At 57.7% G+C, this 57671-nt stretch carries 47 protein-coding genes and 7 pseudogenes (2 of these 54 cut by a window edge); 30 read left to right on the top strand and 24 right to left on the bottom strand.

The window, feature by feature from the left end:
- A protein-coding gene (locus I6F17_RS10280) for a hypothetical protein (RefSeq protein ID WP_225124600.1) crosses the window boundary here: on the bottom strand, window positions 1-129 show its 5' end (the start). The gene continues 1242 nt to the left of window position 1, outside the view; only the first 129 of its 1371 coding nucleotides appear in the window; it begins with the start codon at window positions 127-129; the stop codon falls past the left edge of the window.
- 812 nt (window positions 130-941) lie between these two features.
- Here I6F17_RS10280 and I6F17_RS10275 point away from each other — a divergent pair.
- The 5 genes from I6F17_RS10275 (at window position 942) to I6F17_RS10255 (ending at window position 8300) form a co-directional block, all read left to right on the top strand.
- On the top strand, window positions 942-1172 hold the full coding sequence (locus I6F17_RS10275; protein ID WP_225124599.1) for a hypothetical protein: 231 nt from the start codon (window positions 942-944) through the stop codon (window positions 1170-1172).
- 421 nt (window positions 1173-1593) lie between these two features.
- On the top strand, window positions 1594-2217 hold the full coding sequence (locus I6F17_RS10270; protein ID WP_225124598.1) for a DnaJ domain-containing protein: 624 nt from the start codon (window positions 1594-1596) through the stop codon (window positions 2215-2217).
- Window positions 2218-3362: 1145 nt separating this feature from the next.
- Window positions 3363-4148 (top strand): LuxR family transcriptional regulator, encoded by a 786-nt coding sequence (locus tag I6F17_RS10265; protein ID WP_338107460.1) that lies wholly within the window; start codon window positions 3363-3365, stop codon window positions 4146-4148.
- 2026 nt (window positions 4149-6174) lie between these two features.
- Window positions 6175-7680, top strand: coding sequence for an RNA polymerase factor sigma-54 (gene rpoN / locus I6F17_RS10260; RefSeq protein ID WP_225190421.1), 1506 nt, complete (start codon window positions 6175-6177; stop codon window positions 7678-7680).
- 245 nt (window positions 7681-7925) lie between these two features.
- The gene (locus I6F17_RS10255) at window positions 7926-8300 is read left to right on the top strand and encodes a hypothetical protein (RefSeq protein ID WP_225125724.1); all 375 of its coding nucleotides are present in this window, start codon (window positions 7926-7928) and stop codon (window positions 8298-8300) included.
- 543 nt (window positions 8301-8843) lie between these two features.
- Here the strand turns inward: I6F17_RS10255 and I6F17_RS10250 are convergent.
- Together I6F17_RS10250 and I6F17_RS10245 are read right to left on the bottom strand one after the other, a co-directional pair.
- The gene (locus tag I6F17_RS10250) at window positions 8844-9293 is read right to left on the bottom strand and encodes a hypothetical protein (RefSeq protein WP_225125726.1); all 450 of its coding nucleotides are present in this window, start codon (window positions 9291-9293) and stop codon (window positions 8844-8846) included.
- 157 nt (window positions 9294-9450) lie between these two features.
- The gene (locus I6F17_RS10245) at window positions 9451-10440 is read right to left on the bottom strand and encodes a hypothetical protein (protein ID WP_346657016.1); all 990 of its coding nucleotides are present in this window, start codon (window positions 10438-10440) and stop codon (window positions 9451-9453) included.
- Between the two features lie 765 nt (window positions 10441-11205).
- Here I6F17_RS10245 and I6F17_RS10240 point away from each other — a divergent pair.
- The 4 genes and pseudogenes from I6F17_RS10240 to pyk all read left to right on the top strand — a co-directional run.
- Window positions 11206-13152 (top strand): annotated as a pseudogene (locus I6F17_RS10240) (FAD-binding protein); the annotation flags it as partial.
- Window positions 13153-13286: 134 nt separating this feature from the next.
- Window positions 13287-13565, top strand: coding sequence for an FAD-binding protein (locus I6F17_RS37610; RefSeq protein ID WP_346657017.1), 279 nt, complete (start codon window positions 13287-13289; stop codon window positions 13563-13565).
- A 327-nt stretch (window positions 13566-13892) separates the two neighbouring features.
- Window positions 13893-14369 carry an Lrp/AsnC family transcriptional regulator gene (locus I6F17_RS10235; protein ID WP_225126098.1) on the top strand — a complete coding sequence of 159 codons (477 nt, stop codon included), beginning with the start codon at window positions 13893-13895 and terminating at the stop codon, window positions 14367-14369.
- 112 nt (window positions 14370-14481) lie between these two features.
- A pseudogene (gene pyk, locus I6F17_RS10230) lies at window positions 14482-15423 on the top strand (pyruvate kinase); the annotation flags it as partial.
- Window positions 15424-15571: 148 nt separating this feature from the next.
- On the opposite strand, the gene I6F17_RS10225 reads toward pyk, so the two are convergent.
- From I6F17_RS10225 to I6F17_RS10210, 4 genes and pseudogenes are all read right to left on the bottom strand, one after another.
- Complete coding sequence (locus tag I6F17_RS10225) at window positions 15572-15898, bottom strand: hypothetical protein (RefSeq protein WP_225125730.1); 327 nt, start codon at window positions 15896-15898, stop codon at window positions 15572-15574.
- A gap of 53 nt (window positions 15899-15951) precedes the next feature.
- A complete protein-coding gene (locus tag I6F17_RS10220) occupies window positions 15952-16164 on the bottom strand; it encodes a Fic family protein (RefSeq protein ID WP_225125743.1) in 213 nt (70 codons plus the stop codon).
- Window positions 16161-16388: a hypothetical protein gene (locus I6F17_RS10215; protein WP_225125745.1), complete on the bottom strand. Its 228-nt coding sequence runs from the start codon at window positions 16386-16388 to the stop codon at window positions 16161-16163. The genes I6F17_RS10220 and I6F17_RS10215 overlap by 4 nt, the downstream gene beginning before the upstream one ends.
- A pseudogene (locus I6F17_RS10210) lies at window positions 16379-16627 on the bottom strand (DUF4172 domain-containing protein); the annotation flags it as partial. The pseudogene I6F17_RS10210 and the gene I6F17_RS10215, both read right to left, overlap by 10 nt.
- 400 nt (window positions 16628-17027) lie before the next feature.
- On the opposite strand from I6F17_RS10210, the gene I6F17_RS10205 reads away from it, so the two are divergent.
- The gene (locus I6F17_RS10205) at window positions 17028-17669 is read left to right on the top strand and encodes a CBASS cGAMP-activated phospholipase (RefSeq protein ID WP_276573248.1); all 642 of its coding nucleotides are present in this window, start codon (window positions 17028-17030) and stop codon (window positions 17667-17669) included.
- A 46-nt stretch (window positions 17670-17715) separates the two neighbouring features.
- Here I6F17_RS10205 and I6F17_RS10200 read toward each other — a convergent pair whose 3' ends face one another.
- Complete coding sequence (locus I6F17_RS10200; RefSeq protein ID WP_225125749.1) at window positions 17716-18291, bottom strand: hypothetical protein; 576 nt, start codon at window positions 18289-18291, stop codon at window positions 17716-17718.
- Window positions 18292-18314: 23 nt separating this feature from the next.
- Between I6F17_RS10200 and I6F17_RS10195 the strand changes: the two genes are divergently transcribed.
- The 3 genes and pseudogenes from I6F17_RS10195 to I6F17_RS10185 all read left to right on the top strand — a co-directional run.
- The gene (locus I6F17_RS10195) at window positions 18315-18749 is read left to right on the top strand and encodes a hypothetical protein (protein ID WP_225125750.1); all 435 of its coding nucleotides are present in this window, start codon (window positions 18315-18317) and stop codon (window positions 18747-18749) included.
- 228 nt (window positions 18750-18977) lie between these two features.
- Window positions 18978-19568 carry a DUF6088 family protein gene (locus I6F17_RS10190; protein ID WP_225125752.1) on the top strand — a complete coding sequence of 197 codons (591 nt, stop codon included), beginning with the start codon at window positions 18978-18980 and terminating at the stop codon, window positions 19566-19568.
- Window positions 19561-19758, top strand: a pseudogene (locus tag I6F17_RS10185) (nucleotidyl transferase AbiEii/AbiGii toxin family protein); the annotation flags it as partial. The gene I6F17_RS10190 and the pseudogene I6F17_RS10185, both read left to right, overlap by 8 nt.
- 32 nt (window positions 19759-19790) lie before the next feature.
- Here I6F17_RS10185 and I6F17_RS10180 read toward each other — a convergent pair.
- From I6F17_RS10180 to I6F17_RS10170, 3 genes and pseudogenes are all read right to left on the bottom strand, one after another.
- Entirely contained in the window at window positions 19791-19973 is a 183-nt protein-coding gene (locus tag I6F17_RS10180; RefSeq protein WP_143035364.1) for a hypothetical protein, read from the bottom strand.
- 332 nt (window positions 19974-20305) lie between these two features.
- Window positions 20306-21208 carry a hypothetical protein gene (locus I6F17_RS10175; protein WP_225125754.1) on the bottom strand — a complete coding sequence of 301 codons (903 nt, stop codon included), beginning with the start codon at window positions 21206-21208 and terminating at the stop codon, window positions 20306-20308.
- Between the two features lie 315 nt (window positions 21209-21523).
- Window positions 21524-22100 (bottom strand): annotated as a pseudogene (locus I6F17_RS10170) (aminodeoxychorismate/anthranilate synthase component II).
- 1186 nt (window positions 22101-23286) lie between these two features.
- Here I6F17_RS10170 and I6F17_RS10165 point away from each other — a divergent pair.
- Complete coding sequence (locus I6F17_RS10165; protein ID WP_225125756.1) at window positions 23287-24186, top strand: TauD/TfdA family dioxygenase; 900 nt, start codon at window positions 23287-23289, stop codon at window positions 24184-24186.
- 532 nt (window positions 24187-24718) lie between these two features.
- Here the strand turns inward: I6F17_RS10165 and I6F17_RS10160 are convergent.
- Together I6F17_RS10160 and I6F17_RS10155 are read right to left on the bottom strand one after the other, a co-directional pair.
- Window positions 24719-24888 (bottom strand): annotated as a pseudogene (locus I6F17_RS10160) (IS630 family transposase); the annotation flags it as partial.
- 192 nt (window positions 24889-25080) lie between these two features.
- Window positions 25081-25391, bottom strand: a pseudogene (locus I6F17_RS10155) (helix-turn-helix transcriptional regulator).
- A gap of 613 nt (window positions 25392-26004) precedes the next feature.
- Here I6F17_RS10155 and I6F17_RS10150 point away from each other — a divergent pair.
- The 3 genes from I6F17_RS10150 to I6F17_RS10140 all read left to right on the top strand — a co-directional run bounded on the left by I6F17_RS10150 (window position 26005) and on the right by I6F17_RS10140 (window position 27223).
- A complete protein-coding gene (locus I6F17_RS10150) occupies window positions 26005-26277 on the top strand; it encodes a DUF2285 domain-containing protein (protein WP_225125759.1) in 273 nt (90 codons plus the stop codon).
- A gap of 165 nt (window positions 26278-26442) precedes the next feature.
- Window positions 26443-26637 carry a DUF6499 domain-containing protein gene (locus I6F17_RS10145; protein ID WP_225125761.1) on the top strand — a complete coding sequence of 65 codons (195 nt, stop codon included), beginning with the start codon at window positions 26443-26445 and terminating at the stop codon, window positions 26635-26637.
- Window positions 26638-26683: 46 nt separating this feature from the next.
- Complete coding sequence (locus I6F17_RS10140) at window positions 26684-27223, top strand: DUF2285 domain-containing protein (RefSeq protein ID WP_225125763.1); 540 nt, start codon at window positions 26684-26686, stop codon at window positions 27221-27223.
- Window positions 27224-27472: 249 nt separating this feature from the next.
- On the opposite strand, the gene I6F17_RS10135 is transcribed toward I6F17_RS10140, so the two are convergent.
- From I6F17_RS10135 to I6F17_RS10125, 3 genes are all read right to left on the bottom strand, one after another.
- The gene (locus I6F17_RS10135; protein ID WP_225125765.1) at window positions 27473-28381 is read right to left on the bottom strand and encodes a LysR family transcriptional regulator; all 909 of its coding nucleotides are present in this window, start codon (window positions 28379-28381) and stop codon (window positions 27473-27475) included.
- A 162-nt stretch (window positions 28382-28543) separates the two neighbouring features.
- On the bottom strand, window positions 28544-28825 hold the full coding sequence (locus I6F17_RS10130) for a helix-turn-helix transcriptional regulator (protein ID WP_225125767.1): 282 nt from the start codon (window positions 28823-28825) through the stop codon (window positions 28544-28546).
- A 425-nt stretch (window positions 28826-29250) separates the two neighbouring features.
- On the bottom strand, window positions 29251-29433 hold the full coding sequence (locus tag I6F17_RS10125; RefSeq protein ID WP_225125769.1) for a hypothetical protein: 183 nt from the start codon (window positions 29431-29433) through the stop codon (window positions 29251-29253).
- 1078 nt (window positions 29434-30511) lie between these two features.
- On the opposite strand from I6F17_RS10125, the gene I6F17_RS10120 reads away from it, so the two are divergent.
- The 6 genes from I6F17_RS10120 (at window position 30512) to I6F17_RS10100 (ending at window position 40137) form a co-directional block, all read left to right on the top strand.
- Window positions 30512-31654 (top strand): TlpA disulfide reductase family protein, encoded by a 1143-nt coding sequence (locus I6F17_RS10120; RefSeq protein WP_225125771.1) that lies wholly within the window; start codon window positions 30512-30514, stop codon window positions 31652-31654.
- Complete coding sequence (locus I6F17_RS37725) at window positions 31651-31782, top strand: hypothetical protein (RefSeq protein ID WP_276573249.1); 132 nt, start codon at window positions 31651-31653, stop codon at window positions 31780-31782. Before I6F17_RS10120 ends, I6F17_RS37725 begins: the two co-directional genes overlap by 4 nt.
- A 463-nt stretch (window positions 31783-32245) precedes the next feature.
- Window positions 32246-34036, top strand: coding sequence for an ABC transporter ATP-binding protein (locus tag I6F17_RS10115; RefSeq protein WP_225125782.1), 1791 nt, complete (start codon window positions 32246-32248; stop codon window positions 34034-34036).
- A 977-nt stretch (window positions 34037-35013) separates the two neighbouring features.
- The gene (locus I6F17_RS10110; protein ID WP_225125784.1) at window positions 35014-36516 is read left to right on the top strand and encodes an alkaline phosphatase family protein; all 1503 of its coding nucleotides are present in this window, start codon (window positions 35014-35016) and stop codon (window positions 36514-36516) included.
- Window positions 36517-37333: 817 nt separating this feature from the next.
- Complete coding sequence (locus I6F17_RS10105) at window positions 37334-38449, top strand: DUF4297 domain-containing protein (RefSeq protein ID WP_225125786.1); 1116 nt, start codon at window positions 37334-37336, stop codon at window positions 38447-38449.
- Entirely contained in the window at window positions 38446-40137 is a 1692-nt protein-coding gene (locus I6F17_RS10100) for a hypothetical protein (protein ID WP_225125789.1), read from the top strand. The genes I6F17_RS10105 and I6F17_RS10100 overlap by 4 nt, the downstream gene beginning before the upstream one ends.
- A gap of 742 nt (window positions 40138-40879) precedes the next feature.
- On the opposite strand, the gene I6F17_RS10095 is transcribed toward I6F17_RS10100, so the two are convergent.
- From I6F17_RS10095 to aepX, 6 genes are all read right to left on the bottom strand, one after another.
- On the bottom strand, window positions 40880-41080 hold the full coding sequence (locus tag I6F17_RS10095; RefSeq protein ID WP_225125790.1) for a hypothetical protein: 201 nt from the start codon (window positions 41078-41080) through the stop codon (window positions 40880-40882).
- A 3-nt stretch (window positions 41081-41083) separates the two neighbouring features.
- A complete protein-coding gene (locus I6F17_RS10090; RefSeq protein WP_225125792.1) occupies window positions 41084-41578 on the bottom strand; it encodes a hypothetical protein in 495 nt (164 codons plus the stop codon).
- Between the two features lie 1212 nt (window positions 41579-42790).
- On the bottom strand, window positions 42791-43900 hold the full coding sequence (locus I6F17_RS10085) for a histidinol-phosphate transaminase (protein ID WP_225125794.1): 1110 nt from the start codon (window positions 43898-43900) through the stop codon (window positions 42791-42793).
- A 238-nt stretch (window positions 43901-44138) separates the two neighbouring features.
- A complete protein-coding gene (locus I6F17_RS10080; protein WP_225125797.1) occupies window positions 44139-44744 on the bottom strand; it encodes a CDP-alcohol phosphatidyltransferase family protein in 606 nt (201 codons plus the stop codon).
- Between the two features lie 7 nt (window positions 44745-44751).
- Entirely contained in the window at window positions 44752-45555 is an 804-nt protein-coding gene (locus I6F17_RS10075; RefSeq protein WP_225125799.1) for a phosphocholine cytidylyltransferase family protein, read from the bottom strand.
- A gap of 361 nt (window positions 45556-45916) precedes the next feature.
- Window positions 45917-46789 (bottom strand): phosphoenolpyruvate mutase, encoded by an 873-nt coding sequence (aepX, locus tag I6F17_RS10070; protein ID WP_225126102.1) that lies wholly within the window; start codon window positions 46787-46789, stop codon window positions 45917-45919.
- A gap of 597 nt (window positions 46790-47386) precedes the next feature.
- Here aepX and I6F17_RS10065 point away from each other — a divergent pair.
- The 6 genes from I6F17_RS10065 (at window position 47387) to I6F17_RS10040 (ending at window position 53588) form a co-directional block, all read left to right on the top strand.
- Window positions 47387-47599, top strand: a complete 213-nt coding sequence (locus I6F17_RS10065; protein ID WP_225125801.1) for a helix-turn-helix transcriptional regulator — start codon at window positions 47387-47389, stop codon at window positions 47597-47599.
- A gap of 2023 nt (window positions 47600-49622) precedes the next feature.
- Complete coding sequence (locus I6F17_RS10060) at window positions 49623-49880, top strand: multiubiquitin domain-containing protein (RefSeq protein ID WP_225125803.1); 258 nt, start codon at window positions 49623-49625, stop codon at window positions 49878-49880.
- Window positions 49880-50263, top strand: a complete 384-nt coding sequence (locus I6F17_RS10055) for an E2/UBC family protein (RefSeq protein WP_225125805.1) — start codon at window positions 49880-49882, stop codon at window positions 50261-50263. The genes I6F17_RS10060 and I6F17_RS10055 overlap by 1 nt, the downstream gene beginning before the upstream one ends.
- A complete protein-coding gene (locus I6F17_RS10050) occupies window positions 50260-51600 on the top strand; it encodes a ThiF family adenylyltransferase (RefSeq protein WP_225125807.1) in 1341 nt (446 codons plus the stop codon). The genes I6F17_RS10055 and I6F17_RS10050 overlap by 4 nt, the downstream gene beginning before the upstream one ends.
- Complete coding sequence (locus I6F17_RS10045; RefSeq protein ID WP_225125809.1) at window positions 51593-52570, top strand: hypothetical protein; 978 nt, start codon at window positions 51593-51595, stop codon at window positions 52568-52570. The genes I6F17_RS10050 and I6F17_RS10045 overlap by 8 nt, the downstream gene beginning before the upstream one ends.
- Before the next feature lie 493 nt (window positions 52571-53063).
- Window positions 53064-53588, top strand: coding sequence for a DUF6527 family protein (locus I6F17_RS10040; RefSeq protein WP_225125811.1), 525 nt, complete (start codon window positions 53064-53066; stop codon window positions 53586-53588).
- A gap of 471 nt (window positions 53589-54059) precedes the next feature.
- Here I6F17_RS10040 and I6F17_RS10035 read toward each other — a convergent pair whose 3' ends face one another.
- Both I6F17_RS10035 and I6F17_RS10030 read right to left on the bottom strand, forming a co-directional pair.
- On the bottom strand, window positions 54060-54893 hold the full coding sequence (locus I6F17_RS10035; RefSeq protein WP_225125814.1) for a Crp/Fnr family transcriptional regulator: 834 nt from the start codon (window positions 54891-54893) through the stop codon (window positions 54060-54062).
- A gap of 370 nt (window positions 54894-55263) precedes the next feature.
- Window positions 55264-55740, bottom strand: coding sequence for an Lrp/AsnC family transcriptional regulator (locus I6F17_RS10030; protein ID WP_225125815.1), 477 nt, complete (start codon window positions 55738-55740; stop codon window positions 55264-55266).
- Between the two features lie 1571 nt (window positions 55741-57311).
- Between I6F17_RS10030 and I6F17_RS10025 the strand changes: the two genes are divergently transcribed.
- On the top strand, window positions 57312-57671 hold the start of the coding sequence (locus tag I6F17_RS10025) for a DUF692 family multinuclear iron-containing protein (protein WP_225125817.1). The gene runs 561 nt beyond the window's last position; the window shows 360 of its 921 coding nt (coding positions 1-360); the start codon lies at window positions 57312-57314; its stop codon lies off the right edge, out of view.

The following is a 57671-nucleotide window of genomic DNA, read 5'->3' as shown; positions in this document are numbered from 1 at the left end:
TGCAACGGCAGGAGGATCAAGCTGCGGCACTTCATCCAAGTACGGCTCAAACTCCGCTTGCTGCTGTTGCGGTTGTGGCACCGCGGCGTGGTCACGGTCGAATGGGTTGATGCTGTTAAATGGGTCCATGTCAACTCCCCGGGGTTTGAGTCGATTCGCAATGCGGAGACGATAGTGGCGCTCTCTCTCGTTCTATTGGGATCAGCTGTCGAAAAGCTGACGCGCTTAGAGACTTACGGATTGCGATCTCAAATCAGTCATTTCGCCGCTTTGGACCGCGACTCGTGATGGGACCGAGCAGGCGGCATGGCTTTGCCCGTTCGGGACGAGCACAATGGCGTCGGCACTCTGACGCCGCGACCATCTCGGCAACTGATTGGGTCTCTTCAGTCAACCCGCACGTTTCGAGGCCACCTCGATCAGCTTGCACCATCAATTTTACGGTTTGTGGCGATAACGCTTTCTTGGCTCGCACGCTCGGTTGCCGCACCGCGGCGGATGCTCTCGATCGGATTGTAGTTCTCAGCTGGCTCTGGTGCTCGGCAGGAAAGTCATAGACAGCCAATAGGCTCAAGATTCGCAATCCTTGTCCGGCAATAACGTCATGCCATATTTAGCGCGATTCTCGACCAAGGTATCGAGTGCATGCTCCAACCGCTCGGCTTGGCGCCATTGAGATCCTGTATGGCCTTCTTGCCGCTCCGAACCAGCTCGGGATGTCTTTGAGCACGTTGACGGCTTTTTGCTGCCAGCGCTCGTATTCGCGCTGCGATTGGTCATTCAGGCTCAAAATCATCGAAGGTGAAAGGTTCGTTGTATCCTTTCCAGCAGGGCCGAGAGCGCCTCCTGGATCGCCGGTCGACATAGCGCGCAGCTAAGGGGCGGGCAGCAGGCGATCGAGGCTCCTAGTTCGCCGCGCTCGGACTGGCAAAATCACCGAGGTGAAGCCGATCCAACTGGCGAGCCGCTCGCGCGCCGGTCCTCACCTTGGGCCTGGCAATCTCGATCTCGCCGATATCCGTTGCGATGTTGCGCGCCGGGCCATGGCCGTTCCGCACGGCCGGCGCGACCATCCGCGGCGGCTTCAGCTCGCCGGCGTCTGCGGAACGCGGCAATTCCGTCTGGACGGCCCGGACGAACAGATCGCGCGCTATGTTGCGCAGAATTTGTAGCAGTGCATGATCAACCGCAGACGGCTGACCGAAGGGTAGGATGTTGATCGTCTCCTTCGGGCCGCATCGGCTCCTTGAAGAAGTTCTCGCAGGTTCGCCATCCGCCTGGATACGCCGGCTCTCTGAGCGTTATCACCCAGATTCCTGCGCAGCTCCCGCTTTCTTCGTATTCACCCGGTCCCGTTCAAGACCTCTATGTGCAGAACCCGACAGCAAATTGCAATTGAGTCGATCTGAATCGCAGAAGGATGCTTGCCTGAACCAAGCTCGCGGGTCCTGGCATGTCGATTGCTAGGAAGTGCCTGATACATCATGCCACTAACTAGACGCAAAGGCTGAGACAGATCCAACTTGCTGTCCAAACGAATTCTCTAGCATACAAGCGGCGCTGTTAACTGCCGCTCCGCTAACGGAGCCAGTCATGCTGATCGACACCTCCAAAATCTTCGACTCCATTCGCATCAACAAGAAGGAAGCGCGGGAGCACCAGACCGCGGCGCTATGTGAATGGCCTGGTTGCCAAAACAAGGCTACCCATCCCGCGCCCAAGGGCCGCGACAATGCGCGCGAATATTGGCACTTCTGCATCGACCATGTTCGCGAATACAATGAGTCCTACAATTTCTTCTCGGGGATGGACGCGGAAGCGGTCGCGCGCTACCAGAACGACGCGCTGACCGGCCATCGTCCGACCTGGAAGATGGGCGAGAACATCAGCGCCCGCAAAATGGTCGGCAGCGCGGCCGATTTCGAGGACGACTGGCATGCCTTCTGCACGCACCTCGAGCTGAACGGACGCGCCGGTGCCCGCCCCCGCTCGGAGGCCAAGCCTGAGGCGCGCAAGATTTTAAATGCCGAGCGGAAAGCGTTGCAGGTGATGGGCCTGAATGCCAATGCGACGCTCGGCGATATCAAGGCGAAGTACAAGGCGATGGTCAAGCAGCTCCATCCCGATGCCAATAGCGGCGACCGATCTACGGAGGATCGCCTGGTCGAGATCATCAAGGCCTACCATTACCTGAAGACCGTGGTGCGCGAGAGCTAGGGCGGACACGACTTGAACGGCTTCACCCCACCGGCCGCTACTAGCCCTTCATCGTGTGAAAGCTGCATCCGAGCTGGCGTGTAATCCGCTTCAGACCCCCACGCCTAGGCCGAGAGGAGCAGCATCTCCGCGACGTTAGCAGGAGTCTTTATCAACAGCGCGCCCCGGATCAATCCACGACGAGCCTTCCGTGATTCTTTCCTCTTTCATTTGCTCGCTCCTCGGCGTTGCAAGGAGGGGGCAAGTCCTCACGACGCCGAAGGGGGCGGTTCGCAAAGGCGCGCCACAGCGAAACGCTGAAAGCGCCGGTCCTCGGCTGCTCAAAGAACCCGCAAGACTAAACTGCTGCTCCGCTGCTCGATTTCAAGGATGGAAAGGCCCTTACTCGATTTGGCTTGCGCGTTAGGACCGCACGGGCAGCGCCCACCTCGTTCCGCGTCAATGCAGGTGAGGCAACCGCAATCATGCTCTGATCTATATCAATTCGATGTCGCGCCTGAGACGTTGTCGCATGTTTGACGTATGTCGCATCCGCTCGAAACAACTCAGATGAGACCGTCTTTCTCTGAGTGCCTCTCTCTTAAGGGGCCATTCTGCCAAATCGGAAAGTGGTACGAGAATTGCTGTGCCCACCATGCTGGTTCTTGGAAGTCCTGAGGATCGCATGCACGCTGTCGTCCTTATAAAGCAGCTGGTTGTCAATGTCCGCGAGTGGCGGCCCAACATGCGCAAGCGCCTGAGAGGGGCCGCACCGGTCCGTGACCTGAGGTGTGCCGAGCTGCGCGAAGAGTTCCGTGCCGAGCGCACTTCTTTACGTCGGCGCTTGAGACGTTGGTATGTTCTTACGAGAAGTGCTGACCTTGTCCGCCGCAACCGTTGCATCATTTGCCAGCCATTCTTTCGAGAGTCTGGATACGCACGTGACGACTCCGTAGCTCGGATAGAAACCGGACCGACCGGCAACGAACAAAGACAGCTCCCCGTTGGCTCAACCTGCGGAGCGGCGCGCATCGGTTTGCTCCACCTATTGGTCGGTACGCGCTGGGACCGGGTCAAACATTTCGGGCCCGGCGCTTTCCTTCGCGCGCGGACTTCCAGCTGCGACAAGCAGAGCCAACATCTGTGCAAGTAAAATGGAAATAGAAATGGATGACCAATCGCACGGCCAAATGCCACTCTCTTCAAGCGGACGGGAAAGCCGCGGGCCAGACCTATTTAGCTTCGTCGAATGCGCTACACAGACAAAATCAATCAAAGCGCTGTTCGATCTTCTTGTCAGTTGCGCGAGCAATGAAGGCTTTAATAAAGTCGCGTACGGAGCACTCACCTGCTCGAATGAGCGTCGTCTGCTGGACTATCTGCCGCCCCCGCCAACCATAAACTTCCCGTCTGATTGGTGCCAACGCTATGCTGAGCAAGAGTATCGAGCGATCGACCCGGTAGTCCGGCGGACAGCAATGCTGCCAAGGCCCTTTCTTTGGGATGACCTAACCCATAAATATAAACTGCAGCCCCGTGAGCTGCGCGTCTTGCACGAGGCCAGAGAAGCAGGTCTTAAGCATGGCATAAGTGTGCCATTGTTTGGATCGCAAGGCCGATTGGCTTTCGTATCGTTTGCATCTCCCTTCGATGATGCCGATCCACAGAAGCGCATGGCTCATCTCACGATATTGGCGTCGGCGTTTCACAACGCTGTCGCGCAGATTACACCGCCCCTTGATGAAGATTGCGAGACAGACATTCCGCTAACCGAGCGAGAAACAGAGTGCCTATACTGGGTTGCAGAAGGAAAGTCAGCCTGGGTAATCGGGCGACTTGTGGACGTCAGCGAGAATACCGTCAACTTTCACATGAAGAACGTCGTCAGAAAGCTAGGGGCGGCGAACCGGACAAATGCTGTACACAAAGCAACCCGACGCCGCCTCATTTAACTCCGCGCCCGTTTAAAGGCACGATCAAAGGCCCCGTCTTCGGGCGGGCTCTTCTGTAATTGCCGCGGATCGGGACAACCGATCTCTAGTGGCTTCGACGATGTACTTCAACGGAAGCGGCTCAAACCAGATAGCTGGGCACGCAAGCGCATCAGGCGCGCGTATGCGGTGTCCCTCAACAGCGCCCGGTGTGGACTTGGGGCGTCGTCGTTGCATGCAAGTCCCGTTGCGCCAGACTCAATCCGCCTCTCAAGCGATCTAGTGTTGCTAAACACGCTGCTCAACGAGACGGCGGAAGACGCCGACATCATCTTCATTCTCTCCAGCAACCGTCCCGAGGCGATCGAGGCCGCGCCAGCGTCCCGGTCTTATCGATCCGGCAATCGAGGTGCCGCTGCCTGATGCGCTCCGCCGAGGCAAGGTGGTTCGCCCTATGGCAGCGGCTTGCCGGTACACAAAGCCATGATCGCTGAAGCCGTGCGCTTCACCGCGGGGGCAACGCCGCCAGCGCCGCCTTACAATTGCGGCACGATTTCCATCAACATGAAGCCACCTGCTCGTGCAGCGAGGTCAATCGCCTATCTAGGCATTGTGGTAAGGATTCTCCACCCATCGACCTTGCCGCATGTTGATCTGGCAGGAGTGAGCAGGCCAAGACAATATTGCCGTGGCGACCGCTGATGGCAAACGGTCTTGATCTTGATCCGTCGCTTGAACTCTTCGTGCGGCCGCTCAATAGTGTTAGTAACCGGTATGAGATCTGCCGGTGCCAACGTTCCGCTGCGGTGTTCTACAGCGTGGTGTATGGTACTACCATCGGCACGGAGGCAGCGGGAGCACGAATTGCGGGTCCGGCGATACAGGCAATGCGCCGGGAGTTCGAGTTGGGAGCTGGCCACCTCTGCGACTCACTGCGTTGTAGCAAGAGCCCTAACTCGCACTTGTCGTCTCGCCGCAGCTCAGATGCCGATGAGACGAGTGATTGGACTCGGCATCCAGCGAAGCTTCGGAGGGATGTTTGGGGTGGCGGCAGGCTCCGCCGGCAGCACTGATATGACGCGGAGTGCGTCAAAGCGCTGGCAAGACTCTGCTGGCCAGCGATGAGGTGGTGCTCGAGGTCATCGCAACAGCATGGCGGTGCGGACGCCTTTCGCCCCGTGTGATTGTCGGCAGTCCGCTGCAAGCGAAGCAACTCGCGCAGGCGCTCGACAAACCGAGAAGATCGTCCCGGTCACGCCGGCCAATTTGGAGGAGGAAGGTATCCTTCCCAGATTCGGATGCGTCAGAGGCCGGAAGCGACATCGCGAATACGTTGGGACCTTCGCCAGGATAAGCCGAAGCGCAGGCACAATAGTGTCCGCTGTTCGATCTTCCGCCGAGGCCTCAGCAACTTCGACAAGGGACTTGTTTTCGACGCACATGGGGCAGGCGCTGCGCTAACAGGCAGCAGGCTTTAGGCAGCCGAACGCGACGATAACCTCGCAATCTCTTTTGGCGCAGGGCCGATCTCGCGGCCGGTTCAACCCGCCACCTCAACTGTTTTGACTGCCAGCCCTAGTGCCAGTCCGTTTGGGCAACGTTCTTCCATGATTGGCTTCAAAGTTCGCGCCAACTCCGAGCGTGCAGCAAGGCTCTTTGTTAATGGGCTATCAGAGTGGCGGGCAGGCACCGATCCTAATCCCAGCGCACCTATTGCCGGTGGTCCTACGGGATGGTGTAGGATCGCCGCTACTCTCAGAAGTCATCAAAACCGCCGCGGATTGCCAAGTCCTTCATCGGAGTGTCGCCACAGTGAAACTGTTCTGTGGTTCATGTCCTCGGGTCAAAGTGCCACCTCCTAATCTCTGGTTCTCTAGTCTCACGGACTTAACGAAGGAGTTTCGCAATTGTTTCGGTGTCCAGCTGTTGGCTGCCTTCATTAAATATCTCACCTCGCATCTACTTTTGCGCGACATCAAATACGCGTGGATCAGCTCCTGACTAGATGAGCAAAACGCGGGCCAACTTCAGTAAAGGTTCTTGCTTCATGGCGCTCACGCAGAGATTAGAGTTCCGGCAGTCGCAGTCGCTGGTCATGACGCCGCAGCTGATGCAGGCGATCAAGCTGCTGCAATTGTCCAATCTCGATCTCACCACCTTCGTGGAGGAGGAGCTCGAGCGAAACCCGCTGCTCGAGCGAGCCAATGACGATGTAGCTGGCGCCGAAGCCCCGACTGAAGTCGATCAGGTCAGCGGCGAACAGCTGGCCGAGGCAGCTTCGCGGAACGCCCAGGATGCGGCGCCGACCACCTATACCGAATGGGGCGGCGGCGCCTCCGGTGACGAAGACTACAATCTCGAAGCTTTTGTCGCGGCCGAGACGACGTTGTCGGGCCATCTCGCCGAGCAGCTCTCGGTTGCCTTCACCGCGCCCGCGCAACGCATGATCGGCCAGTACCTGATCGACCTCGTCGACGAGGCCGGCTATCTGCCGCCCGATCTCGGCCAGGCCGCCGAGCGTCTCGGTGCGTCGCAAGCCGAGGTCGAAAGCGTCCTCGCCGTGCTGCAAAAATTCGATCCGCCCGGGGTCTGCGCGCGTTCCTTAAGTGAATGCCTGGCGATCCAGCTGCGCGAGCTCGACCGCTACGACCCCGCGATGCAGGCGCTGGTCGAGCATCTCGATCTGCTCGCCAAGCGCGACATCGCGGCTCTTCGCAAGATCTGCGGCGTCGACGATGAGGACATCGCCGACATGATCGGCGAGATCCGCCGCCTCAATCCCAAGCCCGGCATGAAGTTCGGCTCGGCGCGCCTGCAGACCATGGTGCCCGACGTCTATGTCCGCCCGGGTCCCGACGGCGGCTGGCATGTCGAGCTCAACAGCGACACCTTGCCGCGCGTGCTGGTCAACCAGACCTATTATTCCGAGCTGTCGAAGAAGATCGGCAAGGACGGCGACAAGTCCTATTTCACGGATGCGTTGCAGAACGCGACCTGGCTGGTGCGCGCGCTCGACCAGCGCGCCCGCACCATCCTGAAAGTGGCGACCGAGATCGTGCGCCAGCAGGACGGGTTCTTCACCCACGGTGTCGCCCATTTGCGCCCGCTCAACCTGAAGGCCGTCGCCGACGCCATCCAGATGCACGAATCCACGGTGTCGCGTGTCACCGCCAACAAATACATGGCGACCAACCGCGGCACGTTCGAGCTGAAATATTTCTTCACGGCCTCGATCGCCTCGGCCGACGGGGGCGAAGCGCATTCGGCGGAAGCGGTGCGTCACCACATCAAGCAGCTGATCGATTCGGAGGAGCCCTCCGCCATCCTGTCGGACGACACCATCGTGGAACGCTTGCGCGCCTTGGGCATCGATATTGCCCGCCGCACGGTCGCGAAGTACCGCGAAGCCATGCGCATACCCTCTTCGGTGCAACGCCGCCGCGACAAGGAGTGGTCAACGATCAACAGTCAAGCATCGGCAGGAACTGGCCTCCCGGAAGAAACTCCCAGCCGTCGATTTGGACTCCACAAGCTACGCTTTGGATTTGCCTGAAAGTGGGTCTTTGGCGCGACATTTGTTGATTGGCGGTTGAACGAAGCCGCTCGCGCCGACTGCCGTCTGACAGGATCCGAGTGTTCTCAGAGCCGACCCCTTCAGACAGGAGGTTTTCTGATGGCTCAGGTGAGCCGCCGCATGATCAAGGACATGACGGTGGGCAATTTGTCGCCGGCAACGCAGCCGATCAAATCTCAACGCGGTATCGAAGCCTAGCCGATTGCTTTTAGCCGATCTCCCGCTTGGAGGATGTTCATACGTTCCAGGTTCACCTGGTGGTAACAGGGATCTCTTGGCAGCATGTCAACCAGATGGTATGTGCGTTGCACTTTTTCGACGGCGTGACGCTCGGCCACAGTGAGATTCCCGAGCGCATCGCCTACGCGCGAGAGCCTCTCAAGCTGCCGGTCGTGCTGATTGCCGAGGAGGTGGTGCGCTTTCTGAAGGCAATCCTTGGGCCTAAGGAGCCGCATAGCGCTGACGACGTCTATGCCGCAGGATTAAGCGTGTCGGAAGTGGCTTTCCTCGCTATTCCGGATATCGACAGACAGCGGATGGTAATCCGGGTGAGCGGGCAAAGGCGGCAGGGACGTCATGCTCTCGCCACGACTTCTTAACATTCTAAGGGCCTATTGGCGGCTAACCCGACCGACACGCAGACTATTTGCCGTCCGGGACAGTTAGCGGCCGCTTGATGCGACCGTTCTGTATGCTGCGTGCCGCTCGGCCCACAGCGCAGCGGATCTGAACAAACGCGTGACGGTGCACACAGTGCGACACAGTTTTGCGACCCATCTTCTAGAGTGGCGCCGACATTCGTGTGATCCATTGTTGATGCGGTCTGCGCCGCAACCGGCCAGGCACTTGACGCCTTCTATGCTTTGACGGTCGCATGGGCCAGCCGACCAGGCACCGGATCTCGCAGGTCGTTGGGAAGCCGAATTCCCCGTCGACGTCCTGAGCGGCAATCGGGCTCTGGGATAGGTGAGGGGCAGCGTCATCGGAAGCCTCGAAAGGCTCGAGGTCGATCCAAGCGAAATCGACGTCGACGTCCTCGCTCTCGCGGCGATGGTGCACGCCGCCGACGGAGGGATGAATCGGCTCGGCGGAAGGTCCCACCGTAGCCGCGCCGACGTACAGGTCGGCGGGCAACGCCTTGCTCATAGAGTCTTGATATACTCGACAAGCGCTCGCCGTTCGGCGTCCGTCAATTCTGGTCCGACCACGCCAGGCGGCAGCTTCTTTAAGTCGGTTTCCTTGCCCTCGAAGGAATGTCCGCGATTGCTGTTCCCAAGCAGCGACACATCGAAGTTCGTCAGGCCGGCCGCACAGCTGTCGGCCGACTGTGCTTTCGTAAGAAGTCCGACATTGACCGGGTCGAACGCACGGCTGCCGACGCAAAACGACATCGGGCGCTGGCCCTGCGGTACCAACATGTCTCTCAGCGTCGGAACGGAGCCGTTGTGCAGATAAGGAGCTGCCGCCCAGACACCGTCCAACGGGCGCGCCCGGTACTGAGGTTCAAGGGCGAGAACAACTTCGTCCTTGCCGTTGCGGCTTGCACGCGCCCCGACATAGCTGGTTTTTGGCAGTTCTTTCTCGGCCCCCACATTTGACGCTTGGTTTCTTCAGAAGTGCCGTTCGCAATCATCCATTGGTCAATCGTCTTGCCGACCACGTCCATGAGCGCGAGTACAAACAGCGGATCTCCCCCTTTATCTGCCGGAAGGCCACAGCCTCCGGCTTTGTTGAGGTCATCTGCAGGATTTAATCCGAGTGACGCGGGTAGGTGAACGCGCCGCGTCGTGAGGACGCTGGATTGTTGGGGGTCGGTGCCGATCGCTGCGACCGGCATCTGGACCACGTTGAAATAATGCCGTCCGCCGATCTCCACCCAATTCTTCTCATTCTTGGCTGAGCGATCGGGGTTCTCTGGGCTCCAGAACGAATCTTCCGGCCACTTTTTGTCCAAGGCAGTGTCGTTGACCGGGCCCCGGTGACATTCAAAGCAGTGAGCGCGATAAAGATCGCGACCTTGTTCGACGAGCTTTTCATCAATCGCCCAGGCCGGGTCACCGCGGAATTTCTCCTGCGCGTCCTTCCATTGGGGGCCACGAGCCCGGTAAATTTTCCGCGGCTTGCATCGCCCGCCGAAAAGGGATCGGCGCCGCGAAGAAGCTCTTCGAACCGCGCGATTTCGGATAGATGTATCGACGACGCAAAAAGCGGCCGTCCGGGCGCGGCCGCTGTCATATTGATTGTCGCGCTGACACCGAGCGCCTCGCCGGAATTGCGAACGAGTTCGTTGAGAACAGAAGCGTCATACTGTGCCCAAAGGAAGTACGGCGTGTCCCAGATTGGCGGAAAGCTCACGGGCGCATCGTGCCGCGCGAAATTGCCCTTGAGGAGTTGGTCCCGGAGTTCGCCAGTCGCGGGATCGAGTAGGCTCGTATAGAAAACCTGGTTCCCGATCCGGTTCAGCGCATCAAGTCGACCGAACCCTTCGTCGAGATCCGCCACTCCCTGTCCCGTCATAAGCCTGTCGGCCGCTGCCTTTTGGTTCTTGATCTTTTGAAGTGCGAGCTCCAGATCGCCTCGAATCTGCTTTCTATCGACGCTTTGCCCTTTGATCCGCTCCAGCTTGCTGGCGAAACGCTCAAATCGCCATGGCAACATCAGCGTGTAGCCGATCGATAGCCCGATCACTCTTTCAACGTCGCCGAGATTGACCATCGCCGGCCCACCGTCGAACCGTATGCTGACATTCTTGTATTCGAGATGCCCCGTATGACAGGCGGCGCAGGTTAGTCCATCTGATCTTCATATGGGGCGCCCGTCGTCGGATCGACGCCGCCCTTGAGGATGGCAAGACCGACCGGCAGCCTTCTGGGGTCGTGCTCAGGAAGCTGCGGATCTTACAGAGCAGTCCCGCTCGTCACTTTGCTCAAGTTGGCCGCTTCGAAGTCGTCCCATCCAAAAGCGCGACCATTGGTAATCACGATCCGTGCTGGCCAAGGCTTACCAGCTCCGTCTCTTCGCTCGTCCTCCGTGTAAGAGCCTCTGCTGGTAGATGGATGAGTTCGTCCAGATGGGAGCCAAATCGCTTCTCCGCTGCAGCGATTTCAGAATCGCTCGCGACGGCAAACAACGACTTTAAGCCAAGACTTATGAACCATTCCATCCGCCGAAGTTCGAGCTCCTGTCCGGCATCAACAGGTGCGCCCGCCGCCGACCGCTCGATCATAGATGCGGGCGGAAATTGGCGACGCCGGTGATGCGGGCATCCTTCAACGATTCGGCCATATCCTCCCAGCAAGCGAACGGGTCGATCATGATTATCGCCGCATAGACATGAGGAGCCGACGTTGTCTTGTCGAGGGTTAGCAAGTCTCGCAAAAGACAGTCGTTCCAATCGCGGATTGGCAAGGGTCGCCATGACCAGCAGGGAGCCTTCTGGAAGGCTGCGCAAAGAGGGCGCGTAGGCTTGCAATTCTGCGCCTTTAGCTATTGTCCGGCATCTGTGTGGCAAGTTTGCCGGAACTCTCGCTCTCAACGTTTATACCCAATGTTACCCATTTGGACGCCTCGCGGATCTTACACCCGGGTAGAGCCGGGTCTAGACCACCTGTTGTTAGGAATCGTTCTGGGAGGAAGATCGTGTCTCACCATTGCACGGACGACCTGAGGTCGGCCTGGGATGGTAACCTGTCCGAACTGGCGACTGGATCCGCGACTACGGATGCGGTCGCGATCGTGGCCACGCTGGATACCAAGGGCCGCGAGGCGTCTTACCTTGCGGACATTATCGAGGCGTGCGGCCGCAAGACCATCCTGATTGACAGCGGCACTAAGAGGGATGACGGCGACAAACCAGCCGATGCGAAGACCCCCACGGAACTCTTGAAGCAGATTGCTGAAAGGACGCGCAGTAAGGTTGGTGACCTCCTGGGGGCAGGAACGATCAGCGCGATTGTCGGGGTTGAGGGTGGCAGGGGAAGCGCAGTTTTCGGCGAAGTTGTGTCTGAGCTGCCTTATGGCTTTCCAAAACTTCTGGTGAGCAGCGCAAGGCCTGCGCTACTCGCTAAATTGGCCACTCACAGCGACATCATCCTCTATCCGGCGCTGGTCGATCTGTTCGGCCTCAATGTCTTTACCACAAGGTTGCTCGAGAACGCGGGGCGGGCCATTGCGGCCACGCACTATGCTCCCGTCAAGCTTGGCCGAGACAAGAAGATCGTCGCGATCACGGCCGATCAGCTGCTCCATTTTACGTGCGAGAAATCTCCGCGTCTTGGCGGAACGACGGCCTTTTCGAATGGCATGGTCTGGGTTCCCTGTTCTGCTCAGGCGCGCGCGGCTAACATCGATGACACCATCGCCGATGCGAGGACATACCTGCAGCACGAACTCGGCGTTTATTATCGTGCGCAATTCATTGATGCTTATCTTGAAGACAGGCCGCCGGCGCGAACCGCGCTCGAGAACGGCACGAGTGTCAAGTTTACCCTAGCCATTACGCCCGATTATCACTCGAGCCAACTTGGCGGCGCTGATAAGGGACGGGCACTGAGCCCCGCCCCCTATGATGGGCGGCTTCTAGGCAAGGACTTCGATTTGATTGGTCATCCCATTCGGGTTGTGCTCGGGGGCATGATGATCTCATCGAGTGAGGTGAAAAGCTTTCTCAACCCACTCCAATCTGTTGCGTCGCTCAAACACGTCTTAACTTGCCTGAGCCGCTATGCGCGGGATCGGCTCAGCTTCAGCCGTGGTACTGAGCTCAGCGGGGGAAATGCCTTGATCGCGCGGCTGCTGGTGAGCCTGCGCGAGTACGGCGTAGAAATTTGGCCATATTCTCCAGCGGTCGAACTCACGAAGGAAGGCTGGCGCGTCACGAGTGCCATTATCAAGCGGATCAACGTTGGCATCCGCGTGCGCGCCTCACGTGGTGTTGTTCTCGCAACTGGCGGCTTTGCCCGGAACGCGCAGTTGAGAACGGACCTCAGTGGTGCACACCAGCATGATGTTACGTTGGCCCACGCCGATGTTAACGGTGACGGCATTGGGCCTGCAACTACGCTCGGGGCCGCCATCGACAAAGATGTCGCATCGGCCGGCTTCTGGACCCCGGTTTCAATCCTGAAACGCGGCAGCGGCTCGCAGGTTGTGCCATACGGCTGGCTCGACCGCGGCCGTCCTGGGGTCATTGCTGTCGGTCCAAATGCCAGACGCTTCGTCAACGAATCGAATTCGTACCACGATATTTGCCTGGCAATGTTTGAAAACGGCTATCCATCAGATAAGCGATTCTACTTCATCTGCGATCACCAGTTCGTTCGATTGAGGGGTATGGGACACCTACTGCCATGGCCCTGGACGTTGAGCATCGGTAAATATGTGCGCCTTGGCTACGTCAAGGCTGGTGAAACGATTTCTGAGCTCGCAAAGCAGCCGGGACCAGATCCCGCTGTGCTTCAAAAGACGATCGAGGAACACAACGGGCACGCTGCCCAAAGACGGGATCCCTCTTTAAGCGTGGGGAATCGGCTTTCAATCGCACGCTCGGCGATCCGACCGTCGGGAAAAATCCAAATCTTGGACAAATCAAAGACGGACCATTTGTCGCGCTGCCGATCGTTCCGGCAACGCTCGGCACGGCGACCGGATTGGCGACGGACAGTTACGGAAACGTCCTGGATGCACAAGGCAACGCAATCCAGGGGCTTTATGCTTGCGGCAACGACATGACGTCGCCGATGCGCGGAATTTATCCTGGGGCAGGCATAACAATCGGTCCCGCCATCCTATTCGCATATCGCGCCGTCAACGCAATAGTGCTTTCCGCTGATCAGGAGCAAAAAGCCGTCGCCTCCGGAGCTTGAGCGTCTACCACACTCGTCTGTGGCGGGGAACATGTGCTCGGGTCCGGGGCGCGCATCGATAGAAACGTCGGCCCGACCCGCGACATCCTGAGAGGGCGGCCGGGTTCGAGTGGTGAGCCCCGGCGGAGGGGGAGATCGGCGCACTAACTGTCTTCGATGTATCGCAAAGAGCTCGGCTCCCCAGTAGGTGTTCCAAGACATATGACAGCGGGCGAAATCGATCGTTCAACAGCTAGGCGGCGTAGTGAGGAGTCGAAAATGTCAGGACAAGCGGCGCAGGCGTCTGCTTCCCCGACGCGATCGCAATCCGCTGGCCGCGAGGCAGTGATGCAACTCGACAAGATCGATTTTCGTCTTCTTGATCTCGTCCAACGAGACAATCGCCTCTGTAGTGAACAACTTGGAGGGAAGGTCGGCCTATCCGCATCCGGAGTTCAACGTCGGCTGAAGCGCCTTCGATCGACGGGTGTCATAGAGGCCGACGTTTCCATCATTTCTCCAAAAGCAATTGGGCGTAATGTGACCGCAGTGGTTCTCATTTCCTTGGAGCGCGCGCGTGCCGATACCGTTGATCGTCTAAAGAGGCAAATTAGCAAGATGCCTGAAGTGATGAGCGCATTCTACGTTACAGGTCTGGCTGACCTCGTCTTGCTAGTTACCGTAAACGATATGGAAGATTACGAGCGGTTTGCTCGGCGCCTTACAGAGGAAAGTTCAGACATAAAGCGCATTGAAACAATGGTGGTCATGGAACGGTTCAAAGCAGGATTTACTTTGCCAATAGCCTCCATCGCATGGTGTTAAGCGACTGACGAAGAAGGACATTGGCTTGCTCAACTACCGTCGACCGCAGTCCGTAAGGGTCGGCTTTGGTCTTTATGGCTAGATCGATCACAATCTTCAGATGGGGGATACGTTGCGTCGCTCGCGTCACGCCAAGATCGTGGCAACAGCCGGTCCGGCAAGTGCCGAGCTTGAGAAGATACGTGCTCTCTACCTTTCCGGGGTAGATATCTTTCGGCTAAACTTCAGTCACGGAACCCACGAAGAACACGCCAAGAGTTATGTGTGTATCCGTGAACTCGAGCGGGAATTCGGCCGGCAGATAGGCATCCTGCAGGATCTCCAAGGTCCAAAGCTCCGCATCGGATCCCTTGAAGAAGGCAGGCTGGTTTTGCGTGCTGGAGAAACGGTCCGCTTTGTGATGATGGAGCCAACGAAGCAAAGCAATCGATACCCTTGCCTCATCCGGAGATCTTTGCAGCCGTCCATCCCGGGCAAGAACTTCTCATTGACGATGGCCGGGTGCGCTTGAGGGTCACCGAGCCGCGAGACGGAGAAATCGTTGCGCAAGTGGAGGTCGGAGGCCTGGTGTCGGACCACAAGGGGGTCAACGTACCGGGGGCCATGCTCGCCTTATCTCCGCTCACCAACAAAGATCGCGCCGACTTCGCGTTCGGCATTGACCTTGGGTCCAATGGGTGGCCTTGTCCTTTGTTCAGAAACCGTTCGACCTGATTGAGGCACGCTCCCTGATCGGCGAGGCCGCAAGTTTGATGGCGAAAATCGAGACGCCGATGGCGCTCGATCGAATCGACGACATCATTGGCTTGTCGGACGGCGTTATGGTGGCGCGCGGTGATCTTGACGTCGAAATCCCGCCCGAGGAGGTGCCTGGCCGGCAAAAGGAGCTCGTGCGCGCCTTCGGCGTGCCGGAAAATCCGTCATCGTCGCAACGCAAATGTTGGATTCCATGGTGGCTGGGCCGATTCCGCCGCGGGCGGAAACCTCAGATGTCGCTACCGCCATCTATGATGGAGCCGATGCAGTGATGCTATCTGCTGAATCGGCAAGCGGGGCCTAACCAAGGTCTTCAGAACAACTAAGGCGTTTCGGCATTCAACCGGGGAAGAAGCGCCGGGGCATGGGAAGATCCTCGACAGATCTATGACACGTTATCTGCGGAACTTGGCGCAGCAACTGCGAAGCTCGACGCGATCGCTTGATTAGCGATTAGCAGAATCCGCGTCAATTAGCGAATAGCTCGTGCTGCGGCCGCCGGCCGAGTCCTTGGTCAGCACGCCTTTTGCGACAAGATCGTCAATGTCACGCAGAGCTGTGTCCTGCGATGACTTCGTTACCAGTGCCCACTTCGATGAGGTGAGCTTGCCTTCGAAGCCTTCGAACAGGCGTTCGATCATTGCGCGCTGGCGGTCGTTGAAGCTTTGATCGGCATGCTTCTTCCAGAAGCGGACCTTTCGAAGAACTGACGCCAGGATTGTGTCAGCGCGATCGAAGGCACGATCGAGGCAATCAAGAACCATTCGAGCCATTCGGTGATGTCGAGTTCACGTTTCTGGGTGGCTTCCAAAATATCGTAGTAGGCTTACGCTCCTGCCGGATCTGGGCCGACATGCTGTAGAAGCGCTGCGAGCTGTTCTCGGAGCGGGCCAGCGCCATATCGGCAATCTCGCGGGGCATTGCGGCCATTGCCGTCTTCGAACGGATGGATGGTGGCGAACCAAAGGTGCGCAATCGCCGCCTTCAACACGGCATCGATTTCCTGCGCGCCATTGAACCAATCAATGAAGGCTTTCATCTCGTCGCCAGTAAGGCGGCTTTGGGGGCTTCGTAGTGTACCCGCTCGCGTCCGATCGGCTCCGAGACGACTTGCATCGAACCCGACGCCTCAGTGCGCCAGGCACCGACGGTGATCTTGTTCATGCCGCTGCGCCCCGGAAACAAGGCTGCCTGCCAGCCAAACAACCGTTCGGCGCTGAGGGGCGTACTGTACTTTCCAGTGGCGTCGAGCATCATCTCCACGATGCCTTCGACGTTGCGCTCGGAAGGGGTGAGGGCGTCGATATCGATTCCGAGACGACGGCCAGCGATGAACGCACCTGTTCGTCGCTGAGAACCTCGCCTTCGATTTCGCTCGACTTGGTGACTTCTTCGGTGAGGGCCTCAAGATTTGCTTCTGTCTTGAGTCTGATGCCGAGCTCCTCCATACGCCCCGAAAGACGTCCCTGGCGATTGCGCACCGCCGCCAGCTTCTGGGCAAGCTTTGAGGCGTCTTAGGTGAGGGCTTTGGAGAACGAGTTGGCAACAAAATCCACAAAAAAGAAGCCGTTTTAGATAATTGCGCTCAGCGAGGGCGGGTACCTCGGGCTGTACGCTGCCGAGATCCTTGCCCGCCTGGAGGAAAGGGCTGGCAGACCCATTGGAAGCTGTTTTGATTTGATCGCTGGCACTTCCGTCGGTGGGATCTTGCAGCGGGCGTTTCGCTGGATGTGCCGGCTGCCCGCATGCGAGACCTCTTCATCGAACGGGGGCGGGACATCTTTTCGGGCCGGCCGCGGCCCAAGTTCGGCTGGATCGACGGAGGGGCGGTCAGTGCTTGGTCCGAAATACGATGGCCAAGCCTTGCGGAGCGTTGTTTCCTAAATTATTGGCGACCAAACGATGCTGGCTGCCTGCAAGCACCGCTTGATCATCCCCGCGGTCAACATGACGAAGGGGAGTGTCCAGATGTTCAAGACGGGTCATCACCCGGATTTCACGCTGCATCCCAAGCGGCGATTGGTCGACGTGGTCATGGCGACCAGCGCCGCGCCGACCTACTTCCCACTGGCGGAGGTTGGCGCTGCGCATGCCGACGGCGGTCTCGTCGCCAATGCCCCTGACCAATGTGCCCTGCACGAGGCAACGCACTTTCTGAAGCAAGATGTGTGTCAGATCTCGATCCTCAGCATCGGCACCACTTCGACCGGATTTTCCCTCAAGCGATCCCTCGGTCGCGATCTCGGCAGCGCGAAATGGATGATGCGAGGCCGGCTATTGAGAACAATCGTTTCCTCACAGCAGCAGCTCGTCGATTACATGCTGCGCCACCAACTGGGCGAACGCTATCTACGAATCGATGCCACCCAATCGGAAGAGCAGCAGGCATATTTGGCCCTGGATGTTGCTGACGCGAACGCTCAAGGTACGTTGCTTGGCTTGGCGGAAGGCAGCTTCCAGAAGGTTTCTGCTGATCCTGCACTTCAAAAATTTCTGACTCACAAGCCCGATCCGTCCGACTTTCCCGGCGTGACCTCGGCTTAGATTAAGCGGCGAGCGCTCTAAAGTCGGTACCTGGAAGACCAAGTTCTCATAGGCGTTTCTTGAGTTGGATCGATCCCTTGGTATTGCGATCGGTCCAGTAATGACCGCTCATCTTCTTCGGCGGCGTACCGATGACGGGGTAGCGGAATGCGCCATAGTGGATTTCGGTCTGCGTGCCGCGAGCGAGAATGTCGGGGTCGCTCTGGTAAACGCCAAAGACACCATCATTGTGACGGATCAGCCGTCCAGCAAGCTGAAAGGATCTATTTGTGTTGGGCTCTTCGCCTGTCACCAATCGAACCGATAACGATGTGTAGGTTTGCGTAATCGTGGCGGTGCCGGTGATCGTCTTATTGTCTCGGCCACCCTGTTTGGCGTAGGAGGACAATAATTCAGCTCCCCACTCGCCGGAGAGCTCGGGTGTCTTGTGAAAAAGCCGGAACGGCCAGTGCCGCCACAATACCCGGTCGACGGCCGTCAAGAGGCCGGTGACGACCGCGACCGTGACCGAAAATGGCTTGGCGTAATCCCAGGATAGGTCTACTCCGAAGTACAGGAGTGAAATTGCCCAGACCCCGGCCGCAACGATGATGATAACCGAGATCGAAAAGCCTGAAGGCATGTCCGAAGCAAATGTCTGAGGAAATGGATATCGAAGCGCTGCTTCGGAAAGTACATTCTGAAGGCCTTCCTCGCTACCCTTTGCTGGTCGTGTTCTTCACCGGAAGCGAACAGCCGCCGGATTGTGTTTCGATGCTTCGCGTTCCGATGCTGAGTGGAGGCTTTGTCTTTGGCGAGGACTTTAGCAGCCGGGTTCGGCAAGCGATGGCGGATAACGAGAGCGCCCACGATGGAGCGGTTGCGTTCGGCCGATCGAGGAAGTCCAGCTCCTATAAGTGCGCGGGCTGGTCTTACCGCATTGTCGCGACAACAGCATCTGGTGCGGCAGAGGCAGGCGCGGCTTACAACAGCGCAATTTCGTTGTCGCTGAGCCGCGGTGTCGATCTCGTCTGCCTGTTTTCCCGGGATCTGGAGATCTTCGTGGGTGGGAGGCGGGCAACCCTCGTTGAAGGTCGGTAGTTCCTATCATAGGGAAGCGATTGCGGTTGCTCCGGCCGATAGCCAGGCCGTCTGAATACCGATCCGGCCCAGCACGTTGGACGGGGGGGCAGGAACCGCCCTTTTGGCCCCAAAAAGGTCCGAATCGGCCGCAATTGGGTAAATCCTTGATATGACATCGAAACCTTTTTGAAATCTAGCTCTTGTTGTCAGAAGTTCTCCTATGTTTCTGACACTGGAGTGAGAGCCATGACCGCCCTTAGCACCCGGATTTTGGAAGTCACCAAAGAACTGCCCGAAGGCGCACCGATTGCTGCCAAGGCGCTTTTGCACCTTGGAAAGCGTGCTGCTGTCGATCAGGCCCTTTCGCGTCTTGCCGAGCGAGGAAAGCTCCTGCGTGCGAAGCGAGGGGTGTATCTACGTCCGGTCGAAAGCCGTTTCGGGGTTAGAGCTCCGTCGGTCGAAAAAGTCGTTGAGGAAACCAAGGCTCGCAGCGGTGAGACCATTGTTTCCAGCGGCGCGGCGGCGGCCAACCATCTTGGTTTGACAACGCAGGTACCCGTCCGTCAGGTTTATCTGACCTCTGGTCCTTCTCGCGAGCTCCACCTTGGCAAGCAAGTTGTCCAGCTCAAGCATGCGCCGCTTTGGCAGCTTACGCTGGCGAACCGTCGTGCTGGTGAGGTGGTGCGTGCGCTTGCCTGGGTTGGTCCCAAGACGGCAGAACGAGCATTGCGGTCGCTCAGTCAGAAACTGACCCCAACCGAAGTGAGGGAACTTAAGTCCGCGGCGTCTTCATTGCCGACTTGGCTTGCCAGGCCGGTAAGCGAACTGCATGTCTGACAGGTTCCTAAATCTGTCTGACGCCGAGCGCCGAGAGGTGCTCGGCGTTGCTGCTTCCAATTCAGGACGTCCGGCACATCTCCTTGAGCAAGATGTCTGGGTTGTTTGGTGCTTGAACGCACTCTTTTCCTCTCCACTGGGAGAGCACCTCGTTTTCAAGGGCGGAACGTCCCTTTCCAAGGCGTACGGCGCAACCCACCGCCAGCGATGTCGCAGAACGACTCATTTACGACGGAGGGTGCGAACCTTCTTCAAGGTCGGACCACCATATTCCTTCGTCAAGCCGCCGCGAGAGTTGTTGATACCCTCTTTGATCAATACCTGCAGCGCATCGTTGCGAGACAGCTTTAGCCGCGCCCGACGTTTCGCGACCTTCTTCAGAGCTGTCAGAAGTTCCAAATTCACGGTCAAATCCTCTCTCTCCGGCCTGAGGTCAACTGAACATATAAGGAGCGTTTGGAATTGCCAGACATTCAAGCTGTCGAGCGATCTCCCGTTTCGTCGACTAGGTCCGCGATATCGTCGGCCTTTTACCTGTTCATTGGCTCCGACGAGATTCGGAGATGATGCGTGCGCGGCGGCGACAATCGAACTGGCGAATCGCTCGCCGCGGATGGTCACGCCGCACCCGCGCCTCCAGATCGACGTAACCGAACAGCTTCAGGCTCAACACTTGTGTTAGGCGATGCCTGTCCGGCGGCGAGCCTTAACACCGAAGCAAAGGACCGGGCAGCGTCTCACGGATCGCCGCCCGATTGTGCCACTATTACCTGGCCGGCGGAGCACCCATAAGGATTTTCGTTCAAGGCTGTGGTCATTGTATCGCGAAGATCCCGCTCTTGGCACTGAAAGAGTGTCTCCGTGTGATCCACGCTCGCTTTCTTGATCTCGCCTTGCATGCCTTCCGTCAGCACTTGGGCTGCATTTTGCTCGCGCTGTTGGAGCGCGTTTGCTCGATCCTGTGTTTTCTTTATCTCAATTTTCACGTTCTTGAGCGTGAACTCAGGAACGTTAACTTTCCAAGTTTGCAGCTTCATTTCTACAACTGGTATAGAAAGGACTACCTCCTGGCGATCCGAGCCGCGCACCTCGGGTACGCCCAATATCGTTTTCTGTTCTTGCATAAAAGGGATAGGAATGTCGGTGCACATCTGTCCACCCGCTCGCGTATAACATTCTGGTATGTCCGTGCAGACCTTGCTCCAACCTCCACCGATGCACTTAGTTCTCATGGAGCAAACTGTTTCCGGGGGTTTGTTGATGCATCGTGCTTCCATCCGTACTGATGGTGTGTGATAGATCCACGTCTGCTGGCGCATCTCAACTCGGGGCAGGTTCAACGCGATTTTCTTGTCTTCGTTGCGAAACTCCGGAATGTGAAGCTTCACTTCCTGCACCTTCCACTTCGTCTCCAATTCAAACCCTATCGCGCCTTCTACAGCATTCGGATCCGGAGCGTCCTTTTTAATGTCCTCAGACTCGCGCTCAACGCCGGCGCGACGCTCTTCAAATTTTTTATCGTATGATGCCTGAATTTGGTTGATGCGTTCGGTAAGGGCACCGTCATCGACAGTACAAGCTGCAAAGGAGGGAACTGATGGCAGGAAAAGTGCTAAGATTACACCATAGCGCAATTGCATGATTATTCTCCCTTGAAATTTACAACCTAGGAGTAGGGCAGCGGTACCCGCAGTACCGTCTAGACACCGCCAATCTCTTGGCGATCTCGAATAAACGTTTTCGCTAGGACGCCAGAAGATGACCCCGACTTACCGAGTGGAGGTGATGCGAAGAGGCCGACTCGGCTCCAAGTAATTCAATTGAGGCTGCACCAAAAGAGAAAGTTGCGTACGTATCGTACCAACTGAGCTATTTCCGCTTTCTGGTTACATCTTGTCCAACCTCTGCGGGGCGATTCCGAATACGCAGCTCGCCATTCGACGAAGTCTCCGATCTCACGCTTGGAAACTGACCGCCAATCGCAAGAAGTTCATAAGCACCACGTGCCCTTGGTGAGTAAGTACTGACTCGGGGTGGAATTGCACGCCGTAGGTTGGGGGATGCCGATGTGACCAAGCCATAATCTCACCCTCAATTGAACGGGCTGTCACCATGAGATGCTGCGCGTCTGACTGCTCGAGTTCGGCCGCCAGAGAATGATAGCGTCCAACAGAAAGTGGAGAGGGGACTTGCTTGAACAACCCTCGGCCGTCATGCGTTATGTGTGAGGCTCGGCCGTGCATGGGGCACCGCGCGCGCCACGCGACCGCCGAAAACGTTTCCAATACACTGGTGCCCAAGACAGATGCTAAGAATTGGAACGCGACCCGAGAGTTCGCGGACAATGCCAGTGGATATGGCGGCCTCCGCTGGCGTGCACGGGCCGGGAGAGATCACGATTGCACGCGCCTGAAGCGCGATGAGATCGGTGACGCTGATCGCGTCATTCCGGACGACCTGCGTCTGTTCACCGAGGAAATAGCGCGCAATATTGAACACGAATGAGTCGTAATTGTCGATAATCAAAATCAAAATACACCAGATAGATCGGCACCAAAGGCATCGAAGAACTCTAAGCACAATTTCGCGCGGCGCGAGCTGCTTACAAGCAGCTTTGGCTGCACATGCAAGGAAGCTTAACGGAGTTTACTGCGGCTTGTGACGAGCCTTAGGTTTGAAAGGGGCTTTGTTGCGGCGATGCGCATCTTGCACGATGGCTCGGCCGCGTGGATGCGTTGTTACCCTCCTGGTGCATTCTTTCATTGTCTTCTCTGAAATCCTGCATTTTTGGTGCGTGTGTGATCATGCTCACGCGCCTTAAGGTACTAGAGAGAGCGCGAAGTCGCTGCATTGTCTCGGGGTCGCACGGTATTCCTGCGGGGCCGCGCTCTGTCTCTATTTTGTGCGGTCAACTGCCAGGAAGCTAAACAAGCCGCGCTCCGCAAGGAAAATCTACGCCTCCGGACAGAGCCGAGAACGTAGGTCACAGCCCCGAAGACCTGCATTCGGTGACGAGCGCAGATTTCGCAAATCGAGGGATTGAGTCCGTGGTTTAGCTGCAATGGGAGTTGCAGCGTCCGAATTTTGCGCGGCTTTCCTGCTCGGCAAGAAGAACAACACAATAAACAAGCCGACGAAAGACACCCCGCATTGGACAACTCCAAGTCGCGAGGAAGTGATTGCGGATCGTGTAGGTAGCTGTAGAGAAAATGTACAGCTTAAGATAGAGTAAACTTACCGAAGCGAGGCGTCATATCCGCTTCGCGAGCGCAGGCTTCTAACGAGTTCGATTCTTGTCGTGCGGATGAGGCCATGTCAGTCGCATGAGGTGACGATGCGATCGTTGTTCGAGGATTTTACAAGAACGAGTTCGCAGACGAGGCGAACGTTACTCGAGATCGAAAAGAAAGCTGGTTTCGTTTCATGGACTGGACATAGACGGCCTCTATAATTTGTACTGTTGATCAGGCTGCAAATCGATCTGCTCGCGTTATACGCGAGTTGATTCGAACCGCACTGGCTGTGTCCGCACCGCAGAGGGAGTCAGATCCTAAGATGATGGTGGTCTGTATCAAAATCAGCCGGCGAATTGCGCGGTGTGGGTCACCCCTCAGACAATTCGGATGCGTGTCATCAAGACGGCCTTGTCGCGTTCGTTGCCACGCGTCACCACCAATCGCGGAGCTTTGTTTAGACATTCACAGAGAGAGACACCGTCATGAGTGGCACAATGATAATCGATAACGTTATCCCGCGAGCAGACATCGTCGAACATGCGGACCGGCTTGGTGCCGAAATCAAGAACATTATGCTGTCGGACGATTTGTCTGACGAGGTCATCATAGCCATTAACCGGCTGCTGCTAGAGCGTAAGGTCATCCTCTTCCGTGATCAGGGACATCTCGATCATGCCCAGCAACAGCGTTTGGTGCTCCGGCTCGGCTCGCTGATACCGAATCCCAGAATGCTGGACACAGGGGGAGACCTAACAATCCGGAAGACGCTCCCTGATCGCGCCAGCAGTCATGTCGACCAGATGAACGATGATGACGTCTTCAGTACCCGCCGCCCAACAATTTCAGTGCTGCGGGAGGCAGCGGTCCCGCGTTTTGGCGCGGACATCGCTTGGTCGAACACGGCGGCCGCTTATCTTGATCTTCCCGATCCCCTGCGGATGCTCGCCGATAACCTCTGGGCTGTGCGCTGCGCCGCATTCGATCACATTGCGATGGAGGGGGCCACCGAAGCCGACAAGAGAGCATTGGACGACGTATCCACCGGAACGATCTACGAAACGACACATCCGATCGTTCGTGTTCATCCCGAGACCGGCGAACGCATGCTCTTGCTCGGCCGTTCCGTGCAGAACTTTGTCGGCCTGCAGCGCTATCCGAGCCAAAGACTGTTCGAACTGCTGCAATCCTATCTCACCGCGCCGCAGAACACCCTGTGCTGGAATTGGAAATCAGGTGACGTCGCAATCTGGGACAATCGCGCGGCTGAGCCGTACCCCGTCAACAAAATTGGCAGTCCTCATTTGGCCATGGACCAGCTTGCGATTGACGCCGGCGTACCGCACATGAGTAGGCTGAAATCACGGGCCGCCGAGGCTGCCTAGCAGTGGCCGGGTTTTCGTAAGACGCTGGCGGTCCAAGACTAAGTTGTGGCTCTGCAATGTCGAGGGGAGCTGGCGGTTCGAGCTTATCCCGCCAGAATCGGCTAACCGGCGCGGGCAACCTGCTTCTTTTCTTGTCCATAAGAATTGCTGAGAAGCGCGAGCAGGCGGTGCCATTCTCGTGTGAGAGCCGGGTAGAATGCGAGCCGGCTCTTGGCTATCGGGGCTGGACATTGAAAAGCTGGAGCGGATCGAGCTCGGGCCATGGTCGAGGCTCTATCCAACTTAAAAGCGGCCTCGCGCGCTGCGGAAACAACTCATGAATGTGGGCCCAGGCACATCAGGGTCCTGATCATCGATGAAGGCCTTTCAAGCGTGTCCTTCGCAATTGGGGATCGCGCTCACGCTCGCTTATGAGCAGGCGGGTCGCGTGTTTGTTCGGACAGAAAGGCGTGGACGCGCCTGTCGCATACGTTAGGCATGCTGGGCGGTTCGCTGGAGCCGGTCGCGATCAAAGCGGTTTCTATCCTCAATGTCAGACGTAGCTGGCACATTGTTCAGGAGTGAACATGTTCAGTGTGCGTCCCATGAGATGCCGACGGTTCGGGGGGCTCGCCGCAACAGTTCTTTGGCTTTGGCGAATTCCATCTCGATCGGCTTGAGATCGGGGCTGTAGGGCGGCAGGAATAGTAGGTGCGCGCCGGCGCCTGCGATGAGGCAGGCGGCCTCTTCGTTCTTCTGGCCTGTGAGGATCACTCGGCTTTTTAATGGGCCGCTCTGGGCCTTCTTTAAGCCGAACCGTGCTGGCGCAACATCGGCTGGAGCAGGAGATCGGATTCGGCCGCCACAGATTCGAACGGAGCACGTGAGCCGCTCCGGCTCGTTTCGCTCCCGTGGTTAGCTGCAAACATGGCTCTCTACATAATTACGTCCTGTTCCGACACGGCGTGCCGGCTTGCGTCCTCTGGACATCGGCTTAGGTGGCACCGCACCCTTGGCCGGCTCCGCAAACAATTCGGACAAGTGAATACTCCAGGTCGCGGCGATACGATCCAGGAGATCAATGGTCGGGTTCTCCTTCTTCTGCTCAATGCGCCCCATATACGAGCGGTCAATCTCCCGGCATCATAGGCCAATTGCTCTTGCGGAATGCCGCGCTCTACGCGGATCCGGCGCACATTCCAGGCCACAAGCGCACGAGCGTTCATGCGCAAAGGCAGCCATTCCGACGATTATGAAACCACTGGTTATAGCCAGAGTATTACGATAAGCTCACACCTATGCAGTTGGTTGTCCTAGTTCCAATTTGCTTCAAGGAAGCAGGTCACGGTGAGATGCAGACGCCGTAACGTTTGTCGTCTTCGAATGTCGTCGATCATCACAAGCGTTCTCGCGGTGCGATAGCCCGCCACTGGCCGGAGAGCAGTAATGGCCGCTCAGAGGTACTGCGGCGTTTTCCGGGCACCGCGACCAGATCGGACAACCGTTCAACTGGAGCTCGAAAAGGGAAACGAATTTTTTCCAAGGGCTGGTCTGGCCACGGCCAGTGCGCGCGGGCCGGTCACCACGGGCACCCCGGCATGAAAGAGCAAGAACAGCCTAGCTACATGGCAAATCTCCGATCAGTTCCGGTATGTACTGCGATGAAAGAGGAAATGCGCAGGATGGAGCCACCAGGTCATTGTGAGCCGATATGCGATCGCGGTTTTGGTGCGAAAATGAGTTTGGCGCTGCGACGATTCCGGCGGTACCACAACGCCCCCAATTTGGTTATCGTTGCGCGGAATTCGATAGATTTTTCAGTTTGATAGGAGTCAGGCAGTGCCGGCCGACCCGAAGATCGCAGAATTGGCGCCCACCGCGCACGAGCTCACGTCATATGACAAGGAGCACGCCATCACCTACATGCGACTTCTCGATGCCGACGCTGACGAGGCAGATTGGCGCGAAATCGCGCGCATTGTGCTTGGGCTTGAGCCGACCGTTGAACCCGATCGTGCGCGACGCACGTTCGAAAGTCATCTGACGCGGGCCAAGTGGCTAGCCGGCCGCGGCTATCGTGATCTGCTGCGTGGCGGTTGGCCAAAGCAATGAACACGGCGGATGTCAGGATCCGCGGAATTCCCAGCAATCGCAAAAGATGATTACTCCATCGATTAAGTGCGTGCAAGGCTCGCAGGCGGTACGCACGCAACCGGAAAGGGCCACAATCATCGGCTGCATTTCGTAGCGTGTGAAATCTTGCGGGGAAATGGTGCGATGCCAGGTACTGACTGGAGATCTGAGGAAGCATACAGCGACCTCAAGAAGGCAGAAGCTGCCGACGTGGCCTGGGAGTGGCTGCGCCGGGATCCCGACTACCAAGAGGATTATAGGCGGTTATCTCGCCGGCAACGATCCAGCGCAACCACGGACCAGTTGCGACGGAAGTGGGGGCTCTCGTTTTCCGGCTGATCCGCAAAAGAAATTTGACAAGCAGGCAGTCTTCTGGGCACCCGAAGTGCTGTCGACCGTACTGCCTGTGCGGGCGGCCAACTCCGTGGCGCCTAAAAGCTACCAGCTCGATTTCGGCAATCTGCCGGGTAGCGACCTTCGTCGCGCGCCGGATGGCTGGCATGCCATCGTGCCACTCGGAGGCGCGAAGCATCGCCTTTGGCTGAGGAGACTTCCGGCAAGCGGGTCTGCTGTCGCGCTCGACCTGCCGCTCGACGCGGATCTCGAGCTCCGCTTGCAGGCCGCACGTCAATTTTGGCTCGCGCTTGAGCATCGGCCGCTCGGAACGCCTCCTCTTGCTTTGCCAGCTTTGAAGCGGCGTCGGCTTATCCTCGCGCTGCGCGCACTGGATGGATGGCAGGAAGGAAATAGCTATCGCCAAATCGCGCACGGTCTGTTTGGAAGCCATCGTATTGGCGAGCGGGGCTGGAAAACAGACGATTTGCGCAGCCGAACCATTCGACTTGTTAAGCTGGGGCGGCGCCTCATGCGCCTTCGCTGCCGCGCATTGCTCGACAAGGGCAGACGCAGGAATGACAGTTCATGAGCTCTTGGGCGATCATACCTCCATTCCGTGCTGCAATTCTTTTGGCATGGCACGATCGCGGATAGGATGAGATCTTTGCGTTCCGGTCTCTCACTCTTTGGCGTCCGGATTGCTGCGACAGAGAGGCGCAATCTTCGTAAGGGTTTGACGACTCTGCTCCGATGGTTTTCTCAAGTTGAGTGCTCTCAACTTGAATAGCGGGCAATGCATCGATCTCCCGCTGTACCGTATGAGGGGGCCTGCTAGGCGTCAGGCAGCTTGCGCAAGTGCTGCCTTCTTGCAAAGACGAGCCACCCATCGGCAAAAAGAACGAGCGATTTCGGGATGCTCGCTGCGATCCACCGCATAGGCGCGATATTGCATGCCACTTGGAGCGCGTGAGCCGGGGATGATTTGCAAGGCGCCCCCTCGCACTAGATCACTGACGATGATTTCCGGTGCGACAAGAAGGCATTTCCCTGTCATGACTGCCGGCAGAGCAAGATAATTGTGATCGTACCGCGCGCCCGCTCGTATGTCGTTTGAGGACAGGTTCATGGCCCTCAGCCATGTCGGCAGGATGTCGGGTCGTGATGTGATGTTCAGTATCGGAGTTGAGCGAACGATCGAGAGCTCTCTGCCCGCGACCAGGTTTGGCGGCCCGACGCATACCAGCTCCTCATTGTAGATCTCCCAACTGTCGGCGGGTTCGATGACGGAAAGGTCACGTGTAATCAATATGTCGAAGTCATCCGAAGATGTCGGCGGCGAGAGCGAGCTGATGACGTCCACGATAACGCCGCCAGCTTCAGCAGAGAACGCTTGCAGATTTGGAATCAGAAGCGAGGAAGCAAAAGTCGATAGTGATGTGCGGACGACGATCCGATTGGTGCCCGCTGCCGCCCGCCGCCGCATTCTCTTGGCGGTGAAGCCCACTGTCTCGAGCGGTTCAGAGACTGCGTTAGCAAATAGTCTTCCGAACTCAGTCAAATCACTGCGCCGGCCGCGCCGCGCGATGAGGTCCGCACCAAGATAGTCCCGCAGGACGGATAAATAGCGGCTGACCGAGCTCTGCGTCGTTCCCAAGCTGCTGGCGGCGCGCGTGACGCTGCCTTCGCGTGCGACGGTCACAAAAGCGCGGATGGCATTTAAAGGAACTTCGTCGTCTTGAGCCGCCATTGTCCGCTCCGGCGCCAGATTGAACATCCATCATATTATTCGATGTCCATCGCGGGATTGCCGCGAATCAGGGGGCGGCTGCGCACAAAATCCGCCTGGGAGCGCATTGATACTTGGTCACCGCACAAGATCGGCGTCAATGGCTCGGTGCTGTCAGGGGGGCTAGGTCCTTTTGCGGCGTGCCGGCTTCGGCTTGCGACCTTTACGTAAGGTAGCGGGTGGCGGCGCCCCCTTGGATGGCCGAACAAACAGCTCGGAGACAGCAACGCCGAGCGTCCCGGCAAGCCGATCGAGAAGATCGACTGTCGGGTTCGCCTGTTGGCGCTCAAGTCCGCTCATATAGGAGCGATCAACACCTGCATCGTAGGCCAATTGCTCTTGCGGAATACCGCGCTCAACGCGGATCCGGCGCACATTGTATGCCACAAGCGCACGAGCTCTCATGCGCGAAGGCAGCCATTTCGATGGTCATCAAACCACTGGCTATAACCTACATAAAAACATCACAAAACTGGAGGTTTCGAAAATCGAACTGTTCCGATGCGTGTCACCGAATCGTTGTTTCCCGGCGCTACTGGGGCAGGCCGCACCAGCGCTTGGGTATGTCGATCGTCTATCAATTGTGGCGGCGAGGTTCTGCCGGCGCCGACCGGAGCTCGGTCGTTCCGCTGGCTCGGCAGCGTTCGATTCCGCTGCCCCATTTGCGCTAATAGCCTCGAGCCAAACGCAAAAGATGCTGACTGAGAGTGAGCCGATGGTCCTCCATTCAACGAAATGGAGTTGCAGCCACGATGAATGAGCCGGCACAAACCATCGAGATTGCAGCGACAGCAGTTCAGGCGAGGTTAGAGTTGGCCTTGGGCCCTGCATCAGCGCAGAAAGCGCGTTTCAGCTGCCTTAATCTCCTCCATTCTCTGCAGTCTGAAGATTTCCTCTACCGCTACAATATGCTTGTGGACGTTCTGGACGCCGCCATCAGCGATGATACGGCGGAAGCTGTCCTTCAAGGCTGTGCTTGAGGCCCGGATCCCGTAATTGCCATAAATCATCATCTGGACGTCCCGCAGCAAGGCTCGTAACCTTGGGAAATGTCTTGTCCTCGATGACAACGGCGCTGGCGCCGGCCCTTTCATACGCGCCAATCGCATGGATGACATTGATCGCATTGCATAGCCTATGTCGATGTCGGCCACATCGCATACTGCAGGGTTTTCCATCTGCTTATTTCGATACCTGTCATCCAGCTGTAACACGATGGGTCTTGAGGGTCCGCAGCTTGCCAAAGGGTTTCATGCCGGCAAGGAAGTGATGCGCGCCGCCAGCGGGTGGGTCCAGCCGGCCTCCTGGTCAGAAACCTGGAGGTGAACGCCTGTATAAGCCTTAGCTCCATCGCGCGATCGGCGGCATCTGTTTCGATACGAGGGAAACGGCTTTCGAAGTGGATGGGGGCGTCAGGGACTCCTGGTGTACTCGGCTGGACAGCAAACTAGTCGAAGTACCTGCTCTTGGTGCAGGAACCGCTTGGGGCGATGGCGAGCACTGACACTTTCAAAGCCTCCCTGATCCGTTCCCCGCGAATGGCTCCGTCGTCATCGACCAGAACACGTGTCCCGGTGACTCGTTCGAGTCCAATCGTCGCTCGCCTCTAATCCTGTCTGCTAGGGGAGGCATTACCAAGTTTCCGTTCGGCGGCTCACAACATCAAATCAGTTTTCTGGCGGCGCGAAGTGCGCAATTCGTGTTCAAACTCCGACAGTGGCACAAAGCCCGTCGGGTTCAAACACTGGTCGCCGTGAACTGCCGTTGAGATTAGGCCTTAATGCGCGCAGACGATGCTGGCACGGACGTTGCTACTAGGTGCAGCAGTTCTGAAAGTGCTGAGAACACCCAGATGCGAGTCGAGCGATGCTTTCCTTCCTTGAACCGATGTGGCCTGCTTGTGAGAGGACGAGCTTGTTCCTTGTAACTTTGTGTGTCGTCGCGCTTAGCGCTGCGACACCGACATTCGCTACGGCTCTCGCTCGGCAGCCCGTCTACACCAAGGCACCGCACCTCTCGGTCGCGGTCGCGATCGGAGATCAGCTAGCACAAAACGTCGCGCAGTCTCTGACAATAACTTTGGAGCGTAACATGGCGCTGGGCTTAGAATCCCCAGCTCCCCCGATCAAGGTGGAGAACTGGCTGCGTGGTCAGCCCCTCACGAGCTTCCAGCCCGGGAACGTGTACATCGTCGAATTTTGGGCAACTTGGTGCGCACCGTGTGTGGCGGCACTGTCCGATCTGGTACAGCTGCAAGAGAAATACAGAAATAGCGGAGTTGAGGTCGTCGGAATAGCAGCTGGTGAGCGCGCTCAAACAGCGGAAGAGGCGCGAAGCAAGTTGGACGCATGGTTGACCGAAAAGTTGCCGAATCTCAACTATCGGGTCGGGCTCGACTACACACGCGAAATGGACAAGCTTTGGATGGATTCCAGCTTTTCTGTTGGGATTCCCACCTCGTTCGTCGTCGACCGTGACGGCCACATCGCCTTTGTCGGTTCCCCGACGCAACTCGATGACGTTTTGCCGAAGATTCTGACCGGCAGCTGGCGCATCAGCGATGAAGCGAAAGCCGCCGATGCAGAGCGGATCGCCAAGGGCGAACGCACAATGCCGATCTTCGCCAAACTGACGCCGGCGATGAAGGCGCAGGATTGGGAGAAGGCGCTTTCGGTGGTCGAAGAAGCCGTCGCTGTCCTGCCGGATGACGTGAACTTCCGCGTGCTCCAGGCGGATCTGTTGCTTAATAAAATGCGCGACTTGCAGGCCGGCCTGCCGGTGATGCGGCAATTGGTTCGTGACGCGATCAACAAAAAATCCGCGATGTGGATGGCCGCGGCGCTGCGCCAACTCTTTGATCCGGCGAATGACAACTCTCATTTGCCGCAGGCCGAGCGCTTTGCGATGGGCGATGAGTTATCCGAACACATTCTGGCCGTAAATCCTCCGCAACGGGACGAGGTCCCTAAGTTCATGTCCTATCCGGCGGTCGCTCAGTACTATTACGAGAGGGGTGACAAGGATCGCGCGATCGAGTTGATCGAGGTGACGCTGAAGTCGCTGGACGGCCCAGCACCTGCCCCGGACGACCTGAAACAGCACGTTATTTCGGTATTGGTCCAAACGCTCGCCAACTACAAGGATGAGAAGGCCTGCTATGGGTCTGTTTGTGCGACTCCGCAACCCGGAGTTCGGCAAAGTACCAAAGCGCAAGCGCCGGAGGAGAGGAGATGAAAAAGGGTAACGATCTGAGCTGCTCACTGGTTAATTCGTCCATTTATCCGGTGGGCCATCTGCAATTAACGATCCGCGAGCACGGCGGTGGATCGTTTGTGGCACGTTGGAAGTTCGGATTGCCATGACCTCCATCCGGATTGACGCGGAGGTGATCTTCCAGGTGAAGTCGAAGTCGCGCCGCGATCCGATCACGCAAAGTCTCTCGCGGTCATATGCTGAAAACTTCCTTCATCAAAATGCACTTTGCCAGCCATGGCCGAGGCCGGAGCTAGCTGGACATCCCCGCGCTTCTGCAGACGGGCAAAGATGAGTGACGCCGATCCCGCCTACCTGGCTCACACAAGCTCGGGTCGCGCAAGGCTGGCCGATGTCTCAGATCGATGCTCTCAGCCCGAGGAGCTCGCAAAGCGTGAGGCGCTTCAGCTAAGCGCTTACGCGAAGAGTGGGTGAAATGGGTAGAAGAGTTCGGCCGCAGCCCCCAGACTCCGGGCATTTATCGCATCCCTCGGACGGCGCGCCAAGCATTGGGCAGATCGGGTCTGGATCGAGCGGTTTTTACACCGCGTGTGCCACAAACCCCTAGCGCCCATGACCAGTCAAGATGACAAACGACGCGCCGCAATCGGCTTGGTCCTCCCGTTTGCGTTAGAGCACTGGCTGAAGCAGCCAGTCCGTGCCACGATTATCCTCGTCGGCTTCTTAGGGGCGACGGTCGCCGACCTGTTCATGCCGGTCTATTCCGGCCGTCTGGTGGACGCATTGACCTCGGTCCCCTCCGACCAAGCGGCGCGACGTGCGGCACTGATTGCGTTCGCTGGTACCCTCGCGCTTGGTCTGCTCTCAATTATATTGCGGTTTGCGGGCTTGCAGGCGATCGTGCCGTTCACGCTGAAGACCATGTCAGATGTAGCCCGTGGGGCCTTCATGCGCGTGCAGCGCTTCTCAACCGACTGGCACGCTAACTCGTTCGCCGGCTCGACCGTGCGCAAGATCACACGCGGCATGTGGGCGCTCGACCTGCTTAATCATACGATTCTGATGGCATTGTTGCCGTCGCTCGCGGTGCTCGTGGGCTCGACGATCCTGCTCGGCCTGCATTGGCCCGAGCTCGGCGCCGTGATCGGCCTCGGCGCCGTGATCTATGTTGCCATCACGACGGCATTGACGATCGGCTACATCGCGCCGGCGGCGCGCGTCTCCAACGCCTGGGACAGCAAAGTCAGCGGCACGCTAGCGGACGCGCTCACTTGCAATACTGTGGTGAAATCTTTCGGTGCTGAGGCGCGTGAGGATGCGCGGCTTGACGGTGTCGTCAGACGCTGGCGGGCGCGGGTGCAGCGCACCTGGCTGCGGTCCAACGGCACGAGCGCGGTGCAGCTCGTGATGCTCTTGTGTTTTCGTGGTTCGGTGATCGGCGGCGCCATCCTGCTGTGGATAGCGGGGCGCGCCTCTCCGGGCGACGTCACCTATGTCTTGACAAGCTATTACATCATCCACGCCTATCTGCGTGACGTCGGGATGCACATCAACAATCTGCAGCGCTCGGTGAACGAGATGGAGGAACTCGTTACTATCTATGGCGAGCCGATCGGCATTGTCGATGCCCCCGACGCCAAGCCGATCGATATTCACGGTGGGAGGATTACGTTCGAGGACGTCACCTTCCTCTATGATGGCGATCGCGTGCCGCTCTACGACGGATTGTCGATCAACATCCGCGCCGGCGAGCGGGTCGGTCTGGTCGGGCGCTCCGGCTCCGGCAAGACCACGTTCGTCAAGCTGCTTCAGCGGCTCTACGACGTCTCCGGCGGCCGGATCCTGATCGACGGCCAGGACGTTGCGAAAGCCACGCAGCAGTCGCTGCGCAGCCAGATCGCGATCGTGGAGCAGGAGCCGATCCTGTTTCACCGCTCGCTGGCTGAAAACATCGCCTATGGCCGACCCGGCGCCAGCATGGCGGCGATCAAACAGGCGGCGAGGCTCGCCAATGCGCATGACTTCATCATACGATCGCCGAAGGGCTACGGCACACTGGTGGGTGAGCGCGGCGTAAATCTGTCCGGCGGCGAGCGGCAGCGCGTTGCGCTGGCGCGCGCGTTCCTAGCCGATGCGCCAGTGTTGATCCTCGACGAGGCGACGTCGAGCCTGGATTCGGAATCGGAAGCGCTGATCCAAGAGGCGATGGAACGGCTGATGAAGGACCGCACCTCGATCGTAATCGCGCACCGCCTATCGACGGTGCGCGGCCTCGACCGCATCCTGGTGTTCGATCGCGGCGAGATCGTCGAGCAGGGCACGCATCCGATCTATGCGGCGCTCCTCGTCCTGCGGTTCCGCCACTTGACAAGCCGCGCTCAGGTGATGCGCGCGCATTACTGATGCCAAACGGCGACCATAGGCCAGCATGCTTGCCAGTGCCGATGCGACGGGGTCGAACGCAAGACTGGCTGAAAATTGAACGTTGCGCTTCATGGTGCGACTGCAAAGATAGGTAAGAAGAGATAGCAACTAGCATCGCATTCTTAGATCATTTCATTTCAAAATAACGATAGGCAAAGTGGTTAGCTCGTTTGAGGGCGAGTAGAAACCATCAAGTGTCCTTTGACGACTTGCAGGCTTTCAAACTTGTCACTATTGGCAGAATGGCTCAACGCGTCCCTCCCTTCGAGAGCAAAGCCTGCAAATCGTGCAGCCCAGCAGCGCCTAACGGGCGTCGACGCGATCACCGTTAATCAGGCATCATCAATTTTCGACACGCCGACCGTGGTCTGCAAGCTCCACAGCTGCGGAACTCCTCCCAAGCACACGAGATGCATCGCTGGAATCAAGCCGCCACGCGAAACGACCCACATCAGCGGCGATTCCTGTCTCAATTGCGATGGCGACCAGATCAGGATCGGTTACGGCGGCGAGCAGGTTCGGTTGGACGCGGCATTTGCCAATCTTGCTTGCGAGGCCAAGGCTACCCTCCGCTTGTTCGATGTCCTGCCTAACGTCCCGCCGGGGCTCGGCGGCCCTCGGCGCCTGTGATGAATTCCGAGGCTTTGCGCTGCGCCCGGAGACATGCATCAGGCGACCATGCTCAGACCAAACTGCTGACACTGCAGCCGGTGTCCAATCCAACTCGGCCCAGACTACGGCTGAGGAGAGCTGCGGGCGCTCGCGAGCCGCTAATCCCGGCTCGGGACCGGTCGACAGGCTGGCCGGGCGTTGGTCAGCATAGCCGGGAGCTCCGTACCCGCATTGCGCCAGCGCTAGCAATCAGCATCGGCTCCAAGTCGATGGCGCTGCCGCGTCAGCCCAGTCCTGAGCGCTCCCGATCCGCTACCTCCCAGCTAGACGAAAGCTTTACGATCATGTTCGAACGACCGCACCGGAATCGGGTTCTCATCGTGCTGTTCGACGGGCTTCGCCCCGATCTCGTCAAGCCATCACTAACACCGAATCTGATCAGGCTTCAGCGCCGCGGTGCGGTGCTGGCCCGGCAGCGCACCGTCTATCCCAGCGAAACACGAATAGCGCTCACGAGCCTCGTCACTGGCGCGACGCCGGATCGCCACGGCATCGTTGGAAACTCATATCTCGACAAGCAGTCGCCGATTCCGCGCTCCGTCGACACGAGTGACGCGCGCATGATCGAGGATCTTGATGCCGCGAGCGGCGGCCATCTACTAGGTGTGCCGTCACTTGGCGAGATCTTGGCGGCGAACGGCAGGACCTTCGCCGTCCTGGCTTCCAACTCGGCGGGGGCAACGCGCCTGCTGAACCATAAGGCTCGAAAGTTCGGCCAAGTGACGCTCTCCGCTCACTTCCCTTGCATCGCGACCTCGGCCGAGATGCTCAGACAAGTGGAGACTCTGCTGGGGCCGACGCCGGCGCCCCCGTCCACGGGCACCCCAGATCTTGCCTCTCAAGCCTTTCTGACTTCAGCATTTCTAGACGTCATCTGGCCTCGGCTTCGGCCCGACGTCGCAATCCTCTCCTTCGGCGAGCCCGATATCTCCTCGCACGATTGTGGGACCGGCGCGCCAAAGACGCTTGAAGCAATCAGCTTTGTCGATCGGCAGTTTGGCCGCGTGCTCGATTGGTGGGAGGCTGAGGGCTTGTCCCAAGGCGTGCACCTGATCGCCGCCTCCGATCATGGACACGTGACCGTGCATGCGCGGGCCGATCTATTCGAGACGCTGGAGGCTGCGGGGCTGCGCTGCGGCCCGACACCGGCGGCCGGGATCGATGCCATTGTTATACCTGGGCAGGTCGGAGCAATTTACCTCACCGAGCCATCGGAAAACGTTATCCGCCGCGCGGTCGGGGCGATGATCGAAAGGCCCTGGTGTGGGCCGGTGTTCACCGCGGGCGGCGCGGTCGATGGCATTGCACCGGGCAGCTTTGCCCGCCATTTGGTGTTCGCCGACCACCCCCGATCGGCGGACATCCTGTTCTCGTTCCGGTCGGATGACAGACTCGATCCGTTTGGCCTTAGCGGCCGCACTTGGAGTGCGGATGGGCCTGTCGGCTTCGGAGTGCACGGCGGGCTGCATGCCAAGGAGATGTCGTCGGTCGGCATTTTGGCGGGGCCGCTGATCAAAGGCGGCTTCGCCTCACAACTGCCCTCGAGTATTTGCGATTTTGCGCCGACAGTGCTCGGTCTTCTGGGCCTCTCGCGGTCGGCAACGATGACCGGTCGCCCCCTCGCAGAGGTCTTTATCCGTAATAGAGAGGACCTGCCTGGTACGGTTGAGAAGATATACGAGACCAGCAGCGGCGCATACCGGCAGTATCTTCGTCGTGTGCAGGTCGGCGAGGCCGTTTATCTTGATTCTGCTGACGTCGTAGCTCGTCCCAGCAACCTCACATGAAATGAGCGTCGATCCGCAAAGCTCATGAAGGGGGATAGTCGCGTCGCGTATCTCGATCTGTGATCGATGGCGGAATTCGTCGAAAAATCTGAGGGAGCGCGAAATTTATGCGCCGACCCCAGGGTTACTGCATCAAATCAAACCCACATGTTTGCTATCCCGTGCGAATAAATACCATCCATCGGGAAGGGCCGATTTATGTCGAAAGTGTCACCATTTCATTCAAAGAAGCCCAATGCGCGAAACGTCTATCACGACAACGACAAGTGTACCGAGGGCAATAACATCGAACGGCAATATCTCGCCTCGGGCACCGGAGGGCGGCCGCGCTGCGAACATTGCGAGCGCCTAGCCTAGTTCACAGCTGGCGTGGCGGGTATCTTCGATGCCATTCGTCTCTTGAAGACCACGTACGGGGGGCTACGCTCAGAATGAGCGGCAGCCCACGAAGCCGCTTGCTCCGTCGGGGCGATGCTTCGCGGAGATGCGCGGCTAGGTGAGTTCGCTAGCTGATCATGAGGGAGTGCGAGGAAGATGCTGGGATTGAAATACAAAATGCTGGTACAAAACATTCGGCGTAGAGCGCAAATTCTCTAGCTTTATCAATGCTGCTGATGTCAGTTTGCGGTTCCTACCCAACTTGACCAATGATTTCAATCATTTAGTTCCACTCACGCTTTGTTCGCTCCGTTTGGGTGGCGAATTTAGGTGCCGCTAGGCTGGTCCGCCGTATGGTCAAAGGGTGTAGATCACAAACTGCGCGCGCTAGTTGTCTCTGCCAGATGACGAGCTAAAGTGATCGCGGGGGAAATCTTCTATGTCTTTCGCGGATAAGCTCGTGCAAACGCCACGACGGGAGAAGTCGGGCGAAACAGGATACGAGCGATACGATTATCAGGCGATCTGGGGACTCGTGCTGATCTTCGAGAGCCACAACGATCTCGAGGACTACGCGATCGCCTTCGAATTTCACGACGACATCGTGCGGCTGAACAGCAGTTCAACGCCTACCCGAGCTCGATTTTATCAAGTCAAGACGAAGGTCAAAGGCCATTGGACGCTTACCGACCTGAGCACCCGGAAGAAGTCAAAGGACGGAGCCTCTTTGCTCCCATCCTACATCGGCAAGATGCACGACAATTATGAGCTATTTCCGGACGAAACCGAAAGGCTGAACTTCGTTTCCAATCTACCCTGCGAATTTATGGACGCGTCGGCAACGATTTCCTGCTTTGCAGATTGCACTCCGGAAGCCTTTGCCAAGTTTCTGACGAAGCTGAAGCACGAGCGTCCAGCGGCAACGGCAGACACGGCGAAGCTTATGCATTTTGTCCGAGCTGACTTGAGCTTGCACGATGCTTCGGCGCACGTGAAAGGTCTGATGCAGGAATTTGTAACGCGCCAGCTTGGGGCGGTGACCTATAGTCCGGACACTCTGTACAAGGCGATCATCGAGGACTGTCGTACAAAGTCAAAATTTACCGGCTCCATCAATACGTTTGACGACTTGATCAAACACAAAGCGATCACCAAGAGCCATGTGAATGGTTGGCTATCGCAGATCGCGAACAACCAATCCGTACCGGCGTGGTCCGACTTCTCGAATGATCTTACCTACTCAGCTTTGGAGAAGGCACTCATTGCCAGAGAATGGCGGCTTTACAGAACTCTTGCTTTGGGCGCGGGTAATGAAGCAATCAACCGTGTTCGCTCACGTATCCGAACAGAATTGAAATGGCCGAGTAGCCTATCATTGGATTTAACGCCGTTGGCTGACCAAGTAATGGCTGCGATTTGGAGCTTTGCGAAAACGACGATCTCTGATCTGACGCCGAGCCGCGCTAGAGCGATGATCATCTACGAGGTGATGACTTATGACCCGTCAGGAGATGTACAAAAAATTGATTCGAAATCTCAGAACACGCAGCCATGAAAAACTTGCAATTAAAAAGGTTGCTTCTGCTATCCGCGCGCGAGAAGGCGGCGCAGCTAATGACGTTCGATCCGAGCAGGACGGTCGTACTAGGAGACAATGACACTGGAAAGTCCTGCCTGATCAAATCGATCTATGCCGCTTTTGGTGCCGACTCTGCAAAGGTCAATCAGACGTGGAAGGATGCCGCCGTCGATACTCTGGTCGAGTTCACCGTAGACGGCTCTCCGTATAAGTTGTTGCGCTCGGGGAGTACGTTTGGGCTTTTTGACGGAGATGGAGCAACCATCTGGGTCGGTAGCAACATCACTAGCGGGATCGGGCCACAACTTGCGAAGCTGCTAGATTTCGGCCTTACGTTGGCTGACCGAAAGGGCGAGCTGCAGGTGCCGCCTCCAGCGTATCTATTCCTCCCATTCTATGTCGACCAGGACGTCAGTTGGGTCGAGAACTGGAGTTCGTTCTCGAACCTCCAGATGTTCGCCGGATACCGGAAGGATGTAGCGAACTTTCATGCTGGCCTACGGCCAAACGAGTACTATGAAGCGAAGGCACTGAAGGCTTCGGCCGACAAAGCCAAAGAAGAGTTTAAAGTCGAGCGGCGCGCATTGGATCGTGCGAGCGCGCGACTACGAGCAAACCGCAAGCGACTTCATTTCGATCTCTCTCCTGATCAATTTGTTGCTCAGATTGATGCGCTGGTCGGTGAATGCCAGTCATTGCAGTCCGCACAAGACCAAGTGCAGCGCGCCCTCTCGGAGCTGAATTCGAGGAGAGCGATCCTTGTTGAGCAGAGTGTTATTGCCGAAAGTGCGCTAGCCGACCTCGATGCCGACTACGAGTTTCTACGCCGCGAAACCGAGGATGAGATCATTTGTCCCACGTGCGGGACCATCCACGCGAATGACTTTGCGAATAAATTTGGTTTGATCTCAGATGTCGACACGTGCCGCGCATTTATCGTTGAGATTCGCAAGGAGATAGAAGCTGTCGATGTTGAGATTGCTACGCAAAAGGAGCAGCTGGGGCACTTCTCAGACTCCATCGTGCGCATCAACAGCATTCTTGATGAGCAGAGGGGTGATCTGAAGCTGCGTGACCTCATAGAAGGCGAGAGTGAGAAACTGATGGATGGGGCTATCGCCTCTGAACAGAAGGAGATTGACTCGCAAATTGGAACTCAAGAGATCAAGTCCGACGAGGCAGCGCAAACTATGAAGTCGCTGGATGACAAGAAGCGTCAAGGTGAGATTAAGGGTTTCTATCTGCGACAAATGAACTCTTTTGTTCAGCAGCTTCACGTCCCGAATTTGGCGGAAGAGAGTTACAAGGCGATCGACTGTCACATACGCGAGACAGGCAGCGATTTGCCGCGCGGGCTTCTCGCCTACTACTATGCGTTCATCCACACGATGAAGAGATATTCCACCTCAGCGTTCTGTCCGATCGTGATTGACTCGCCCGTGCAGCAGGATCAAGACGCAGCAAATGCGAGGCGCATGATCGAATTCTGTCTCAGTCAAGTTCCTGAAGCCTCTCAATTGATCCTCAGTACAGTTAGCCTTCACGGCACGCAATACGATGGGTATGTTATACAGACGGACACGAAGAATAAGCTTCTCAAGACCAAATTGTACGACGAGGTGAACGATCTCATGCGTCCCTTCTACGCCAAGCTACTCCAATAAGGCCGGTTGCAGCATCTGCGTCCTAAATGTCTGTAGCTAGTAAAACGGGCGCGGTCTCGGGTCGACCTCGCGCCGAGGACAGATCTCGATGGCTTGGTCTAAAGGGTTTCTGCGATTATGGGTTGTTCTAAGCGTCGCATGGATGGACCTTAGCATTTTCAATGAAGGGGAAGTGCGAATTCAAGGGGCTTTGGCAGCCCAATGTCCAACTCCATGTCGAGTACAAGGGTGTTGTAAGCGAGGGTCTCGGCAGCTCGCGCAGACCGGAAGAGCTTCGACGCCAAATAATCGAGGGCGTAAACAGAGGCGCATTGCTCTTGCAGCGCACTGATCCCACGGACGCGAGGAAGCAGATTGACGGAGCAAATCAAACCGCGGACGAATTGCTCCAGGTGATAGCTGAAGAAAACGAAAAGAGGGCGGAGCGGACGCAAGCTGCTGTCATACTCCTATTAACGCCACCAATCCTTTTGCTCTCATCGGCGTCGCGATCGCCTGGATAGCGAGCGGCTTCAGAAAAAGCGCCTGAGAGAGGAAAACCCCGTTGTCTCTCCGGTGCCGGGGAAGCTTCGGAATGACGACGGGCCTGCCTGGCGCGTCAGCGAAGGTCAATTCTGCCCCCAGGCTCTGCGCCGTTTGTTCACGCGGACACCTGCGCAGTGGCCCGCTGCTGGCCCCGGACCGGATCAAAGGCAGGCCAGCACAATGCCCTCCCTGATACAGCTAACGGGAGGGAAGCTCGTCATGCGGCTATGTCGGTCGACGACGAGGCCGAGTATTGCCTCGGATCAGCTTTTGGACGTCGATCAATCGTCTGTCCCTGTTCTTCGGCCAATGAGATCAGGGCCTCTTTCTCCGTCTCCCATTCGTACAGCAGGTCTTTGATCTCTCGGAGCCGTTTGGCCTTCTGCTCTGCCGACAAGGCAAGTTTTGGCTTGGGCATTTGCTAGATGGCTTCGTCGATCCGCTTCGCCAGCTTCTCCGGATATAGAAACGCCATGATCGCACCTATGTCGGGCACCGGAACCGATGCCTTTTCGTCGTAGATTTCGAAGCTGATCGCGAACTCGTTAGGTGTCGCGGTGATGGGCGGTCGCGCCGTCCGTGCATGCCGCGAAATCCAGTCCCGGGCCTTCGCGCGAATTTCCTCGATGGGCAATCCGGCCTGCTGAACCTGAAGCTTCTCCGCAACGAGGTTGCCGATGTCCCGCCTGACTCTATGAACGGCATCGGCAAAGCTCTCGCCTGCTCTAGGCGGCACCTTGATCCGTTTTGCGTCCGACAACACCGCGTTGGCCGGAAGCATTTCGAGGTGTCTACGGACTGCTGCATTCACATTGCAGCATGATCGATGCCGATCGGTATGCTCCTCTCTCCTCTCGCGGAGCAGCGCGATCTCCTCACGGATAGCATCGCCCCTGCCTCCGTCCGGATTGTTCATGATGATCCTTTCGAGTTCGCCAATCCTGCGAACCGTGGGAGCTGGGCTGCTTTTGGTAGGTTCGATCCGTCAGCCATATGGCCCCTCCTGTTTAGGCCCACCGGGCGCGGAACGCGGTAGGCCGGGTGTCCTAACCTTTTCCAAGCGTTCTCTAGACGTCGGTTTCTCTGCTCGATCGCGTCATCCACCGAGGCAAGCGGCGCTTGCCTCTCCGTGGTTTCCTGAACCGGAGGACGCCAAGCATCCTCCATCTGGGCTTGATAGTGGCGTCCAATTGCTCTTGGGTCGGGGGTGCGTCACCTTCCGCGCCACGCAGACTGACGACAGAGGTGAAACTGTTGCGGCATCCATCAACCGCCTTCCCGACGACGAGCCTGTCGCCGTCTGCGACTACGCCGTCGAGACGGTGAACGCGCTCGCCGTTTCTTTCGTACAGAACGGAGTCATTGGTGGTAGTCCACGGATGTCCGCTGGAGTCCACTGAGGTATTTATTCTCCCCTTCTGATGCAACTGTTTGCCGATAGCCCGTTGCTTCGGTTCGCGGGGCGGCGGACGGCTTCCCGCGAAGCACTCCTCCTGCTGTCACCGGTGTCGACGATTGGGCCGTTCGACGCAGTCGTTGTTGCGGATAGGATTGTCTGCGATCGCGGAAATGGCGGTGGATCATAACGTTGCGAGAAGCGCAAGCCGTCGGATGACGCTGGCGCAGCCCCTTCTCTTGAGCACCCTGGAGAAACCGTTCTTCTCGCTGCAGCGGACTGGATGATGGCCGACAGTCAACCGACAAAAACAAAGGCAGAGGTCCCCGGACAAGCTCTCTAACGACTACAACGCACTCATTTCCAAGTTTCCCGGAAACACTCAGGAAGCGGCATCCGCAGGCTTCTCGGCTACCAGCGATGTCTTCGCAGGTTCAGCGACTGGCTCAGGGCCTCCAGAACATACCAGACTAGGTGGGCATGAAGATCAGCCGCCGTGCTGTACACAGTCGATCCGCGTCGGAGGATTGTGGTCGCCGACCGTGCGTCGAGCCGCGATGTGATTGCGCAGCGCCTTGACCTTCTTTGTTTCCGCTCGACCGACCAAATAGAAGATCAGCGTAGTGGAGTTTGCTTGGCCCGCTCCGCGCGGCCTGTGCCTTTCGCGCGGTGCGAAAGTCTGGGGGAGCTGTCCCGGCGAATTCGAAGGCTCGGTACCGGGGGGAGGTTGCGCTAATCAGAAATGACTTTCAGTGCTTCCACCAAAAGCCTATTGTCGTCTTCAGTGCGGCTTGCGATACGCAAGAATCGTTTGCCATTCTGAAGCGTCTTGCCGCCATTGTGCCTGATCAATATCCGTCTATCTTTCAAAAGTTTTGAGGCGATCACGTCCCCATCCGGAAAGTGGGGCGGAAGTTCGCAGAACACGAAGTTTGCATCTGGCTTCAGAACTCTCATTCCGTCGATGCTGCGCAGGTCTGCGTACAATTTGTCCCTGTCGCTGCCCACGCTTATCCAGCTCTGCTTCGCCGCGTGCGCCAGGTGAGGAAGCTTGCTTAGAAAAAACTCCGCAAACGTGTTGACATTCCACGCGGGCAGGGCAGCCCTAATTTCGTTCATCGTCTGCGCATTTGACGATGCCGCATACCCGAGCCGCAAACCGCATGTCCCGTAAATCTTTCCCAGGCTTTTGAGAACGATCACATTGGGAAATTCGAGCAAGTGGTTTTCCAAGCTCGCACTTCGTCCGACTTCACTAAACTCGATGAATGACTCATCGATCAATAGGAGTTGCTGTTGATCTCGAAGCGCGGAAGCGAGATATAGCAAATCCGCATAAGGAACGGCCCGCGAAGTTGGATTATTCGGCGATATCACCACCGCGCCGTCGACACGATTTGCATGCGCAAACGCCGCATAGCCGTGCACATCGAGTTCAAAATCTGGCGGTGGCAGGATGAAGCGCGACAGCCGCCCGGGCAAGGCGGTGGTTTCATAGGGATTGAAGGTTGGGACCGGGACCGCAATCCTCATACCCAGTCGACCAAGAAGGATGGGAATCAGTTCAGCCACGCCATTGCAAATGACAAGATTATGCGCCGGAATCTTCACCGCATCCGCAAGAAGCTGAAGCATCTGCACATTAGGAGAGGGATAGCAGGTGATAAGCCGCGGTAGAGCGTCCTTAAGTTCGTCAAGGAACGCTTGCGGCGGAAAATATGGATTCACCAGAAGGACGAAGTCCTTGATGTCATATTTCCAATAGCCGCCGGGGAATCGGTTGATTAGGTCGGAGACGTCATCCGACCTACGCGGTACGTCGATTTGTGCAGTGCTGTTCATGAGTGGACCAGTGAACCGTTTTAGGGCTGACGAAAATTCTAGAACGATCGCGTTCTCTCGACTAGCTCACGGCCAACAACCATCTGGCAGCGCCGACTCGCGTGAAAAGTTGCCCGGCAATATGACTGGTGCGCGCACATTGCGATTGGCGAGGCTACACGTCATCGCGCGACCTGCATGGTAGGGGAAGCCTGCAACACGCAGCAGCTCACTCGCTGGATCATACTTCCATCCGCAATCAAAGGGACCGACTAGCCAAAGCCACCGATGATGCGACTGCGAAGATACTTATTGCCGCATACATTATTGCACTGAGTGGTGGCACACGAACAGGCGCGACATGCGCCATAGCGAGCAGCAAGAAGCAAATGCTCACGACGTCAGCAAATGCTTCAGCAGGAATGAGAGGCTTGAGAAGAAATAAGAGCGCCAGGAACGGCACGTCGTAAGACAAGGGAACGCCTAAGAAGCAGCCATCGCACGACCGGCCAAAGTTCGCAAAGTAGCTAAGCCTTATTGCACCAGCGACCAGTAGCATGGTTGCGGTCGCAACGGCGAGCGCCGAGGCTTGGCTGACTTGTACCACAATTACCGCAGGCAGAACGGCTCCATAGACAATATCGGCAAACCCGTCGAGGCTCGCTCCCATCTTTGCAACATCTGGATCGCGACCCTTCGTGCGACCTGCCACAAACCCGTCGAGGTGGTCCGATAGAACAGCCCAAAGCGCTACTGCCACAGATAGCTCGAGGCGCTCAGAGAGAGCAAGAAATAGGCTGGTGGAGGAAAAGAGCAGACCTGTGATGGTTATGGCGTTCGCTGGATCCCAAAGGTATTTTAGCATTGGACTCTCACCTAGTCTGCAAATCACGTCTCGGCGTGTAGGCGTTCATTCGGTTCCTGAAAATCCGCTCGGCAATTTGCAGATCCTCAGCATTATCAATTTCGTACCAGTTGAGGCCATCGCATCGCGCCGCGGCGAGCTGTAAACCTCGTCTTTCTATCAGATAACCCAAAAGTTCTTCGGTGTAGGTCTGCCTAGCCCCGGCAGCGATGATATCGTCCAGCGTCGGAACGATCGTGGCCTTGAGTGTCGGCGCCGAGAGACGTAATAGGTTCATCGTCTTGAATAGCTTTGGGCCATCCGCAACAAGATTTGACGCCGTTTGCTTCATTCGAAAGCTTGAGATGAAGCCGTTCTGCGACAACAGAACGGCTGATCCTTCCATGGAATCATCGAAGGGAACGACTGCAGCCACATCAGTCCCCCGCCAGATAATCAAATATCGCAACGCATCCTCATCGAAAAAGACGTCGCCCTCGAGGAGAAAGCAGTCTCCGGAGAGAAGCGCGTCGCGCGCCAGCCACAAAGAATAGGCGCTTCCGGTGCGGTCAAAAACAGTCGACTCGACATATTTGATTCTGAGCCCGCCAAAGCGGCTGCCGCAGGCATACTGAATGGCGTCTTTGCGGTAACCCACGACGATCGTCACCTCTTCCACGCCGACAATTTTCAGGTTGCGCAGAGCGTTGTGAAGAATCGAGGTGCCATTGACCTCAATGAGCGGCTTCGGCCTCAGATCTGTCAGGGGACGCAGGCGAGAGCCGCAGCCAGCGGCGAGAATGACGGCGTTCTTGGGAGCATTGGTCACCATTCAGTTCCTTTTCGTCGCTCCGCTAAGGTGAAACACCGACGAGTGTCTTCGGCCGCAACGGATGCTTGCTGAAGCGAAATCAAGCCGGCCGGAGCCTTGAAGATCAACTCCAAGGGTGAAGGCAGACAAATGGTCCTCGTCGGTCCTTTTCCAAAGAGGAGGGAGGCCATGGATCCGGTACCTCGAGCTGCTGCCCAGATGAAAAAATGCGAATTTCGGCCGAGTAGGCGTGCTACGCCATCTAAGGACATCTCGGTGCAACGAAAGCCATTTGAGATTGAAGTATCGCACCTGGCCAGCTAGCAGGAAGTCCAGGACGGTGAGATCTCGGCAACGAATATGCTCCTGTGTCGACGAAACCTTATTTGCGCAATTCAGCGTCGGGCCGCAGATATATTGCTTCCGCACGGGCGAGTTCGTCGTACTTCAAAAGTTCGAAGACTTCGTCGAGAGTAGCGATATTCGGATCAACGCTCGCGGTGTTTTCCTCAACGATGATGCGACGGCAGACTTGCCGCATTGCCGCTATTGCCGCTCGCATGGAGTGGTTGGCCCAGATCACGGTGGCGATGCGGGCTTCACGGTATACAGAGATCGGCGTTCGGTAGTATTTCGTCGGAACGATCACGACGGGCAATCTGTTCTGCCAAGCGCGCGCGAATGAAAGGATTTCGTCCGCAGTGCTCCTTCGCGAATGAATGAGGATCGCATCGGCTCCCGCGTCGGCGTAGGCGTGAGCGCGCAAAAGTGCTTCGTCCATCTCATACCCAGCGATCAGCGCCTCGATCCTTGCAACCAGAACCAAGTCGTCTGCGACCGTATCCTTCACTGCCCGGAGGCGGCCCGAGAATTCGTCGATATCGGCGAGCGGGTGCCGATCCCCAACAAACGAGTTCATCTTCGGAAAACAGCTGTCCTCCAGTGCGACGCCGGCAGCGCCGCGCTGGAGGAGCTTGCGCGCCAGCAGTCGAGCATTGTTGAAATTCCCGAAGCCGCCGTCGCCGTCAACCAGGACAGGAAGTTGGCTCGAATCTACGATCCGCTCAACAGCGTCGACAAGCTGGCTCCACGATGCTTCGTTCGCGTCGCGGTAACCTAGAGAACAGGCAATCGACAGACCGGACGCCCAGAGCCCCTTGAATCCTGAGCGCTGGGCGATTGTAGCGGATAGGCCGTCATGCGCCTCCATCAGAAACGAGAGCTCGCCATGCGAGCAGACCTGCGCACGAAGCATTTCGACAGGCGACGGCCGAGTGCATTGATGACCTGCGTTGGGCCGAGCGGATTGTGGTTGATACTTCATACAGAAGTCCTTTTGGCCGGCCGTCGATTGGTGCAAACCGCACTGCTCATACCCTTTTGCGGTGATGCCGATCAATGACCAGCGTTGGTAGGTGATTGGGACGTAAAAGCTTGCATGATCGCCATACGATGGGCGCCGAACGCGGGGCCGGTTGTGATGGGTGGATCCAAGCCGACACGTTAGAAAGGAAAGCTTTGGTGCAAATGAAGGATCTCGGCTCGCAAGCCGGGTGCTAGCGCCCTTCACAGAGCATTCACCCCTTGCGGGAGGAAGCCTGGCCAAAAGGTGATATCCAGTTCACACAGATGTTGAGCAAATATCGACTGCTACGGTTGTCGTAGTTACTGCTGTTGCGTTTTCGACATATGTCGCAATCCCGTCGATAGGGCTGCAGTTGGGTGGCAGTCTCCGCAGAAGTGAACCGGCAATCTCCCAAGATCTTGTCCTGCCGCGAGAGTTTGAGGTGCCACGGACTGGTATGGCATTTGCTGATCTCGTTCCACGTCCTCTCTGTTCCAGGAGAAATTCATGGCGGATGTGCAAGGGGTTGTTCTGTCGTCACGGGAAAGACAGTGCTTGCGATGGGTCGAGGAAGGGAAGTCGTCCTGGGCCATCGGAGTCATCCTGAAAGTGAGCGAGAACACCGTCAACTTTCATGTCAAAAATGCAATGCGAAAGCTGGAAACGACCACCCGTATCCAATGCGTCGTCAAGGCGCGGCGTCTGCGTCTTATTGAGTAACGGCCGCCATTCCGTTGCCGCTGATGCAGATCTAGCGAACTGTAAGGGCCGACTGTGGGTTGCTCCGGCGGAATGGGAAGCGAACTACGCGACCGCAGCTGTATAGCCATAATACAGGCGCTGTCACTATGAATAGGGCGTGCTTTATTTGGTCGCCGATCGTCACTGCGGAGCGCCGCGGACCACTAAGGCGAGGTGAGATCATCGACGCATAACGCTCTTGAAAGCTTGACGGCCGGTCGGACCCCAGTGACAACGTTGTGATCAATTGCGAGAATTGGTCGGTGACATCAATAGAACGCATCGCTGCGGATGAGATGGCGTTACACCCTGCGAACGCGTTCCACCTCAAGATCTTGGCAGCTCTCCTCTCGTGTCGTCGCACGGACCGACTCAGGACGGCTCATGTTCAGGTGCATAATTATGTAACGCTGGCTCATCGTGCGGTGGCAATGATTGGCCGATGACGCCCCCATCGACTGTTCCATCTGGAACAGTTTCACTACGTAAGCATAGCGCCAAAGAACTCGTCGGTTCATCTGCATCGGACTATTGGCTGGGCGGCTCAACCTGGAAGGAATAGCTGAAACGGAAACGAAGTTTTCCTCATCAGTTCTGACAAGAGAAGAGGGGTTCCGCGACGATGCGCTGTCGGAGCGCGCCACGTCGAAACGTACCGTGTGTGTGTTTGTGGGGTCTTACTGTTGATTTTTGGACCCGACGATGCGGTCGATGCTTAAGGTCTTTAACGCGTCCTCATCACTCCGGCTGTCTGCAGGTCTTCATTGATTTCGGAAGGGAACATGTTCATCTTCGGCGCATAGTTGATTCAGACGACAACGCTGTCGCGAGATGGAGAGTGGTCGCCCCCGAGGATACGTGGGCAAGCATCTGTCCTTTGGATCACGAAAGCTGCTGCTATGCCAAGCGGGGTGACGGTACGCTCGGTCCTGACCCACCTCCGTCACTCGCGTCCTTCACAGTGCCGCCTTCCGGCATCCTCGTCAGCGCAAACCGGGGCGGCAGACGAACGATGATCGTGTCGCGCTGCGCTCCCTCGCCCAGTGTTCAGTGACTTTCCGCAACACCCGCGGCTTGTTATCGCGCTCGATCGGGAGATAAATGCCGCAGCACATGAATCGTTGTGTGAAGCCACAACTCTGCTCGATTAAGGCGATGCACTCGTTGAATCTGCGGCCGTGCGCGCCGTCCGCCGGACAGAAGCTTACCCGTATTTCGGAGGTAAGCATTGGGCTGGCCGGCGGTCGAGCGGTGCGTCCCGTTCACGGTCTCTGACGATCGAAATCACCGGCCGGCTGCAAACGATGGGTGGTCCGGCGCCGCGCACGCCGAGGTTCGCAACCAATGAGATGGTCATGTGGAGTGTCGTTCCAGAGCAGGAGCTGGCCGTCCGTTTTTACGCATGGAGAACGATCACGCTCTCCATGTCGCTGATCCGGTCCCGCGCGGCCCGTGTCCAATTGCGCGCCACACCCGCAATCCTGGGGTAGTCGAAAAGTCGCCTTCTGGAGGCTCGTAAGGTCAGTCCTATGTCTGGCGAAGGCCATTCGACGCTTGGACGCGGCTACCGCTTCACAAGTTTGGGCTTGCAGCCAAGGCCGCCTCTCCCGACGCGGATGCACCGGGTGCTTTCGAAATGGCGAAAGCGAACGTTCTAGCCGCAGCGCATTTTGGAGGTGAGCCCGGGCCGGTTTCTTCCGCTTCAGTGCAAGCCACTTGGACAGCGTGACCTTGGATTGTCGGGAACCCATCGCGGCGTCCGATTCGCGCCCGCCATGAGAACTGACGCCGGCCGACGCCGCAAGAGCGCGGATCCTGAGCCCTTCAGCCTCTCTCGGGCGCCGTTCGGCGTCGATCAGTCGCATTTCGAAGGAAATCACCGATCCTGTTCGTATAACAACGGCCTGACACGCGGGCCGGGAGCTCGCATCGTGTGATTTGCGGGAACTCGCCTATTCGGCCGGGAAGCCGCGCCTGGGTGCGAGACAATAGAGGCGAACAGATGGGTGACAAGCAGAACGGACACCAAGAGACGTACTTCTTCTTTGTCGGCGGCAAGAAGTACGAGACCGACCAGCCGGCACTGACAGGGCTGCAAATTAAGGCGCGCGTTGCCGAGTGGGATTCCTCTCATGATCTCATTCTCGAAGGGCACGGAAACGATCCCGATCGCGTTATCGGAGATGACGAACGGGTCTCGTTAGACAAGAACAAGGGGCCGCTTCGCTTCTCGTCGGCCCCGAAGGCGAACTTCGGCTGATGGGCGGCGCCGCTGAAGTCCAGATCGACGATTTGCGTCGACGCTGGCCGGATGTGCGTACGCAAGATCTGCCGAGCGGCGCAATCCTGGTGACGATCGGTTCGATCTCGCTGCCGCCCGGCTGGAGCAGGGCTGCGACTTCGATCCGTTTTCTGGTTCCGACCGGCTACCCCTTTGCCGCACCTGATTGCTTCTGGGCGGACAACGATCTGACGCTCGAGGGTGGACGCATGCCGTGCAATGCCGGCAACAACAACATTATCCCGGAGACCGCGGAGCCTGGACTCTGGTTCTCTTGGCATGTCCAAGCATGGAATCCCAACCGCGACACGCTCTCAAGCTGGATGAACACCATCGCCGATCGCCTGAGGCGACTGCAATGAGCGGACTGCGTTTCGTCTGGCCGACGTATCGCAGGGCCTCGGCCGACCTGCTGGCCTCAGCGCCACTCGAGAGCTGCGGGGTAGCCTATTCGGTGCACGATCCGCACACCGACACATGGTTGGTGGACGATGTAGAGAGCGTCGCCGATTCGGCTTACGAGCATCGCGATGAGGTGTCGGCAACGCTTCGACCTGCATTCATCGTCGAAGTCGCCAACCGTGCCCGCGCGCTGGGACGAAGCGTCGTGCTGGTGCATACCCATCCGTTCGAACAGAGCCATCCGCGATTCTCCGCAGTCGACGATGCGGGCGAAGTCGCATTGGCTGGCTATCTGCGTCGTCGCGCGCCTCAAGGCGAACACCTGGCGCTCGTATTGAGTGAGGCGGGCTGCCGAGCCCGGCGGATCGGCACGGCCCAGGAGGTGCCGGTCTGGCAGGTCGGCGAGCGACTGGTCCTCCTGTCGTCTGACAAATCCACCGAAGGCAGCGATGTGCGATATGATCGGCAGGTGCGCGCCTTCGGTGCCGATGGTCAGCGGGTAATCTCGTCACTGAAGGTGGGTGTCGTCGGGGTCGGTGGTACAGGGTCAGTGCTGCTCCAACAGCTTACTCGTCTTGGCGTTCGCGATTTCGTGCTGATCGATCCTGACGTGGTCGAAACCACGAACCTCAACCGCTTGGCCGGAGCCGGTCCCAGTGACGTGGGCACGAGCAAGATCGCTGTCGCGGAAAGGGAGATACTCGCGTGCTCGTCGACCTCGCGGGTGCGGGGACTGAGAGCCGATGTAGTCGATGCGAACATCGCCGCGGAGCTTGTCGGCCTCGACTTCGTCTTCCTCTGCACTGATTCCCATGCGAGCAGGGCAGTGGTCTGCCACGTCGCCTACCAATACCTGGTGCCCACAATCGATATGGGCACGAGCATTACCGTCCGGGAGGGTGCAGTCACCCACATCAGCGGGCGTGTGCAGATGTTGGCTCCTGAGTTGCCGTGTCTGACATGTACAGGCGCGCTAGACGGAAATCAGATCCGACGCGAGATGATGAGCCCGGAACGCCGCGCGTCCGATCCCTATCTGGTTGGGGACTACGAGCCTCAACCGGCCGTCATGTCAATCAACACGACGATGGCGTCGCTGGCCGCCACCATGTTCATGGCTGCCGTGACCTCGATGCCCGGCCAGGCTCGTTTCCAGCTTTACGAGGGTGTCAGAGGCGCGGTGCGACCGACGCAGGCGAGAAGAGTCGACGATTGCGTCGTCTGTTCGCGTCGCGGCGCTCTCGCCAAAGGGCCCTCGTGGCCTCTTCCGGTACGGCCGAGGGCGAACAATGGCTAAGGCGCGACCCGAAGTGCTGTGGTTCGGTACGCCACCGCCGCCCGAAACCGAGCGGGAGTTCGTGCAACGGAACCTGCACCTGCTGTGCTGCGCCTCGGCGGATGGCGTGGATACCTCAAAAGCCTGCGCCGCCGTGTTTCAGTTCGGCTCCGACATGCCGGAAGACGTAGTGAGGGCCGCCGACGCGCATGTGAGAACCCTAATCGACAGCGGTTTGCGCGTAGATCTTATTGCGGACGACGACGAGACCATGGGGCGCGTGCAGGCGTCGGCGAAATCAGTCCTGAATGTTGCAGGGGTCGCGGTCCGCACCGATATGCCAGCGTATTCCTTAGCGGAGAAAATCGCAAGGCACGACGCCGGTCAGAGGCCGCGCGCAGACCTCAAGATCGAAGTCGCGGGCGACCGCGAACCCTTGCGCGAGGCCGACGAGATACTCTTTAAGCGTGCATTCGCGCACTGCAGTCGGATCGTGCTTGAGGAGCTCACGGGAGGGCTGTCGCAAGCTCGCGTCTTCGCCGTTCACATGACCGTTCATACGTCCAATGCTGGAGCATGGCCGCAGCCTGATTTCGCCAAACTGGATCGACGCGACAAGATCGACCAAGAATACCGGAACTACCGCGAATACGCGGATAAATATATTCCTTTCGGCCTGAGACCGAATATTCACGATCCGGTATTCGGCGCGGAACGCGGTCTGTTGGTCGGAAGTTTCGTCGACCGATCCGAATCCTTATGGAATTTGGCGCGCCGAAATCTGGCGGCTCGGGCCGTGACGTCGCTGATCGAAGAGACTCTTGGCGGCTGGCGTGATCAAGCATACGGCAAGGATCCGGACGAGGGCTCAGTCGTCCTAGCTATGATCGATGCCGAAATACTGCGTCCTTGCAAGCTGAAGTCGTGCTATGTTGAAGATGCTTTTCGCTTTGGTATCAAGGCGAAACCGGAGATCATTCTTATCAGTTAGGCAAACTGCGCCAGCGCTACCGCAGTGCGCCGGCGCATGGCGATCTCCATGGGGAAAACGTGCGCGTGCGCAACGACCATGCGATTGTGATTGACCTTGCATCCGTTGTCCGCTCCGCTCCCCTGACGGCGGATCTGGCGGCGTTGGAGACCTGGCTTGCCTTTCAAATGCCACCGGAGTGCGACCCTTTGGTATATGAAGATGCCATTTGGGCGGCTGAGATTGATCGTCTTTACGCTCCGACATCGTTCTTGCATCCCCCCGGGCCCTGTGATCCGACCAGCAAGTTTTGCTGGATGTCCAGGGTGGTGCGACAGCTCAGGCGGATGGGAATCGCAGTCCAATCGTGTTCCACTGAATATCAAGCTGCGGTCGCCGTTCAACTCCTCAGGCGCTGTCAATGGGATGACGGTCCTGCTGCCGACCGCTTCAGGCGTACGAAAGGATACGCCATCGCGGCCCAATTGGCGCGCGAGCTGGCGGCGAGGGAGACATGAGCATGGTTGTGAGGAAGGTGAACCTGCTCGGTTTTGCAGAATACCGCGATGAGGGAGAAAAGATGCTTGCCGCTCCCGGCGATGCGGTGGTCATCCAGCGAGGCGCACTGCGCTCGGTCCTGATGCGCTGTCCGGATGGATGCGGTGAAACGCTCGTCGTCAATCTCGATCCACGCGTAGGAAAGTCTTGGAGTCTGGATATGCGGATCAATGAACCAACCCTCTATCCGTCGGTTTGGCGAGACGGAGGATGCGGTAGTCATTTTATCATCTGGCGTGGCCAGCTCCTGTGGTGTGACCGCTTTGAAGAAGGTAACGTCGAGCCGAACTTCGACCTCGTCGCGCTCGAGCGGCGCGTTCTGACGTCGCTGCGAAGACGCGAACTGCGTAGCGCCGAGGAGATCGCTGCTGACCTCGACGAGATTACATGGGAAGTTTCAAGAGCAGGACAGATGCTCGTGCGACGCAAACTGGCTATTTGTGGATCTGGTAGACAGAAGGATTGGTTCGCGCTGGCGTAGCTAGAACCAGAATTCCGAGCCTGAGATTACTTGCCGAGCCTACCTTGACTGCCTGCCCTCTTCAAAGGGGACGTCATGCATGCGCCGCCCACTCCCATTAACGAAAGCGGGCTGGGGCGGTGCTGACGCAGTGGAAAATGTGATGATCAATATACAAGATGCGACAGCCCTCGGGTGGTCGGCAGCGGCCGAACTCGTTGGGGCTAAGGCAGCAGGATCTTGCTTTGATCCCCAACGTTAGCGCGCTTCTTATAGCAAATATTGATAGCTAAGAGGACCAGCCGGTTGGTAGTTAGACTGCTCACGTGCTCGGCAAATCGCCTCTAGGTAACCCGATGATCGGTTACCCACCACCAGCTACACGCCGCAAGGGATCGATTGATTCGTGATGGTGTGGTCTTTCTCGGGGCGAATTGCCTCAACTTCGCGTCGCAAGAACCCAGAGGACGCAGAAACGCCAGTCGCGAGTTGCTAGCGCGCCTGTTCTTCGCCGAGAGTGCGGACTGATGAGGACGCATAGGCAGCTGAGACGAGCTTGTAGCAACAGCATGCTTTCTCTTCGAGCGATTTGTGTTCATCGATCTGCAAGACGCCCCGCATCTTGCGAATCAGCCCTTGCTCCTCAAAGCGGATCAAGGTTTCGGTCACACCCGCGCGGCGCAGCCCCAGCACCGAGGAAAGGTAATCGTGGGTCACTGGCAGCACGCGGTCATCAACAGCTTCACTAGCGAGGCAAAGCCAGCTCGCGAGGCGCTGTTCACGATGGTGCCGAACCCCGCACAACCCTGTCTGGACGCACTGAAATGTCAGCGCTTGCACGTACTCAAAAAGATGGTCTCTGATCTCCGGATGCACCTTCATGATCCGACGAAGATCCTCGACGCGAGTTCTATACGCGCTTCCGGGGAAGACGACGACAGATTGGTTGCTCGAAAGATGTGCTCCCCACAAGAAAGACGTGCCGACGACGCCCCGATAGCCTATGACTGCCGTTTCAAGCATACTGCCCGCGGTAACAACTCTAAGCGAGACGAGGCCGCTCTCTACAAAGTAGACGTGCTCGACCGGCCTTTTTGGCTCTTGCAGAACCATCCGTTCTTTCAAGGCGACCGGCTTGAGGCACTCCCCTATGGCCGCAAGCTGTTGGATAGGAAGACGGGCCAGGATTGCGTTCTTCACAAGGGGCCGTTTCGCACGACGCACCGGAAGAGAACGCAGAGGCTTCGGTGGTGTGCCAGGCTGCTGCTTGAGAGCTCTATCTTGAGAGCAGTCGATCACTTCGAAAGAGGGCAGGCGATCGGTCATGGTCCCTCTCCTGATAGAGGCTTTTGCTAGCCGCGCCTGACCGCAACGAGAACGTGATTCCGACTATAGCAAACATCTTCATTTGATTGATGCAACGAGTAACTCATCGGCGCCCAAATTCCGCGTTCACGGGCCTGTCTTCGACGAATTTCAGCCAAGCGAATGGACGCGTTCGCGCCGGCTCGGAGGCAAGGCGCCACATTCTTGCTTTTGCACCTTATCGCTAGCGATACGATAATTGCGCCAACGAGATTGCGATGAGACCGGGCTCTACATGTGTCTTTTGTTGCTATGCTGATTGACATTCCAAAGAACCCACCGGAGTGTTAACCGCAGATGGCGGTCGCGACGATCGCGCGCATCAGGACAATCAATCCTTTGGGGGAAGCTCAACCGGAACAGCAAATCCAACCTTTACGCGATCCAATATGACTGCACTCTTAAAGCCCTTGATGTCGCGATTCTCGTAGAAGAAGCGCCGGGTGAACTGCTCGTATTCCTCCATGGACGGCGCGGTAATGTACAGGACGAAGTCGGCATCGCCCGTGACGTAAAAGCCGTTGACGACGTCGATTGATGATTTGATGGCTTTCTTAAACCTATCGATGATATCGGCGCTTTCTCGCTCCAAGGTCACCAGTGCAAGCACTTGAATAGGTCGTCCGACCGCCCTCGGCGACAAAACCGAAACGTCGGCCTGGATGATGCCCTCCGAGCGGAGCCTCTTCAACCGTCGTTGGCAGGCGGTGGGAGAGATCCCCGCCATCTCGCCAATCACATCCGAAGTCAGACGGTTATTCTTTTGCACGATCTCGAGAATGCGGGCATCTATCCGGTCGTACTTCATAACCACCCCCGGCCTGAGACGAATTTCACCGCGAGATGATCACTCCGCGCAGGAAATCCTCGACTGTGAAAAATACAAGGAAATCTTCGGTGACAAAGGCCCAACGTGGATGGGTATTGATCAAAGTGGGGAGGAGGGGCCTTGCCAGGCATTCTGCGGCGCGGCAGGGAGCGAAGCCGCAAAGCCGGGCCTTTCCGATAAGATCGGGGCCTTCGTTTTCGACAAAGATGTGAACCAAAGTGAAACGCAACCGAACCGCGCCGCGCGATAAGTTCGGCTGAAACGGCATCTTGATTGAGGTTAGACAGCTACTCGCCCGCCGACGGGCGCGCCGTCAGGGCGCTGTTTTGCCTCTGAGAGGACCAACCTCTGGCTTGACTTCGTCCTCCAGCTCGATAACAGCCGCCGAGCTTCCGCCATGGCGTTCCTGTTAGCCGTTGATGCAAGCTCGCTAGGTGGAGATTGCCCCTGGTCAGCTGTTCTCCTTTAGTGTCTCCATTTTGCAAAGATCGAAACGGTCCTGGCGTCCTTCACCGCGAGAAGATACCCGACGCAGCTGTTGATGTGCTTTCCGACGATGAGGCCTTCCAGTGCGTCGTCGAGGTGCCGAACTCGCGCGCCTTACGCGGGATATGCCGGATGCCTCGGGGCGGTACAGCGCCTTGCCGGCGGGCCGGGATCCACCATCACCCACATGTAAGCGCACCGCCGCGGCCAGACTGAAAAAGGATCGAAGATCTTGATCTCTTGCGGCGTTGCCGATAGCCGCCGCCGGAGCTGCGACCGTCCTTCCAATGTTCGTTGAGGCAAACGAAGCAACTTTCCTCCTCAGGGAGGAAACGCGCGACCAAACCGCCCGCCACCCAGTGCGTCGCGTAGCCGAGCACGTACGGTACGCCGAATTTTGCAATAGTGCGCCAGCGCTAGTTGTACCTCTGTCGATGCCGAAGCATCGATCACCACGTCGGCTTCGCGCAACGTCGAACACAGGCGCGAGCACATTGACTGAATTATGCGGGAGCCTGCGGCGTCGGTGGCGGTCTCGCCCTGACGCGCGGGCATGAACTTAGCTTTGTGGCGAGATCGTTCAACTTTACCTGATCACCGTAGGCGAGAGTTCATATGCAGCGCTCGAACCCTGGAAAGAATCATCTGCTCCTATCCCAAATGGGACTGGCTGCCACGTCGGGATCAGGTAGTTCTACTGGTGATTGAGTGAGACACTTCGAGAAGTGGTTTTCGACAATTGATTCCACACACGGAGAAATCCAATGGACGTCAAAAAGCTCTCGGTGAAAGAAGCGGCGGCGGCAGCCGCTAAATGTGCCGCCACGGCCGCGCAATGCGCCGCTACGGCTGCCAAATGTGCGGCGACTGCGGCGCATGCCCAGGCAAAGGCAGCGACGGCCCGATGCGCGGCCACCGCGGCGCGGTGCGCTGCAACCGCAGCGAGATGCGCCGCAACCGCGGCGAAGTGCGCGGCGGATCATCCCTAACTGACCGATTCTAATCCGGCGTGGCCTTGGCGCGTCGCCTTTGCGGGGCCGCCAAGGCTATTGGAGGTCTCGGAAATGAGCGTTCCGCGCTTGGGCGTTGGGCTTCAGTTTAACCCGGAATTAATTGGGTGGTTTCCGTTTCTGAGCCAGCCCCTTGACGCGCTGGAAGTACTCTTCGACTCGGTCATGAGCCCTCTTGATGGGCCGGGTCTTGTATCTCCCCGCGCCATCGATCTCATGCGCGACATTATGGATAAATATCCGCTCCTCGGACATTCGAACTACGGCGGTGACTTTGGCTTCGACGATCTGATGAGCACAGCGGCGGTACGACGGCACGTTCCGCTGTCTCAGAAATTCAACGTTGCTTCGGTCGCCAACCACTGTTTCTACGGCGATGCCTCCTGGTCCGACGTTTGGAGCAGTCCGTTACAA

It is taken from the genome of Bradyrhizobium sp. NBAIM18 (assembly GCF_020193825.1).
Classification (GTDB): Bacteria; Pseudomonadota; Alphaproteobacteria; order Rhizobiales; family Xanthobacteraceae; genus Bradyrhizobium; species Bradyrhizobium yuanmingense.
The sequence above is the reverse complement of the archived record's forward strand: the minus strand, read 5'-3'. Positions and strand labels throughout refer to the sequence as shown.

What these genes read in the sequence shown, in the direction of transcription:
- I6F17_RS10270 (WP_225124598.1), top strand. Translation starts at nt 1,594, where the DNA reads ATGCTGATCGACACCTCCAAAATCTTCGACTCCATTCGCATCAACAAG.
- I6F17_RS10265 (WP_338107460.1), top strand. Translation starts at nt 3,363, where the DNA reads ATGGATGACCAATCGCACGGCCAAATGCCACTCTCTTCAAGCGGACGG.
- rpoN (WP_225190421.1), top strand. Translation starts at nt 6,175, where the DNA reads ATGGCGCTCACGCAGAGATTAGAGTTCCGGCAGTCGCAGTCGCTGGTC.
- I6F17_RS10235 (WP_225126098.1), top strand. Translation starts at nt 13,893, where the DNA reads ATGCAACTCGACAAGATCGATTTTCGTCTTCTTGATCTCGTCCAACGA.
- I6F17_RS10225 (WP_225125730.1), bottom strand. Translation starts at nt 15,898, where the DNA reads ATGGCTCGAATGGTTCTTGATTGCCTCGATCGTGCCTTCGATCGCGCT.
- I6F17_RS10220 (WP_225125743.1), bottom strand. Translation starts at nt 16,164, where the DNA reads ATGAAAGCCTTCATTGATTGGTTCAATGGCGCGCAGGAAATCGATGCC.
- I6F17_RS10205 (WP_276573248.1), top strand. Translation starts at nt 17,028, where the DNA reads ATGCTGGCTGCCTGCAAGCACCGCTTGATCATCCCCGCGGTCAACATG.
- I6F17_RS10200 (WP_225125749.1), bottom strand. Translation starts at nt 18,291, where the DNA reads ATGCCTTCAGGCTTTTCGATCTCGGTTATCATCATCGTTGCGGCCGGG.
- I6F17_RS10195 (WP_225125750.1), top strand. Translation starts at nt 18,315, where the DNA reads ATGGATATCGAAGCGCTGCTTCGGAAAGTACATTCTGAAGGCCTTCCT.
- I6F17_RS10190 (WP_225125752.1), top strand. Translation starts at nt 18,978, where the DNA reads ATGACCGCCCTTAGCACCCGGATTTTGGAAGTCACCAAAGAACTGCCC.
- I6F17_RS10175 (WP_225125754.1), bottom strand. Translation starts at nt 21,208, where the DNA reads ATGCAATTGCGCTATGGTGTAATCTTAGCACTTTTCCTGCCATCAGTT.
- I6F17_RS10165 (WP_225125756.1), top strand. Translation starts at nt 23,287, where the DNA reads ATGAGTGGCACAATGATAATCGATAACGTTATCCCGCGAGCAGACATC.
- I6F17_RS10145 (WP_225125761.1), top strand. Translation starts at nt 26,443, where the DNA reads ATGCCAGGTACTGACTGGAGATCTGAGGAAGCATACAGCGACCTCAAG.
- I6F17_RS10135 (WP_225125765.1), bottom strand. Translation starts at nt 28,381, where the DNA reads ATGGCGGCTCAAGACGACGAAGTTCCTTTAAATGCCATCCGCGCTTTT.
- I6F17_RS10130 (WP_225125767.1), bottom strand. Translation starts at nt 28,825, where the DNA reads ATGAGAGCTCGTGCGCTTGTGGCATACAATGTGCGCCGGATCCGCGTT.
- I6F17_RS10125 (WP_225125769.1), bottom strand. Translation starts at nt 29,433, where the DNA reads ATGATGATTTATGGCAATTACGGGATCCGGGCCTCAAGCACAGCCTTG.
- I6F17_RS10120 (WP_225125771.1), top strand. Translation starts at nt 30,512, where the DNA reads ATGGCGCTGGGCTTAGAATCCCCAGCTCCCCCGATCAAGGTGGAGAAC.
- I6F17_RS37725 (WP_276573249.1), top strand. Translation starts at nt 31,651, where the DNA reads ATGAAAAAGGGTAACGATCTGAGCTGCTCACTGGTTAATTCGTCCATT.
- I6F17_RS10115 (WP_225125782.1), top strand. Translation starts at nt 32,246, where the DNA reads ATGACCAGTCAAGATGACAAACGACGCGCCGCAATCGGCTTGGTCCTC.
- I6F17_RS10110 (WP_225125784.1), top strand. Translation starts at nt 35,014, where the DNA reads ATGTTCGAACGACCGCACCGGAATCGGGTTCTCATCGTGCTGTTCGAC.
- I6F17_RS10105 (WP_225125786.1), top strand. Translation starts at nt 37,334, where the DNA reads ATGTCTTTCGCGGATAAGCTCGTGCAAACGCCACGACGGGAGAAGTCG.
- I6F17_RS10100 (WP_225125789.1), top strand. Translation starts at nt 38,446, where the DNA reads ATGAAAAACTTGCAATTAAAAAGGTTGCTTCTGCTATCCGCGCGCGAG.
- I6F17_RS10095 (WP_225125790.1), bottom strand. Translation starts at nt 41,080, where the DNA reads ATGCCCAAGCCAAAACTTGCCTTGTCGGCAGAGCAGAAGGCCAAACGG.
- I6F17_RS10090 (WP_225125792.1), bottom strand. Translation starts at nt 41,578, where the DNA reads ATGAACAATCCGGACGGAGGCAGGGGCGATGCTATCCGTGAGGAGATC.
- I6F17_RS10085 (WP_225125794.1), bottom strand. Translation starts at nt 43,900, where the DNA reads ATGAACAGCACTGCACAAATCGACGTACCGCGTAGGTCGGATGACGTC.
- I6F17_RS10080 (WP_225125797.1), bottom strand. Translation starts at nt 44,744, where the DNA reads ATGCTAAAATACCTTTGGGATCCAGCGAACGCCATAACCATCACAGGT.
- I6F17_RS10075 (WP_225125799.1), bottom strand. Translation starts at nt 45,555, where the DNA reads ATGGTGACCAATGCTCCCAAGAACGCCGTCATTCTCGCCGCTGGCTGC.
- aepX (WP_225126102.1), bottom strand. Translation starts at nt 46,789, where the DNA reads ATGCTTCGTGCGCAGGTCTGCTCGCATGGCGAGCTCTCGTTTCTGATG.
- I6F17_RS10065 (WP_225125801.1), top strand. Translation starts at nt 47,387, where the DNA reads ATGGCGGATGTGCAAGGGGTTGTTCTGTCGTCACGGGAAAGACAGTGC.
- I6F17_RS10060 (WP_225125803.1), top strand. Translation starts at nt 49,623, where the DNA reads ATGGGTGACAAGCAGAACGGACACCAAGAGACGTACTTCTTCTTTGTC.
- I6F17_RS10055 (WP_225125805.1), top strand. Translation starts at nt 49,880, where the DNA reads ATGGGCGGCGCCGCTGAAGTCCAGATCGACGATTTGCGTCGACGCTGG.
- I6F17_RS10050 (WP_225125807.1), top strand. Translation starts at nt 50,260, where the DNA reads ATGAGCGGACTGCGTTTCGTCTGGCCGACGTATCGCAGGGCCTCGGCC.
- I6F17_RS10045 (WP_225125809.1), top strand. Translation starts at nt 51,593, where the DNA reads ATGGCTAAGGCGCGACCCGAAGTGCTGTGGTTCGGTACGCCACCGCCG.
- I6F17_RS10040 (WP_225125811.1), top strand. Translation starts at nt 53,064, where the DNA reads ATGAGCATGGTTGTGAGGAAGGTGAACCTGCTCGGTTTTGCAGAATAC.
- I6F17_RS10035 (WP_225125814.1), bottom strand. Translation starts at nt 54,893, where the DNA reads ATGACCGATCGCCTGCCCTCTTTCGAAGTGATCGACTGCTCTCAAGAT.
- I6F17_RS10030 (WP_225125815.1), bottom strand. Translation starts at nt 55,740, where the DNA reads ATGAAGTACGACCGGATAGATGCCCGCATTCTCGAGATCGTGCAAAAG.